At 67.1% G+C, this 56722-nt stretch carries 52 protein-coding genes, 2 tRNA genes and 1 pseudogene (2 of these 55 running past the window's edge); 16 read left to right on the plus strand and 39 right to left on the minus strand.

All coding sequences use genetic code 11. The features are described 5' to 3' along the window. A protein-coding gene (locus tag G6N54_RS08950; RefSeq protein ID WP_163789730.1) for a thiamine-phosphate kinase crosses the window boundary here: on the minus strand, positions 1–321 show its 5' end (the start). The gene continues 645 nt to the left of window position 1, outside the view; only the first 321 of its 966 coding nucleotides appear in the window; it begins with the start codon at positions 319–321; its stop codon lies beyond the left edge, outside the window. A gap of 157 nt (positions 322–478) precedes the next feature. Here G6N54_RS08950 and G6N54_RS08955 point away from each other — a divergent pair, with 157 nt between their 5' ends. Continuing rightward, a complete protein-coding gene (locus G6N54_RS08955) occupies positions 479–1048 on the plus strand; it encodes a DUF3515 domain-containing protein (protein WP_163794605.1) in 570 nt (189 codons plus the stop codon). Here G6N54_RS08955 and G6N54_RS08960 read toward each other — a convergent pair. Then, positions 1045–2163, minus strand: a complete 1119-nt coding sequence (locus G6N54_RS08960) for a D-alanine--D-alanine ligase family protein (protein ID WP_372513257.1) — start codon at positions 2161–2163, stop codon at positions 1045–1047. The genes G6N54_RS08955 and G6N54_RS08960 overlap by 4 nt on opposite strands. 112 nt (positions 2164–2275) lie before the next feature. Continuing rightward, entirely contained in the window at positions 2276–3307 is a 1032-nt protein-coding gene (locus tag G6N54_RS08965; protein WP_163789732.1) for an NAD(P)H-dependent glycerol-3-phosphate dehydrogenase, read from the minus strand. Between the two features lie 119 nt (positions 3308–3426). On the opposite strand from G6N54_RS08965, the gene cofC reads away from it, so the two are divergent. The 3 genes from cofC to mutT1 all read left to right on the plus strand — a co-directional run bounded on the left by cofC (position 3427) and on the right by mutT1 (position 7360). Then, positions 3427–4077, plus strand: coding sequence for a 2-phospho-L-lactate guanylyltransferase (gene cofC, locus G6N54_RS08970; RefSeq protein WP_163789733.1), 651 nt, complete (start codon positions 3427–3429; stop codon positions 4075–4077). Positions 4078–4163: 86 nt separating this feature from the next. Continuing rightward, positions 4164–6341 carry an RNA degradosome polyphosphate kinase gene (locus G6N54_RS08975; RefSeq protein ID WP_163789734.1) on the plus strand — a complete coding sequence of 726 codons (2178 nt, stop codon included), beginning with the start codon at positions 4164–4166 and terminating at the stop codon, positions 6339–6341. 71 nt (positions 6342–6412) lie between these two features. Further along, positions 6413–7360: an 8-oxo-(d)GTP phosphatase MutT1 gene (gene mutT1, locus G6N54_RS08980; RefSeq protein ID WP_163794606.1), complete on the plus strand. Its 948-nt coding sequence runs from the start codon at positions 6413–6415 to the stop codon at positions 7358–7360. Between the two features lie 68 nt (positions 7361–7428). Here the strand turns inward: mutT1 and G6N54_RS08985 are convergent, their stop codons facing one another. The 3 genes from G6N54_RS08985 to leuC all read right to left on the minus strand — a co-directional run bounded on the left by G6N54_RS08985 (position 7429) and on the right by leuC (position 10304). Further along, positions 7429–8046, minus strand: coding sequence for an HU family DNA-binding protein (locus G6N54_RS08985; protein WP_163789735.1), 618 nt, complete (start codon positions 8044–8046; stop codon positions 7429–7431). A gap of 213 nt (positions 8047–8259) precedes the next feature. Next, complete coding sequence (gene leuD, locus G6N54_RS08990) at positions 8260–8856, minus strand: 3-isopropylmalate dehydratase small subunit (RefSeq protein ID WP_163789736.1); 597 nt, start codon at positions 8854–8856, stop codon at positions 8260–8262. Positions 8857–8876: 20 nt separating this feature from the next. Next, the gene (gene leuC, locus G6N54_RS08995; protein WP_163789737.1) at positions 8877–10304 is read right to left on the minus strand and encodes a 3-isopropylmalate dehydratase large subunit; all 1428 of its coding nucleotides are present in this window, start codon (positions 10302–10304) and stop codon (positions 8877–8879) included. Positions 10305–10391: 87 nt separating this feature from the next. On the opposite strand from leuC, the gene G6N54_RS09000 reads away from it, so the two are divergent. Together G6N54_RS09000 and G6N54_RS09005 are read left to right on the plus strand one after the other, a co-directional pair. Next, a complete protein-coding gene (locus G6N54_RS09000; protein WP_163789738.1) occupies positions 10392–11093 on the plus strand; it encodes an IclR family transcriptional regulator in 702 nt (233 codons plus the stop codon). Between the two features lie 172 nt (positions 11094–11265). After that, positions 11266–11778 (plus strand): pyridoxamine 5'-phosphate oxidase family protein, encoded by a 513-nt coding sequence (locus G6N54_RS09005; RefSeq protein ID WP_163789739.1) that lies wholly within the window; start codon positions 11266–11268, stop codon positions 11776–11778. An 8-nt stretch (positions 11779–11786) separates the two neighbouring features. Here G6N54_RS09005 and G6N54_RS09010 read toward each other — a convergent pair. From G6N54_RS09010 to G6N54_RS09025, 4 genes are all read right to left on the minus strand, one after another. After that, positions 11787–11859, minus strand: a tRNA-Glu gene (locus G6N54_RS09010). 84 nt (positions 11860–11943) lie between these two features. Beyond that, positions 11944–12015 (minus strand) — tRNA-Gln (locus G6N54_RS09015). A 113-nt stretch (positions 12016–12128) separates the two neighbouring features. After that, a complete protein-coding gene (gene gltX, locus G6N54_RS09020) occupies positions 12129–13595 on the minus strand; it encodes a glutamate--tRNA ligase (protein WP_163789740.1) in 1467 nt (488 codons plus the stop codon). Continuing rightward, positions 13592–14401: a fumarylacetoacetate hydrolase family protein gene (locus G6N54_RS09025; protein WP_163789741.1), complete on the minus strand. Its 810-nt coding sequence runs from the start codon at positions 14399–14401 to the stop codon at positions 13592–13594. The genes gltX and G6N54_RS09025 overlap by 4 nt, the downstream gene beginning before the upstream one ends. A 68-nt stretch (positions 14402–14469) precedes the next feature. Here G6N54_RS09025 and G6N54_RS09030 point away from each other — a divergent pair, with 68 nt between their 5' ends. After that, complete coding sequence (locus G6N54_RS09030) at positions 14470–15768, plus strand: MFS transporter (protein WP_372513256.1); 1299 nt, start codon at positions 14470–14472, stop codon at positions 15766–15768. On the opposite strand, the gene G6N54_RS09035 is transcribed toward G6N54_RS09030, so the two are convergent. Beyond that, a complete protein-coding gene (locus G6N54_RS09035) occupies positions 15668–16678 on the minus strand; it encodes a 3-isopropylmalate dehydrogenase (RefSeq protein WP_163789743.1) in 1011 nt (336 codons plus the stop codon). The two genes, G6N54_RS09030 and G6N54_RS09035, sit on opposite strands and share 101 nt — an antisense overlap. Then, positions 16675–18261, minus strand: coding sequence for a phosphoglycerate dehydrogenase (gene serA, locus G6N54_RS09040; RefSeq protein ID WP_163789744.1), 1587 nt, complete (start codon positions 18259–18261; stop codon positions 16675–16677). Before serA ends, G6N54_RS09035 begins: the two co-directional genes overlap by 4 nt. 29 nt (positions 18262–18290) lie before the next feature. On the opposite strand from serA, the gene G6N54_RS09045 reads away from it, so the two are divergent. Both G6N54_RS09045 and wrbA read left to right on the plus strand, forming a co-directional pair. After that, positions 18291–19748, plus strand: coding sequence for a phytoene desaturase family protein (locus G6N54_RS09045; protein WP_163789745.1), 1458 nt, complete (start codon positions 18291–18293; stop codon positions 19746–19748). 10 nt (positions 19749–19758) lie between these two features. Next, complete coding sequence (wrbA, locus tag G6N54_RS09050) at positions 19759–20358, plus strand: NAD(P)H:quinone oxidoreductase (protein ID WP_163789746.1); 600 nt, start codon at positions 19759–19761, stop codon at positions 20356–20358. On the opposite strand, the gene G6N54_RS09055 is transcribed toward wrbA, so the two are convergent. The 4 genes from G6N54_RS09055 to G6N54_RS09070 form a co-directional block, all read right to left on the minus strand. After that, positions 20359–20712, minus strand: coding sequence for a nuclear transport factor 2 family protein (locus G6N54_RS09055; RefSeq protein WP_163789747.1), 354 nt, complete (start codon positions 20710–20712; stop codon positions 20359–20361). 91 nt (positions 20713–20803) lie between these two features. Then, entirely contained in the window at positions 20804–21805 is a 1002-nt protein-coding gene (gene ilvC, locus G6N54_RS09060) for a ketol-acid reductoisomerase (RefSeq protein WP_163794607.1), read from the minus strand. A 61-nt stretch (positions 21806–21866) separates the two neighbouring features. Beyond that, positions 21867–22373 carry an acetolactate synthase small subunit gene (gene ilvN, locus G6N54_RS09065; RefSeq protein WP_163789748.1) on the minus strand — a complete coding sequence of 169 codons (507 nt, stop codon included), beginning with the start codon at positions 22371–22373 and terminating at the stop codon, positions 21867–21869. A gap of 1 nt (position 22374) precedes the next feature. Further along, complete coding sequence (locus tag G6N54_RS09070; RefSeq protein WP_163789749.1) at positions 22375–24252, minus strand: acetolactate synthase large subunit; 1878 nt, start codon at positions 24250–24252, stop codon at positions 22375–22377. A 381-nt stretch (positions 24253–24633) separates the two neighbouring features. Here G6N54_RS09070 and G6N54_RS09075 point away from each other — a divergent pair, with 381 nt between their 5' ends. Continuing rightward, positions 24634–24972: a PH domain-containing protein gene (locus tag G6N54_RS09075; protein ID WP_163789750.1), complete on the plus strand. Its 339-nt coding sequence runs from the start codon at positions 24634–24636 to the stop codon at positions 24970–24972. Positions 24973–24988: 16 nt separating this feature from the next. On the opposite strand, the gene G6N54_RS09080 is transcribed toward G6N54_RS09075, so the two are convergent. Next, a complete protein-coding gene (locus G6N54_RS09080) occupies positions 24989–25837 on the minus strand; it encodes a DoxX family protein (RefSeq protein ID WP_163789751.1) in 849 nt (282 codons plus the stop codon). 240 nt (positions 25838–26077) lie between these two features. Between G6N54_RS09080 and G6N54_RS09085 the strand changes: the two genes are divergently transcribed. Further along, complete coding sequence (locus G6N54_RS09085; RefSeq protein ID WP_163789752.1) at positions 26078–27199, plus strand: PQQ-dependent sugar dehydrogenase; 1122 nt, start codon at positions 26078–26080, stop codon at positions 27197–27199. Positions 27200–27316: 117 nt separating this feature from the next. Here G6N54_RS09085 and gatB read toward each other — a convergent pair whose 3' ends face one another. From gatB to gatC, 7 genes are all read right to left on the minus strand, one after another. After that, positions 27317–28834, minus strand: a complete 1518-nt coding sequence (gatB, locus tag G6N54_RS09090; RefSeq protein WP_163789753.1) for an Asp-tRNA(Asn)/Glu-tRNA(Gln) amidotransferase subunit GatB — start codon at positions 28832–28834, stop codon at positions 27317–27319. A 56-nt stretch (positions 28835–28890) separates the two neighbouring features. Beyond that, positions 28891–30072 (minus strand): MinD/ParA family ATP-binding protein, encoded by a 1182-nt coding sequence (locus G6N54_RS09095; protein WP_163789754.1) that lies wholly within the window; start codon positions 30070–30072, stop codon positions 28891–28893. A gap of 120 nt (positions 30073–30192) precedes the next feature. Beyond that, complete coding sequence (locus tag G6N54_RS09100) at positions 30193–31746, minus strand: GMC family oxidoreductase (RefSeq protein ID WP_443677333.1); 1554 nt, start codon at positions 31744–31746, stop codon at positions 30193–30195. 176 nt (positions 31747–31922) lie between these two features. Next, the gene (locus tag G6N54_RS09105) at positions 31923–32903 is read right to left on the minus strand and encodes an AraC-like ligand-binding domain-containing protein (RefSeq protein WP_163789756.1); all 981 of its coding nucleotides are present in this window, start codon (positions 32901–32903) and stop codon (positions 31923–31925) included. A gap of 45 nt (positions 32904–32948) precedes the next feature. Further along, positions 32949–33980: an ATP-dependent 6-phosphofructokinase gene (locus G6N54_RS09110; protein WP_163789757.1), complete on the minus strand. Its 1032-nt coding sequence runs from the start codon at positions 33978–33980 to the stop codon at positions 32949–32951. Between the two features lie 54 nt (positions 33981–34034). Then, on the minus strand, positions 34035–35522 hold the full coding sequence (gene gatA / locus G6N54_RS09115) for an Asp-tRNA(Asn)/Glu-tRNA(Gln) amidotransferase subunit GatA (protein WP_163789758.1): 1488 nt from the start codon (positions 35520–35522) through the stop codon (positions 34035–34037). Further along, positions 35519–35818, minus strand: coding sequence for an Asp-tRNA(Asn)/Glu-tRNA(Gln) amidotransferase subunit GatC (gene gatC, locus G6N54_RS09120; protein WP_163789759.1), 300 nt, complete (start codon positions 35816–35818; stop codon positions 35519–35521). The genes gatA and gatC overlap by 4 nt, the downstream gene beginning before the upstream one ends. Before the next feature lie 93 nt (positions 35819–35911). On the opposite strand from gatC, the gene G6N54_RS09125 reads away from it, so the two are divergent. Beyond that, positions 35912–36568: an ACT domain-containing protein gene (locus tag G6N54_RS09125; protein ID WP_163789760.1), complete on the plus strand. Its 657-nt coding sequence runs from the start codon at positions 35912–35914 to the stop codon at positions 36566–36568. A 1-nt stretch (position 36569) separates the two neighbouring features. Here the strand turns inward: G6N54_RS09125 and G6N54_RS29690 are convergent. The 7 genes and pseudogenes from G6N54_RS29690 to G6N54_RS09170 form a co-directional block, all read right to left on the minus strand. Continuing rightward, positions 36570–39493, minus strand: a pseudogene (locus G6N54_RS29690) (MMPL/RND family transporter). Further along, positions 39490–39921, minus strand: a complete 432-nt coding sequence (locus G6N54_RS09145; RefSeq protein ID WP_197939581.1) for an MmpS family transport accessory protein — start codon at positions 39919–39921, stop codon at positions 39490–39492. The pseudogene G6N54_RS29690 and the gene G6N54_RS09145 overlap by 4 nt, the downstream one beginning before the upstream one ends. 170 nt (positions 39922–40091) lie before the next feature. Continuing rightward, positions 40092–40700, minus strand: a complete 609-nt coding sequence (locus tag G6N54_RS09150; RefSeq protein ID WP_163794610.1) for a TetR/AcrR family transcriptional regulator — start codon at positions 40698–40700, stop codon at positions 40092–40094. Positions 40701–40736: 36 nt separating this feature from the next. Beyond that, positions 40737–42821, minus strand: a complete 2085-nt coding sequence (gene ligA, locus G6N54_RS09155; protein WP_163789762.1) for an NAD-dependent DNA ligase LigA — start codon at positions 42819–42821, stop codon at positions 40737–40739. Positions 42822–42864: 43 nt separating this feature from the next. Then, positions 42865–43188, minus strand: coding sequence for an ArsR/SmtB family transcription factor (locus G6N54_RS09160; RefSeq protein WP_163789763.1), 324 nt, complete (start codon positions 43186–43188; stop codon positions 42865–42867). Then, positions 43185–43676 (minus strand): SRPBCC family protein, encoded by a 492-nt coding sequence (locus tag G6N54_RS09165; RefSeq protein WP_163789764.1) that lies wholly within the window; start codon positions 43674–43676, stop codon positions 43185–43187. The genes G6N54_RS09160 and G6N54_RS09165 overlap by 4 nt, the downstream gene beginning before the upstream one ends. A gap of 64 nt (positions 43677–43740) precedes the next feature. Next, on the minus strand, positions 43741–44769 hold the full coding sequence (locus G6N54_RS09170) for a uroporphyrinogen decarboxylase/cobalamine-independent methonine synthase family protein (protein WP_163789765.1): 1029 nt from the start codon (positions 44767–44769) through the stop codon (positions 43741–43743). 144 nt (positions 44770–44913) lie between these two features. Between G6N54_RS09170 and G6N54_RS09175 the strand changes: the two genes are divergently transcribed. Then, a complete protein-coding gene (locus tag G6N54_RS09175) occupies positions 44914–45510 on the plus strand; it encodes a sensor domain-containing protein (RefSeq protein ID WP_163794611.1) in 597 nt (198 codons plus the stop codon). Positions 45511–45539: 29 nt separating this feature from the next. On the opposite strand, the gene G6N54_RS09180 is transcribed toward G6N54_RS09175, so the two are convergent. The 7 genes from G6N54_RS09180 to G6N54_RS09210 form a co-directional block, all read right to left on the minus strand. Beyond that, positions 45540–45815, minus strand: a complete 276-nt coding sequence (locus G6N54_RS09180; protein ID WP_163789766.1) for a DUF4190 domain-containing protein — start codon at positions 45813–45815, stop codon at positions 45540–45542. A 101-nt stretch (positions 45816–45916) separates the two neighbouring features. Next, positions 45917–46993 (minus strand): tRNA 2-thiouridine(34) synthase MnmA, encoded by a 1077-nt coding sequence (mnmA, locus tag G6N54_RS09185; RefSeq protein WP_163789767.1) that lies wholly within the window; start codon positions 46991–46993, stop codon positions 45917–45919. Further along, complete coding sequence (locus G6N54_RS09190) at positions 46990–48168, minus strand: cysteine desulfurase family protein (RefSeq protein WP_163789768.1); 1179 nt, start codon at positions 48166–48168, stop codon at positions 46990–46992. Before G6N54_RS09190 ends, mnmA begins: the two co-directional genes overlap by 4 nt. 34 nt (positions 48169–48202) lie before the next feature. Then, positions 48203–49033, minus strand: a complete 831-nt coding sequence (locus G6N54_RS09195; protein WP_163789769.1) for a lysophospholipid acyltransferase family protein — start codon at positions 49031–49033, stop codon at positions 48203–48205. Further along, positions 49030–49884, minus strand: coding sequence for a GNAT family N-acetyltransferase (locus G6N54_RS09200; protein WP_163789770.1), 855 nt, complete (start codon positions 49882–49884; stop codon positions 49030–49032). The genes G6N54_RS09195 and G6N54_RS09200 overlap by 4 nt, the downstream gene beginning before the upstream one ends. A gap of 418 nt (positions 49885–50302) precedes the next feature. Continuing rightward, entirely contained in the window at positions 50303–51259 is a 957-nt protein-coding gene (locus G6N54_RS09205) for an electron transfer flavoprotein subunit alpha/FixB family protein (RefSeq protein WP_163789771.1), read from the minus strand. Positions 51260–51294: 35 nt separating this feature from the next. Next, positions 51295–52086 carry an electron transfer flavoprotein subunit beta/FixA family protein gene (locus G6N54_RS09210; RefSeq protein ID WP_163789772.1) on the minus strand — a complete coding sequence of 264 codons (792 nt, stop codon included), beginning with the start codon at positions 52084–52086 and terminating at the stop codon, positions 51295–51297. Between the two features lie 227 nt (positions 52087–52313). Here G6N54_RS09210 and G6N54_RS09215 point away from each other — a divergent pair, with 227 nt between their 5' ends. From G6N54_RS09215 to G6N54_RS09225, 3 genes are read left to right on the plus strand one after another with little or no spacing between them, the layout of a single operon-like run. Beyond that, complete coding sequence (locus G6N54_RS09215) at positions 52314–53144, plus strand: class I SAM-dependent methyltransferase (protein ID WP_163789773.1); 831 nt, start codon at positions 52314–52316, stop codon at positions 53142–53144. Further along, on the plus strand, positions 53141–54715 hold the full coding sequence (locus tag G6N54_RS09220; RefSeq protein WP_163789774.1) for a 1,4-alpha-glucan branching protein domain-containing protein: 1575 nt from the start codon (positions 53141–53143) through the stop codon (positions 54713–54715). The genes G6N54_RS09215 and G6N54_RS09220 overlap by 4 nt, the downstream gene beginning before the upstream one ends. Beyond that, positions 54712–55956, plus strand: a complete 1245-nt coding sequence (locus G6N54_RS09225) for a glycosyltransferase family 4 protein (protein ID WP_163789775.1) — start codon at positions 54712–54714, stop codon at positions 55954–55956. The genes G6N54_RS09220 and G6N54_RS09225 overlap by 4 nt, the downstream gene beginning before the upstream one ends. A gap of 3 nt (positions 55957–55959) precedes the next feature. On the opposite strand, the gene G6N54_RS09230 is transcribed toward G6N54_RS09225, so the two are convergent. Continuing rightward, a protein-coding gene (locus tag G6N54_RS09230) for an SDR family NAD(P)-dependent oxidoreductase (protein ID WP_163789776.1) crosses the window boundary here: on the minus strand, positions 55960–56722 show its 3' portion. 212 nt of this gene lie beyond the right edge of the window; the window shows 763 of its 975 coding nt (coding positions 213–975); its start codon lies beyond the right edge, outside the window — the gene reads right to left on this strand; its stop codon occupies positions 55960–55962.

A 56722-nucleotide genomic window follows, 5' to 3' on the forward strand; every position in this document is an offset into this window, starting at 1 on the left:
CGGGGTGTCGGCGGGCGCGCCGAAGCCGACCACGAAGGCCGTGGCCCGTCCGCCCATCGCCTCGATGTCCGCGGCGTTCTGGGCGATCGCCTTGCGGCCGACGTCGCGCGGCGTGGACCAGTCCAGCCGGAAATGCCGGTCCGCCACCAGCATGTCGGTCGACACCAGGGCGCGGCCGTCACCGGTCGACACCACCGCCGCGTCGTCGCCGGGACCCAGCAGCACGGCGTCGGGCTGAACACGACCGCGCACCAACCGGTCGATGACGGCGAATTCACCGACCTGGCCCAGTGTCGTTGAATCTCCGGTTTCTTCGCGCACGGCACCTCCTCCTGCGCGGCGTGGCCGGGTGAGGCCCTCGTATAGGGTTCCGACCTGCGGTAAGTTTGGTCACTGCCCGCGCCAGCGGACGGCGCCAGTGTATGAGATGGGAGGTGCCCGGATGGTCGATGCCACCGGCATCGACGGCCGGGCGAAGATGACCGGTTCGGACTCCGACGACCCAGGCGGACCGCCGCGGGCCCTGCTGATCGCCGCAGTCGTGGTGGCCGTCCTCGCGATCGGCATCGTGCTCGTCATCGCGGCAACCCGTCAGGCGCCGCCGCAGCCGGTCGCCCTTCCCACCGTGCCGGCGCCGCAGGCCGCGAGTCCGGCATGCCACGCGCTGTCGACCGCGCTGCCGCAGCGCCTCGGCGACTATCAACGCGCGCTACTGGCACAGCCGGCACCCGAGGGCGCGACCGCGTGGCGTAGCGGAACCGGCGACGAACCGGTGGTGCTGCGCTGCGGGCTCGACCGCCCGACCGGCTTCGTGGTGGGATCCCCGATCCAGAGCGTCGACCGGGTGCAGTGGTTCGAGGTGGCAGCCGATCGGGAATCCGCCGCAGACGCAGGCAGATCCACCTGGTACACGGTGGACCGGCCGGTGTATGTGGCGCTGACCCTGCCGTCGGGATCCGGACCGACTCCGATCCAGCAGCTCTCCGAGGTGATCGACCACACCATCACGGCGGTGCCCATCGACCCCGCCCGGCCAGCCGAGCGTTAGCGCAGACCCGTACCCCGGGCCAAGGCCGTTTCGACCATGGTCGCCAGCAGACTCTGATAGTCGATGCCGCTGGCCGCCCACATCCTCGGGTACATCGAGATCGTGGTGAACCCCGGCATCGTGTTGACCTCGTTGATCACCGGGCCGTCCTCGGTGAGGAAGAAGTCGACTCGCGCCAGGCCCTGGCAGTCGATGGCCTTGAACGCCCGGATCGCCAACTGTCGCACCTCGTGGGCGATTTCGTCGTCGACCTTGGCGGGTACATCCAATTCGGCTGCGTCGTCGAGGTATTTGGTCGCGAAGTCATAGAAGCTGTCCTCGCGTCCGCGCACACCGGCTACCCGGATCTCCCCCACGGTGCTGGCTTCTACTGCGCCGTCCGGCATTTCGAGCACGCCGCACTCCAGCTCGCGACCGTTGATCGCGGATTCGACGATCACCTTCGGATCGTGCCGTCGCGCATCCGCCACCGCGGCGTCCAGTTCATCCCAGCTCGCCACCCGGTTGACACCGATCGACGAACCACCGCGCGCGGGTTTGACGAACACCGGCGAGCCCAGCCGCTCACGCTCCTCGGGGGCCAGCGTGCGCCGTGACGGGCGCAGCACCACATACGGGCCAACCGGAATTCCCTCGGCGACAAGCAGCTTCTTGGTGAATTCCTTGTCCATCCCGGCAGCGCTGGACAGCACGCCGGCGCCGACATACGGCACGCCGGCGAGTTCGAGCAGCCCCTGGATGGTGCCGTCCTCGCCATAGGGGCCGTGCAGCACCGGGAACACCACGTCGACCGACCCCAGCACCTCGCCCGCGCCGGGTGGCAGCGACACCAATTGCCCGCCGCGCCGCGGATCGGCCGGCAGCGCCAGTTCGGTTCCCGACTCGGCGGTCACCTCCGGCAGTTGCCGGTTATTGATTGCCAGCGCGTCCGGGTCGCCGTCGGTAAGCACCCACGACCCCTCGGGGGTGATGCCGATCGCGACCACGTCGAATCGCCGGGGGTCAAGATTGCGCAGGATGCTGCCCGCTGAGACGCACGAGATAGCGTGCTCGTTGCTGCGTCCACCGAACACGACAGCGACGCGCACCCGGCCACCCCCGGACAAGGGGGGCACGTTCGTCGCATCGCTGGCGTTCACAACCTGAAGAGGGTACCGCCTGGACCGCCGACAGGTCGGGGCGCCGACCCGTAACGGGCTGTTGCCGGGCCGCCGGCCGGCGACACGCTCACTCCGGTTTGGTGCTGCGGCCGAGCAGCAGGGCCATCGCGTCGTCGACCGAAAGTCCCTTGTGGCAGACCCGGTGCACCGCATCGGTCAGCGGCATCTCGACGTCGTAGCTGGACGCCAGCGCCAGCACGGATTCGCACGACGTCACGCCCTCGACGACGTGCCCGTCCTTTCCCTCCAGAGCCGACTGCATGCTCGCGCCGCGCCCCAGGCGCTCACCCATCGAGCGGTTGCGCGAATGCCCAGACGTGCAGGTAGCGACCAGATCGCCGACACCGGCCAGGCCGGCCAGCGTCGCGCCCTTGGCGCCCAGCGCGATGCCCAGCCGCATGATTTCGGCCAGGCCGCGGGTGATGATCGCCGCGGCGGTGTTTTCGCCGAGGCCGACGCCGGCCGCCATCCCGCAAGCGAGCGCGATGACGTTCTTGCAGGCCCCGCCGATCTCGGTGCCGACCACATCGCTGTTGGTGTACGGACGGAAATACCCGGTGTTCAGCATGCGCTGCAGGGCGACCGCACGGCCCGAATCGCTGCACGCGATCACGGTGGCGGTGGGTTGACACTCGGCGATTTCACTGGCCAGGTTCGGCCCGGAGATCACCGCGACCTGCGACGGGTCGACGCCGGTCACCGAGACGATAACCTGGCTCATCCGCATCAGGGTGCCCAGCTCGATGCCTTTGGCGAGGCTGACCAGGGTCGCGCCGTCGGTAATCAGGGGAGCCCACTGTTCGAGGTTGCTGCGCAGGTTCTGGGCCGGGACGCCCAGCAGCACCGTCGTCACGCCGTCCAACGCCTCGGCCGCGTCGGCGGTGGCCCGGATGCCTGCCGCCAACTCGGTGCCGGGCAGGTAGGCGGGGTTGTAGCGGGTGGCGTTGATCTGCTCGGCGACATCGGATCGCCGGGCCCACAGCCTGATCTCCGCTTCCGGTGCTCCCGGCGTTTCGAGGGCTTCGGCGAGCACCTGGGCCAGCGCGGTTCCCCACGCTCCGGCGCCCATCACCGCTACGGCGCGCGACGTGCCGACCATTTCTCATCCCAATCTGTCATTCGCATCTGCAGCCGCTACACCCTAGAACAGGGGTGAGCGGGACGTCACCACGACGCTCGCGACCGGGGTGACATCGCGCGCTGGCAGGATTGACTCCCATGAGCGGCTCACGGGGTGACGGCGGCGGCGATGTCGCGTTGATCATCGCCGTCAAGCGGCTGGCCGCCGCCAAGACGCGGCTGGCTCCGGTGTTCTCGGCCCGGACCCGCGAGACCGTGGTGCTGGCCATGTTGGTCGACACCGTGACGGCCGCGGCGGGCGTCGGATCGGTCGGCTCGATCACCGTCATCACACCCGACGACGACGCAGCAGCTGCGGCCGCGGCACTCGGAGCGCAAGTGATCGCCGACCCGACGCCCGAAGGCCACCACGATCCGCTGAACCATGCGATTGCCACCGCCGAGCGTTCGGTGGCCGCATCGTTCGCCAATGTTGTTGCACTGCAAGGCGATTTACCCGCACTACAGACGCAGGAGCTGGCCGAGGCGATCGCCGCGGCGCGTCAGCACCGGCGCAGCTTCGTCGCCGACCGGCTGGCGACCGGCACCGCCGCACTGTGCGCCTTCGGGACCGCGTTGGATCCCCAATTCGGGTCGGATTCGGCCGCGCGGCATCGTCGTTCGGGTGCGATCGAACTGACGGGCGCGTGGCCGGGGCTGCGCTGCGATGTGGACACCCCCGCCGATTTGGTCGCCGCCCGCCGGCTGGGCGTCGGCGGGGCAACCGCCCGCGCCATCGGCCACCCCTGAAAAGGGGCGTCTGGCAAACCTGTCCGGAGCATGAACGGCACGCCAACGGCGGATAGATCTCTACCGAGCGCTAGCAGCACCACCCGGTGATGAGCAATGATTCCATCGTGACCGATATCGAGGCTGAAGCACGGCTTGACGAAACCGCCTGGCAATCCGGCGACAGCGCCCTGGGAGCACCCCCTGCCACGACCCCCGCCGCGGCCGATGACGCGCTGCCAGAGGACCGTTATCTCAACCGGGAACTGAGCTGGCTGGACTTCAACGCGCGGGTACTGGCGCTGGCCGCCGACACCTCGCTGCCCTTGTTGGAGCGAGCCAAATTCCTGGCGATCTTCGCGTCGAACCTCGACGAGTTCTACATGGTCCGCGTCGCCGGCCTCAAGCGACGCGACGAGATGGGGCTGTCCGTGCGCTCGGCCGACGGCCTTACTCCGCGTGAGCAACTGGCCCGCATCGGCGAGCAGACACAACGGATCGCGACCCGGCACGCGCGCGAGTTTCTCGACTCGATACGACCGGCGCTGGCGCGCGAAGGCATTTACATCGTCACGTGGGCCGATTTGGATCAGGCTGAGCGCGACCAATTGTCGACGTATTTCACCGAGCAGGTCTTCCCGGTCCTGACGCCTCTCGCCGTCGACCCGGCGCACCCGTTCCCGTTCGTGAGCGGGCTGAGCCTGAACCTGGCCGTCACGGTCAAGGACGAGGGCGGTCAGCACTTCGCCCGAGTCAAGGTGCCCGACAACGTCGATCGCTTCGTCGAACTCGGCAGCGAGGACGGGAACGACGGGCACGCCGTCGTCCGGTACCTGCCGATGGAAGAGCTGATTGCGGCGTTTCTCCCGGTGCTGTTCCCGGGTATGGAAATCGTCGAGCACCACGCCTTTCGCATTATCCGTAACGCCGATTACGAGGTCGAAGAGGACCGCGACGAGGACCTGTTGCAAGCGCTGGAGCGGGAATTGGCGCGCCGGCGGTTCGGTTCGCCGGTGCGACTCGAAGTCGCCGACGACATGACCGAGAGCATGTTGGAGCTGTTGCTGCGCGAGCTCGACGTCAATCCCAGCGACGTCATCGAAGTCCCTGGGCTGCTCGACCTTTCGTCGCTGTGGCAGATCTACGGCATCGACCGGCCGGCGCTGAAGGACTGGACCTTCATTCCGGCCACCAGTCCGGCGTTCGCCGACCGCGAGACACCCAAGAGCATCTTCGCGACGCTGCGCGAAGGCGATGTGCTGCTTCACCACCCGTATGAGTCGTTCTCTACGAGCGTGCAGCGATTCATCGAGCAGGCCGCGGCCGATCCCAATGTGCTGGCCATCAAGCAGACGCTCTACCGCACCTCCGGTGACTCGCCGATCGTCCGGGCGCTGATCCAAGCGGCCGAGGCCGGAAAGCAAGTCGTGGCAATGGTGGAGATCAAGGCGCGCTTCGACGAGCAGGCCAACATCCGCTGGGCTCGCACTCTTGAGCAATCGGGCGTGCACGTCGTCTACGGGTACGTCGGACTCAAGACGCACTGCAAGACGTGTCTGGTAGTGCGTCGTGAAGGGTCGGCCATCCGGCGCTACTGCCACATCGGAACCGGCAATTACAACGGGAAAACCGCGCGGTTGTACGAGGACGTCGGCCTGCTCACGGCGTCTCCGGATATCGGGGCCGACCTGACCGATTTGTTCAATTCGCTGACCGGCTATTCACGCAAGGTTTCCTACCGCAACCTCCTGGTTGCGCCGCATGGCATCCGGACCGGCATCATCGAACGCGTCGATCGCGAGATCGCCGCCCACCGCGAACACGGCGGCGGCCGGATCCGGATGAAGATGAACGCTCTGGTCGACGAGCAGGTCATCGATGCGCTGTACCGGGCGTCGCGAGCCGGTGTTCAGGTCGAGGTGGTGGTGCGCGGCATCTGCGCGCTGCGCCCAGGCGCGGAAGGCTTCTCGGAGAACATCTCCGTGCGTTCGATCCTCGGCCGGTACCTGGAGCATTCGCGGATCATGCATTTCAATCGCATCAACGAGTTCTGGATCGGCAGCGCCGACATGATGCACCGCAACCTCGACCGTCGCGTCGAGGTCCTGGTTCAGGTCAAGGATCCGAAGCTGACCGCCTATCTCAACGACTCGTTCGACTCCGCGCTGGACCCATCCACGCGGTGCTGGGAACTCGAGTCCGACGGGCAGTGGATCGCGTCGCCGCGGGAGGGTCACACCGTGCGCGACCACCAGGAGTCGCTGATGGAGCGGCACCGCGCCTAGCGCCATGTGGTAATTTTCCAGGCCACCCAATGGCCGGCGTGGCGCTGGCCGAATTGACCTGCAGGAGTGTGGTGTCGGACCAGAACTCGTCAGGCGGTCGGCGCTCAGGGAAGCGGATCGTCTACGCCGCGGGCGCGGTGCTGTGGCGACACAGCAGTGCTGATTCGGAAAACCCCGAACTCGAGATCGCCCTCATACACCGTCCCCGCTACAACGACTGGTCGCTACCCAAGGGCAAAGTGGACCCGGGCGAAACCGCACCGGTGGCCGCGGTACGCGAAGTGCTGGAGGAGACCGGACATCACGCCGTCCTCGGCAGGCGCCTGGCCAAGGTGAGCTATCCAATCGACCAGGGCGTCAAGAAGGTCTACTACTGGGCGGCGCGCAGCACCGGTGGCAAATTCGAACCGGGCAAAGAGGTCGACGAATTGATCTGGCTGCCCGTCGACGACGCAATGAAGAAACTCGACTATGCCCAAGACCGAAACGTGTTGCGGCGCTTCATAAAACAACCAGCAGACACGCAGACGGTGTTGGTGGTGCGCCACGGTACCGCGGGCCGGAAGTCACGCTTTTCCGGTGACGACACCAAGCGACCGTTGGACAAGCGCGGACGCGCACAGGCCGAGGCGCTCGTCGCACAGCTGATGGCGTTCGGCGCCACCCACGTGTATGCCGCCGATCGAGTGCGCTGCCACCAGACGGTCGAGCCGCTCGCCGAGGAGCTCGGGGTGAGCATCGAGAACGAGCCCACGCTCACCGAGGAGTCTTACGCCAAGAGTCCCAAACGCGGCCGGCACCGGATCATGCGAATCGCCGGCCACAAGGGCACACCGGTGATCTGTACGCAGGGCAAGGTGATTCCGGACCTGATCACCTGGTGGTGCGAACGCGACGGGGTGGACCCGGACAAGTCGCGCAATCACAAGGGCAGCACGTGGGTGCTGTCACTGTCCAATGGCCGACTGGTGGCCGCCGACCACATCGGCGGCGCGCTGGCCGCCAACGTTAGGGCCTGACACACGAAATACCCTTCGGGGGCTGCAATGCCGCCCGAAGGGTATTCGCGTCTGAACTGGATACCGACTTACTTGCGACCGCGCTTGGCGGGAGCCTTCTTAGCCGGAGCCTTCTTCGCGACCTTCTTGGCCGGAGCCTTGGTCGCGGCCTTGCGCACCGGAGCCTTGGCAACGACCTTCTTCACGGCCTTGACCGCTTTCTTGACCGGAGCCTTGGTCGCGGCCTTCTTAGCCGGAGCCTTGGTCGCGGCCTTCTTAGCCGGAGCCTTGGTCGCGGCCTTCTTAGCCGGAGCCTTGGTCGCGGCCTTCTTCACCGCAGCCTTCTTGGCCGGAGCCTTCTTCGCAACCTTCTTGGCTGCGCCTGCAACAACACCACGTTTCACGGCCGGTCCTTCCGACGGGAGGCGCTGTGCGCCAGCAACAACCGCTTTGAATTGAGCACCCGGGCGGAACGCGGGGACGGACGTCGGCTTTACCTTCACCGTCTCACCGGTACGCGGGTTACGAGCGACACGCGCTGCGCGGCGCCGTTGTTCGAACACACCGAACCCGGTGATGGTCACGCTGTCGCCCTTGTGCACCGCACGCACAATGGTGTCGACAACATTCTCGACGGCGGCGGTCGCCTGCCGACGGTCCGAGCCCAATTTCTGTGTGAGCACATCTATGAGCTCTGCTTTGTTCATCCAAACCCTCCGAAGTCAGTGGTCCCATTTTGGGAACCGACTAGCGAACACGGTAAACCCTCACCTAGCAAATTTCCAAGCGCCACGCGCAATTTCACGGCGAAGCGACAGGAAATTCCGCAATCCGCTTGCCGCCCTTGGCCGGTGACGCGGACGAAAAATAGGCCTTGATTGCTAAGATGATCGGGGCGAATTACAGCCCAGTCACTGAGTTCATGGGGCGGGTAGAGTGCGCGGTTTCCAGTCCGGACGGGCCGCCTCGAATGATTCGATCTGGTCGAGTTTCTGCAGCGTAAGGGCTATATCGTCGAGGCCCTCGAGCAGGCGCCACGCGGTGTGGTCGTCAATCTTGAACGGCAGCACCGTCGTTCCCGCGGTGATATTTCGATCTTGAAGATTGGCAGTGATTTCCAGTCCCGGACTCTGCTCGATGAGCTTCCAAAGCAGTTCCACGCCGTCTTGGCTGACTTCGGCCGCCAGCAGCCCCGCCTTACCCGCGTTGCCCCGAAAAATGTCACCGAATCGAGACGAGATGACCACCCGGAACCCGTAGTCCATCAACGCCCACACCGCGTGCTCGCGCGACGATCCGGTTCCGAAGTCGGGTCCGGCGACCAAGACCGAGCCTCGGTCAAATGGGCTGAGATTGAGCACGAATGACGGATCCGACCGCCACGTCGCGAACAAGCCGTCGTCGAATCCGGTCCGGGTGACGCGCTTCAAATACACCGCGGGAATGATCTGGTCGGTATCGACATTGGAGCGCCGCAGCGGCACGCCAATCCCGGTGTGAGCGTGAAAAGCTTCCATCTTCGTCCTCGATTTCGTTTTCAGTTCAAGTCGGCCGGGGTAGACAATGTGCCACGGACCGCGGTTGCCGCCGCGACTACCGGCGATACCAAATGCGTACGGCCGCCTTTGCCCTGCCGCCCTTCGAAGTTGCGGTTGGACGTCGCGGCGCAACGCTCGCCGGGCGCAAGCTGATCGGGGTTCATGCCCAGGCACATCGAGCATCCCGCCTGCCGCCATTCGGCGCCGGCGGCAGTGAATATCTCACTGAGCCCTTCGGCTTCGGCTTGCGCGCGCACCCGCATCGAGCCCGGGACGATCAGCATTCGCACGCCCTCGGCCACTGTGCGGTCGCGCAGCACCTCGGCCACCACCCGCAGATCTTCGATACGACCGTTGGTACAAGACCCGACGAACACCGCGTCGACGGCGATTTCGCGCATTGGCATGCCCGGCCGAAGGTCCATGTAGGCCAACGCTTTCTCCGCGGCCTGGCGCTCGTCGTCGTCGGTCATCAGATCGGGGTCCGGCACCGCCGCACCCAACGGCACACCCTGGCCGGGATTGGTCCCCCACGTGACGAACGGGGTCAATGACTCCGCGTCGAGATAGACCTCGGTGTCGAACACGGCGCCGTCGTCGGTGCGCAGCTGCTGCCAGTACTGCAGCGCGGCATCCCACTGCTCGCCGGTCGGCGCGTGCGGGCGACCCCGCAGGAATTCGTAGGTCGTCTCATCCGGCGCCACCATTCCGGCCCGCGCCCCGGCTTCGATGCTCATGTTGCAGACCGTCATCCGGCCTTCCATCGACAGCGATTCGATCGCGCTGCCCCGATATTCGATGACGTGGCCCTGTCCACCACCGGTGCCGATCTTGGCGATCAGCGCGAGGATGATGTCCTTGGCCGTCACACCGGGCTGCAATTCGCCGTCGACATTGACCGCCATCGTCTTGAAGGGCCGCAACGGCAAGGTCTGGGTCGCGAGCACATGCTCGACTTCCGAAGTGCCGATGCCCATTGCGATCGCACCGAATGCTCCGTGGGTCGATGTGTGACTATCCCCACAAACGACCGTCATTCCCGGTTGGGTGAGCCCCAATTGCGGTCCGACGACATGCACGATGCCCTGCTCGATGTCGCCCATCTGATGTAGCCGAACGCCGAATTCGGCGCAGTTGCGCCGCAAAGTCTCGACCTGAGTGCGCGACACCGGGTCGGCAATCGGCTTGTCGATGTCGACGGTGGGCACGTTGTGGTCTTCGGTCGCGATCGTCAGATCCGGGCGTCGCACCGGGCGACCGGCCAGGCGCAGGCCGTCGAACGCCTGCGGGCTGGTGACCTCGTGCACCAAATGCAGGTCGACGTAGATCAAGTCGGGCGCGTTGCCGTCACCCGAAACCACAACATGGTCGTCCCAGACCTTTTCGGCCAGGGTGCGCGGCTTGCCGCCGGGTGCAACGGTTTCCATCGTCAATCTCGCCTCTATTCGCCTCATCCGCGGCTCGCCGATCAATCTGGACTGTGATCTCAGAATGCGAGACGCTAGTATCTCTCTATGAGACAGCATAGCGGCATTGGCGTCCTGGATAAAGCCGTGGATGTGCTGCACACGATCGCGGAATCCCCCTGCGGGTTAGCCGAACTGTGCGAGCGGACCGGCTTTCCGCGCGCCACCACCTACCGCCTGGCCGCCGCGCTGGAGGTACACCGCCTGCTGGCGCGCGACGACGAAGGGCGTTGGCAGTTGGGTCCCGCGCTGACCGAACTTGCCGCTCACGTCAACGACCCGTTGCTGGCCGCGGGCGCCGCGGTGCTGCCCCAATTGCGCGAAACCACCGGTGAAAGCGTGCAGCTGTACCGCCGCGAGGGGACCTCGCGGGTCTGCGTGGCCGCCCTGGAACCGGCTGCGGGCCTTCGCGATACGGTTCCGGTCGGGGCGCGGCTGCCGATGACCGCCGGTTCGGGCGCCAAAGTCTTGCTGGCGCACAGCGATGCCGCCACCCAGAAAGCGGTGCTGGCGACGGCGAAATTCACCGACCGGACGCTGGCCGAAGTACGCCGGCGTGGTTGGGCGCAAAGCGTTGCAGAGCGCGAGCCGGGGGTGGCGAGCGTCTCGGCGCCGGTTCGTGACGGACGCGGCGTGGTGGTAGCGGCGATCTCGGTATCGGGACCCATCGACCGGATCGGCCGGCGTCCCGGGGCGCGCTGGGCCGCCGACCTGCTTTCCGCCGCCGACGCCATGGCGCGGCTTCTGTAGTGGGAGGGCGAGTGTGCGTCCCGGGCGGTCAGTGTGCGCCGACGGCTTCGAGTGTGCGAATACGGCTTCCGGTGTACGGCCACGGCGCGGGCACCCGGCGTGTCGGCGCCGTGGCCGCACAGTCAAAGCCACCAGTGCACACCCAAAGCGGACCGCCTGACATACTGACGCGATGGGAACCAATCAGCGCGCGAGCATCGTCATGTCCGACGATGAGATCGCGGACTTCGTCGTCAAGAGTCGCACCGGGACAATGGCCACCATTGGTGCCGACGGCCAGCCGCATTTGACCGCCATGTGGTACGCCGTCGTCGACGGCGAGATCTGGCTGGAGACAAAAGCCAAGTCTCAGAAGGCGGTCAACCTGATCCGCGACCCACGAATCACCTTCCTGATCGAGGACGGCGACACCTACGACACACTGCGCGGGGTCTCGTTCGAAGGCGTCGCGGAGATCGTCGACGACCCGGACGTCGCACACCGGGTCGGGGTCAGCGTGTGGGAGCGCTACACCGGCCCCTACACCGACGAGATGAAGCCGATCGTCGAGCAGATGATGAACAAGCGAGTCTGCGTGCGCATCGTCGCGCGGCGGGCACGCTCGTGGGATCACCGCAAACTTGGATTGCCGCCGATGCCGGTGGGTGGTTCCACCGCACCGGCCGTGCTGGGGACCGGCCAGTAAAACTTTTGTAGCCCCGATGGGATTCGAACCCACGCTACCGCCGTGAGAGGGCGGCGTCCTAGGCCGCTAGACGACGGGGCCAGAACCGATCCGAGCTACCAGCATAGCTCACCCGACGGGGCCACCTAATCACTCGGCAGCCGCCTGGCAGACTGACGGACCTTGCTGGGGTACCAGGACTCGAACCTAGAATGGCTGAACCAGAATCAGCTGTGTTGCCAATTACACCATACCCCATTGGCTGCCTAAACCGCTGGTCAGAGCGATTTCCGCGGGCTAGTGCCAGCGCCTGAAGCCGCTCTGTCAGCTGTTGTGGGCCTTTACGAACCGCAGTGCAGAGTACCAAAGATTCAGACGGCCCCCGCGCGCGCGGCCCGCAACCGCGTCAGGCTGCGGTCGGGCCCCAGCAGTTCCAGCGACTCGAACAGCGGCGGGCTGACCGTCGTCCCGGTCGCGGCAACCCGGATCGGGCCGAAGGCCTTGCGCGGTTTGAGCGCAAGGTCTTCGATCAGCGCCGCTTTGAGGGCCTCCTCGATGTCCGCCGTCGTCCAGTCCCTCACGCCGTCCAGCGCGGCCAGGGCGGCGTCCAACACCGCGGCCCCGTCCGGACCCAGCTCCTTGGCGGCTGCCTTGGGATCGATCGCGTATTCGTCGTCGTTGAGGAACTTCAGCAGATCCCACGCGTCGCCGAGCACCACGATGCGGGTCTGCACCAGCTCGGCCGCGACGGCGAACGCCGCCTCGTCGAGTGTGGTGTCATGGCCGTGCACCGCGAAGTAGTCGCGCAGCCGGCCGGTGAAGTCGGCCACCTCGAGCATCCGAATGTGTTCGGCGTTGAGCGCGTCGGCCTTCTTCTGATCGAAGCGGGCCGGGTTGGAATTGACGTCGACGACATCGAACGCCGCGACCATCTCGGCCAGGCTGAACAGATCGTGATCGTCGGCGATCGCCCAGCCCAGCAGCGCAAGGTAATTCAGCAGACCTTCGGGGATGAAGCCCCGCTCGCGGTGGGCGAACAAATTGGATTGCGGGTCGCGCTTGGACAGCTTCTTGGTGCCCTCCCCCAATACCGTTGGCAGATGCGCGAATTCTGGAATGCGATCGGCCACTCCGATCCGGATCAACGCCTGGTACAACGCCAGCTGACGCGGCGTCGACGGCAGCAGGTCCTCGCCGCGCAGCACGTGGGTGACCTTCATCAGCGCGTCGTCGCACGGGTTGACCAAGGTATACAAGGGATCTCCGCTCGCGCGGGTCAAGGCGAAATCGGGCACCGAACCCGCCGCGAAGGTGGTGGTCCCGCGCACCAGGTCGTCCCACGCGAGATCTTCGTCGGGCATCCGCAACCGCACCACCGGCTTACGACCTTCGGCCAGGAACGCCGCGCGCTGCTCATCGGTCAGCTCGCGGTCGAAGTTGTCGTAGCCCAATTTGGGGTTGCGGCCGGCCGCGACATGACGGGCCTCGACCTCCTCCGGCGTCGAAAACGCATGGTAGGCCTCGCCCGCGGCGAGCAGCTTGTCCACCACCTCGCGGTAGATGTCGCCGCGCTCCGATTGCCGGTACGGGCCATAGGGTCCCCCGACCTCGGGCCCCTCGTCCCAATCCAGCCCGAGCCAGCGCAACGCGTCAAGCAGGGCCAGATAGCTTTCCTCGCTGTCGCGCTCGGCGTCGGTGTCCTCGATGCGAAAGACGAAGGTGCCTCCGGTGTGCCGGGCATAGGCCCAGTTGAACAGCGCGGTGCGGACCATCCCGACGTGCGGGGTGCCGGTGGGCGACGGGCAGAACCGGACCCGAACATCCGCCGGCGCGGTCACGACTTCCCTTTTCGGACCACGGGATTGGAGAGGGTGCCGATGCCCTCGATAGAGATGGAGACGACGTCGCCGTCCTCGATGGGGCCGACGCCCGCCGGGGTCCCGGTGAGAATCAGATCGCCCGGCAGCAGGGTCATCACCGCCGAGATCCATTCCAAGATCGCGCCGACGTCATGAATCAGCAGCGAGGTCCGGCTGTCCTGTTTGACTTGGCCGTTGACCTCGGTGCGCAGCGCGAGGTCGCCCGGGTCTAGAGGGCTCAAATCGGTGACGACCCACGGCCCGACCGGGCAGAAGGTGTCGTGGCCCTTGGCGCGAGTCCATTGGCCGTCGGCCTTTTGCTGATCGCGCGCCGACACGTCGTTGGCGATCGTGTAGCCCAGGATGTTGTCGGCGGCTTGGGCGGCGGCCACGTCCTTGCACGGACGGCCGATCACGACGGCCAGCTCCCCCTCGAAGTGCACGGGTGATGCGTTGGCGGGCAAGCGAATCGGCACATTCGGCCCGATGATCGCGGTATTGGGCTTGAGGAAGATGATCGGATCCTCGGCGGCAGAACCAGTTCCGAAGTTCGCCATCTCGGCGATATGGTCGGCGTAATTCTTGCCGACGCAGACCACCTTGCCGGCAAGCATCGGCGCCAGTAGCCGGACGTCGGCGACCGGCCACGAGCGGCCGGTGAACGTCGGCGTGCCGAACGGGTGCTCGGCGATCTCACGGGCAGTCATCGCGCTGGGATCCTCCAGCGGACCCTCGATGCTGACAAAGGAGACACCATCCGGACTGGCGATTCGACCTAGGCGCATTCACCAAAGCCTAGTGAGCCCGATTCGGCCGGGCGGGACGGGCCGTGTGCGAGCATGAGCGAATGCCCATGGACCGGCAGGTTACGGGCCAACTGAGCGCCGGCGCACGCTGGTCGATCATGCTCATCTCGCTGTGGGTGACGGCGAGTTCGTTCCTCTTCATCAACGGCATCGCCTTCCTGATTCCCGCGCTCGAGGCCAAGCGCGGAATCCCGCTGACCGAAGCCAGCCTGCTGGCGTCGATGCCCAGCTGGGGCATGGTCGTGACGCTGATCGGTTGGGGCTACGTGCTCGATCGCGTCGGTGAGCGACTGGTGCTGACTCTGGGCTCGGCGCTCACCGCGGCAGCGACTTATGCCGCGGCCACGGCCGACTCGATGTTGTTGATCGGTGCCTATCTGTTTCTGGGGGGCATGGCCGCCGCGAGTTGCAACACCGCCGGCGGCCGGCTGGTGTCGGCCTGGTTTCCGCCACACCTGCGCGGCCTGGCCATGGGCATCCGCCAGACCGCCCAGCCGTTGGGTATTGCCCTGGGCGCATTGGTGATGCCCGAACTCGCCGAACACGGTCTGCGCGCCGGGCTGATGTTCCCGGCGTTCGCGTGCAGCGTCGCGGCGGTGGCCAGCGCGATCGGAATCGTCGACCCGCCGCGCAAATCCCGGCAGGTGGCCACCGAACAGGAATTGGCCAGCCCATACCGGGGATCGTTGGTGCTGTGGCGAATCCACGCGGTGGCGGGGCTGCTGATGATGCCGCAGACCATGACCGTGACGTTCATGCTGGTATGGCTGATGAGACACCATGGCTGGTCGATCGCCGAGGCCGGCGGTGTGGTCACGCTGTCTCAGTTCATCGGTGCGCTGGGCCGTATCGCGGTGGGCCGGTGGTCGGACCGGGTCGGCTCGCGAATGCGACCGCTGCGCATCGTCGCGATCGCCGCCACCCTGGCGTTGTTGCTGCTTACGCTCGCCGACGACGGCGATTGGGGCTTCGAAGTGCCGGTGATGATCGCCGTTTCGGTGATCGCGGTGCTGGACAACGGATTGGAAGCCACGGCGATCACCGAATTCGCCGGGGCGTTCTGGAGCGGACGCGCGCTGGGAATCCAGAACACCACGCAGCGGCTGGTGGCCGCCGCGGGCGCTCCGCTGTTCGGTGTCCTGATCGACGCGGCCAGATATCCGACGGCGTGGGCGTTGTGCGGCCTGTTCCCGTTGGTGGCAATACCGTTGGTGCCGGCCAAGCTGCTGCCTCCGGGTTTGGCAGCTACAGCCCGGCCGCCATCAGTTCGCCGATCTCGGTGGTGGAGCGCCGTTCGTTCCCCCGAGAAGCCAGATACGTCTCGACGGCCCGGTCCACCCGGCTAGCCGCCTCGGTGTCGCCGAGGTGGGCAAGCAGCAGCCCCACCGAAAGGATGGCCGCGGTCGGATCGGCGATGCCCTTGCCCGCGATGTCGGGTGCGCTGCCGTGCACCGGCTCGAACATCGACGGATTGGTCCGGGTGGCATCGATATTTCCACTGGCGGCCAAGCCAATTCCGCCCGATACCGCGGCGGCGATGTCGGTGATGATGTCGCCGAACAGATTGTCGGTCACGATCACGTCGAATCGTCCGGGGTCGGTGACCAGGAAGATGGTGGCGGCGTCGACGTGTTGATAGGCCACCTCGACGTCGGGATACTCCGCGCCGACCTCGGCGAAGACTCGCGACCACAGCTTGCCGGCGAAAGCCAGCACGTTGCTCTTGTGCACCAACGTCAGATGCTTGCGCCGCTGCCGGGCCCGCTCGAACGCGTCCACCACGACGCGACGCACCCCGAACGCGGTGCTGACGCTGACCTCGGTGGCCACCTCGTGGACGGTTCCCGCCCGGATCGCGCCACCGTTGCCGGTGTAGGGGCCTTCGGTTCCCTCGCGCACCACCACGAAATCGATGGCGGGATCTCCCGCTAGGGGGCTGCTGACGCCCTTGTACAGCTTGGCCGGCCGCAGATTGACGTGGTGGTCGAGTTCAAAACGCAGGCGCAGCAACAGCCCTCGCTCCAGCACTCCGCTGGGCACCGACGGGTCACCGATCGCCCCGAGCAGGATCGCGTCGTGCTCGCGCAGCTCGGTCAGCGCCGACTCCGGCAGCAGCTCGCCGGTGGCGTGGAAACGCCGTGCGCCCAGGTCGTATTCGGTCTTCTGCACACCCGGCTTGACCGCGTCAAGCACCTTGACCGCTTCGGCGACTACCTCCGGCCCGATCCCGTCGCCGCCGATGATCGCCAATTTCATGACAGGTCAACCACTTCCAGCTTGTTGGCGCCGACGGCGGTCGCGATCTCGGATCGGACGTCGCCAGGCACGTCGCGGTCGAGCCGCAGCAGAATCGTCGCGCTCGAGCCTTCGGCGTCCTCGGAGAGCTGTGCGGCTTGGATATTCACCCCGGCCGCACCCAGCAGCGTGCCGATCTTGCCCAGCGCCCCGGGCTGGTCGGCGTAGTTGATCACGAGGTTGATGCCCTGGGCCCGCAGATCGAAGTTGCGGCCATTGATCTGCACGATCTTCTCGACCAGCTGCGGACCCGACAAGGTGCCCGCGACGTTGATCCGCGAGCCGTCGTGGCCGGCCACCCGCACGTCGAGGACGCTGCGGTGGTTGGGGCTTTCCGAGGCCGTGCTGATCTCGGCCGTCACACCGCGCTCGGCGGCCAGCGCAGGCGCGTTGACGAAGGTGACCGGGTCCTCGACGACCGCCGAGAACAAACCGCACAGCGCCGAAAGCTTCAGCACCTCAACATCTTCGGAGGCCAGCTCGCCGCGCGCCTGCACCGACAGCGAGGTGGGAGCGCCATCGGTGAGCGCCGCCGCCAGCAGTCCGAGCTTGCGCGCCAGGTCCAGCCAGGGCGCCACCTCCTCGTTGACCACGCCGCCGCCGACATTGACCGCGTCGGGCACGAATTCCCCGGCCAGCGCCAGTCGCACGCTCTCGGCGACGTCGGTGCCGGCCCGATCCTGGGCCTCGGAGGTGGATGCCCCCAAGTGTGGCGTCACCACCACTTCCGGCAGCTCGAAAAGCGGGCTGTCGGTGCAGGGTTCGGTGGAGAAGACGTCCAGGCCGGCCGCGCGCACGTGGCCGCTGCCGATCGCTTCGGCCAGCGCCGCCTCGTCCACCAGGCCGCCGCGGGCGGCGTTGACGATGATGACGCCGGGCTTCGTCTTGGCCAGCGCCTCCTTGTCGATCAATCCGGCCGTCTCGGGCGTCTTGGGCAGGTGCACCGAGATGAAGTCGGCGCGGGCCAGCAAATCGTCCAGGGCCAGCAGTTCGATGCCGAGCTGAGCGGCGCGAGCCGGCGACACGTACGGGTCATAGGCAACGATGTGGGTGCCGAAGGCCTCGATGCGCGCGGCGACCAGCTGGCCGATGCGGCCCAGCCCGACGATGCCGACCGTCTTGCCGAAGATTTCGGTGCCGTTGAACTTCGACCGCTTCCAGGTGTGTTCTCGCAAGGTGGCGTCGGCGGCGGGGACCTGGCGCGCCGCGGACAGCAGCAGCGCCAGGGCGTGCTCGGCGGCGCTGTGGATGTTCGACGTGGGCGCGTTGACGACCAGCACGCCGCGCTCGGTGGCGGCATCGACGTCGACGTTGTCCAGGCCGACTCCGGCGCGGGCGACGATCTTGAGCTTGGGGGCGGCGGCCAGTACCTCGGCGTCGACCGTGGTGGCCGAACGCACCAGCAGCGCGTCGGCCTCGGGCACCGCGGCCAGCAGCTTCTCGCGATCCGGACCGTCGACCCAGCGCACCTCGACCTGGTCGCCCAGGGCGGCAACAGTTGATTCGGCGAGTTTGTCGGCGATTAACACAACAGGCAAGTTCACGCGGCCAGCCTATCGGCTGTAATAAGGCGGTGGACGTCACCGCCGTCGGTAGCGGGCCCAACGGGTTGAGCGCCGCCGTCATCTGCGCACGCGCGGGACTCAAAGTGCAGGTCGTCGAGGCCCAGCCCACGTTGGGCGGCGGTGCCCGCACCGCGGCCGACCCAGAATTTCCCGGAGTCCAACACGACATCTGCTCGGCGGTGCACCCGCTGGCGCTGGCGTCGCCGTTCTTCGCGGAGTTCGACCTGCCCGCCCGCGGCGTGCAGCTGGCGGTCGGCGACATCGCCTACGCCAACCCGCTGCCGGGCCGGCCCGCCGCGATCGCCTACCGCGACCTCGAACGCACCTGCGCCGAGCTGTCCGACGGCGCATCCTGGCGGCGGCTGCTGGGCCCGCTGGTGACGGACTGGCGTGCCGTCGTGGAATTGCTGCTCGGCGACAAACGATCGGTGCCCGGTTCGTTGCCGTCGGCGCTGCGCCTGGGGTTGCGGATGGCGGCTCAGGGCACGCCGGCGTGGGGATCGTTGACCGGTGACGACGGTCGCGCCCTGTTCACCGGCGTTGCCGCCCATGTGCTTTCGCGCATGCCGTCGCTGACCGCCGCCGGGGCCGGCTTGATGCTGGCGACGCTGGCCCATGCGGTCGGCTGGCCGATTCCGGTGGGCGGCAGCCAGGCGATCACCGACGCGCTGATCGCCGACCTGCGCGCGCACGGCGGCGAGGTGATCGCCGGCGTCGAAATCACTTCCCCTCCTGGGCCGCCGGCCTCAGTCGTGGTGTTCGACACGGCGCCGACCGCGCTGCTGCGGATATACGGCCGGAGTCCAGCGTTGCCGGATCGCTACGCTAAGGCGTTGGGCCGCTATCGCTTTGGCCCCGGCGTCGCCAAAGTAGACTTCGTGCTCAGTGACGAGATTCCCTGGTCGGATCCACGCCTGAGCCAGGCTCCCACCCTGCACCTGGGCGGCGGCCGGGAACAGATGGCGCTCGCCGAGAAGGAGATCGCGGCCGGACGTCACGCGCAGTGGCCGATGGTGCTGGCCGCCGCCTCGCACGTCGCCGATCCCGGGCGCATCGATGCCGCGGGCCGCCGTCCGTTCTGGACGTATGCCCACGTCCCGTCTGGTTCGCCCCTCGATGCGACCGAGGTCGTCACCGCGACCATCGAGCAATTCGCCCCCGGCTTTCGCGACGTCGTCCTCGCCGCCTGCGCGATACCCGCCGCCCGCCTGAGCGACCACAACGCCAACTACGTCGGCGGCGACATCGGGGTGGGCGCAAACTCCGCGTGGCGCGCGATCGCCGGTCCCACGCCGCGGTTAAATCCTTGGCGCACACCGATTCCGCGGGTGTATCTGCGTTCGGCGGCCACCCCGCCCGGCGGCGGCGTGCACGGCATGGCCGGCTACTTCGCCGCGCGCACCCTGTTGCGCCGGGAATTCGGCATCGACACGCTGCCCTTTTTGGGGCCCACCTCTCGAGCCTAAGCTAACGCCCGTGACCAAACTCGCGATCATCTATTACTCGGCCACCGGCCACGGCACCGCGATGGCCAACCGCGTCGCCGCAGCGGCCGAGGCAGCCGGCGCCGAGGTCCGGGTACGCCACGTCGCGGAGACGCGCGACCCGGAATCGTTCGCGCAGAACCCGGCGTGGACGGCGAACTACAACACCACCAAGGATCTGCCCGCGGCCACCGGTGATGACATCGTGTGGGCTGACGCCGTGATCTTCGGCTCACCCACCCGGTTCGGCTCACCGGCGGCGCAGTTGCGCGACTTCCTCGACTCGCTCGGCGGACTGTGGGCCGACGGCAAGCTGGCCGACAAGGTGTACGCGGGCTTCACGTCCTCGAACACCGCGCACGGCGGTCAGGAGACCACCCTCGTCGCGCTCTACTTCACGCTGATGCACTTCGGCGGCATCCTGGTGCCACCCGGGTACACCGATCCGTCGAAGTTCGTCGACGGCAATCCCTACGGCGCCAGCCTGGTCACCACGCATGACAACATCGAGGACATCGGCGACGTCGCCGGCACGGCGCTGGAACACCTGGCCCGCCGGGTCGTTTCGGTCGCCGGCCGACTGACCTCGTAGCTATCTGACCGAATACGTCCCGGCGCCTTCGACTATCAGGCCACCGCTGAACCGGAGCACTTCACTAACGAGGCCACCATCTTGGTTGCGGTAGGCGATGACGATGGTGTCGACGCCCAGATAGACGTCCTCGATATGGAAGTGCAGGTTGGGAACCTGCTGTAACGCCAGCGCCCAGTACCGTCGCAGCTCTGACTTGCCGCGAACGACTCCAGAGCTTCCCGGCACGACCCTGGCGGCGACCGGCGACGTGAACACCACGTCGTCGTGAAAGTGCCCGAGCACTGCCTCCACGTCGTGTGCGTTCCACGCGTCGACCCACTGCTTGCTGAAGCCGACCGCATCAGGGTTCACTCGGGCACCTGTCTTCCTAAGCCGCCGAACGTGCACTCACCGCGAGAAAATCGCGAAAATCTCGCCCTGAGTGCACGTTCGGCGCGCGAAGTTATGCCGTCTCGGTGATCGGGCGGTCCACCCAGCTCATCAGGTCGCGCAGCTTCTTGCCGGTGACCTCGATGGGGTGCTCGGCGTTCTCCTTGCGCAACTGCTCGAGCTGCTTGTTGCCGCCCTCGACGTTGGCGACGAGCTTGCGGGTGAAGTCGCCATTCTGGATGTCGCGCAGGATCTCTCGCATCCGCTCCTTGGTGCCGGCGTCGATGACCCGCGGACCCGACAGGTAGCCGCCGAACTCCGCGGTGTCGGACACCGAGTAGTTCATCCGGGTGATGCCGCCCTCGTACATCAGGTCGACGATCAGCTTGAGCTCGTGCAGCACCTCGAAGTACGCCATCTCCGGCGAGTAGCCCGCCTCGACCATCACGTCGAAGCCGGTCTTCACCAATTCCTCTGTGCCACCACATAATACGGCCTGCTCACCGAACAGGTCGGTTTCGGTCTCGTCCTTGAAGGTGGTCTTGATGACGCCGGCCCGGGTACCGCCGATGGCCTTCGCGTAGGACAGCGCCAACGCCTCGCCCTTGCCGGTCGGGTCCTGATCGATGGCGATCAGCGCGGGCACGCCCTTGCCGTCGACGAACTGACGACGGACCAGGTGGCCGGGCCCCTTCGGGGCGACCATCGCGATCGTGACATTGCCCGGCGGCTTGATCAGGTCGAAGTGGATGTTGAGGCCGTGACCGAAAAACAGCGCGTCGCCGTCCTTCAGGTTGGGTTCGATGTCGTTGGCGAAGATCTCGGCCTGGGCGGTGTCGGGCGCCAGCAGCATGATGACGTCGGCCCACTTGGCGACCTCAGCGGGAGTGTCGACCTCGAGGCCCTGCTCCTCGACCTTGGGCCGCGACTTCGAGCCTTCCTTCAGGCCCACCTTCACCTGCACGCCGGAGTCGCGCAGGCTCAGCGCGTGCGCGTGTCCCTGACTGCCGTATCCGATCACGCCGACCTTGCGACCCTGGATGATCGACAGGTCTGCGTCGTCGTCATAGAACATCTCTAATGCCTCTGCCACGGTGAATCTCTCTTTCTTGATTGACTTTTGGAATATGAATCGCTTATTTGGCGGTGCCGATTCCACGCGGCCCGCGAGACAGCGACACCACTCCCGATTGGACGATCTCGCGGATACCGAACGGTTCCAGCACTCGCAGCAGCGCCTCGAGCTTGCCGCGGGTACCGGTCGCCTCGACGGTCAGCGAATCCAGCGATACGTCGACTACCTTGGCGCGGAACAGGTTTGCCGCTTCGATTACCTGGCTGCGGCTACCGGAATCGGCCCGCACCTTGATCAGCGCCAGCTCGCGAGCCACCGAGTTGTCCTCGTCCTGCTCGACGATTTTGATGACATTGATCAGCTTGTTGAGCTGCTTGGTGACCTGCTCGAGCGGAGTCTCCTCGGCGGAAACCACGATGGTCATCCGCGACATGTCCTTCTGCTCGGTGGCACCCACAGCCAGCGACTCGATGTTGAACCCTCGCCGCGAGAATAGCGCCGCGATGCGCGCAAGCACACCCGGTTTGTCCTCGACCAACACCGACAGCGTGTGCGTCTTGGCGTACATATCAGGCGTGCCCCTCGGTCTCGTCGTCGAACAGCGGCCGAATTCCGCGGGCATGCTGAATCTCGTCGTTGCTTGTTCCGGCGGCCACCATCGGCCACACCTGCGCGTCGGCGCCGACGATGAAGTCGATCACCACCGGGCGGTCGTTGATCTCGCGCGCCTGGTTGATCGCGTCAACGACGTCTTCTTCACGCTCACAACGTATTCCGACACAACCCAGCGCCTCGGCCAGCTTCACGAAGTCCGGGATGCGATGCGAGTGCGTGGCCAGGTCGGTCTGCGAGTAGCGCTCCTCGTAGAACAGGCTCTGCCACTGCCGCACCATGCCCAGGTTGCCGTTGTTGATCAGCGCCACCTTGATCGGCACGCCCTCGATCGCACAGGTGGCCAACTCCTGGTTGGTCATCTGGAAACACCCGTCGCCGTCGATCGCCCAGACCTCGGCCTCGGGACGAGCGACCTTGGCGCCCATGGCCGCCGGGATGGCGAACCCCATGGTGCCCAGCCCACCGGAGTTGAGCCAGGTGCGCGGCTTCTCGTAGGAGATGAACTGGGCCGCCCACATCTGGTGCTGCCCAACGCCGGCGACATAGATGGCGTCGGGTCCGGCGATCTTGCCGAGCTGCTCGATCACGTACTCCGGGCTCAGGCTGCCGTCGCTCTGCGGACCGTAGCTCAGCGGATAGGTGGACTGCACTTCGTCCAGATATTTCCACCAGGCCGTCATGTCGATCTTGCCCGGGGTTTCGTACTGGCGCAGCATCGCGATCAGGTCGGTGATGACCGCTTTGACGTCGCCGACGATCGGCACGTCGGCGACCCGGTTCTTGCCGATCTCGGCCGGGTCGATATCGGCGTGGATGACCTTGGCTTCGGGCGCAAAGGAATCGAGCTTGCCGGTCACCCGGTCGTCGAAACGCGTGCCCAGCGCGATCAGCAGATCACTGCGCTGCAGCGCCGCCACCGCGGCGACCGTGCCGTGCATGCCCGGCATACCCAGGTTCTGCCGGTGGCTGTCCGGGAAGGCACCCCGCGCCATCAGCGTGGTGACCACCGGGATCCCGGTCAGCTCGGCCAAATCCCGCAACTGCTCGGTCGCCTCGCCACGGATCACGCCGCCGCCCACGTAGAGCACCGGTTTACGCGCCCGCGCGATCAGCTTGGCAGCCTCCCGGATCTGGCGGCTGTGCGGCTTGAGGTTCGGCTTGTAACCGGGCAAGTCCATTTTCGGCGGCCAGCTGAAGGTGCACTGGCCCTGCAACACATCCTTGGGGATGTCGACTAGCACCGCGCCCGGTCGTCCCGAGGACGCGATGTGGAAGGCCTCGGCCATCACCCGCGGAATCTCGTCACCGGAGCGGACCAGGAAGTTGTGCTTGGTGATCGGCATTGTGATGCCGGAGATGTCGGCTTCCTGGAAGGCGTCGGTCCCGATCAGCGACCGCCCCACCTGCCCGGTGACGGCGACCACGGGGATCGAATCCATCTGCGCATCCGCCAGGGGGGTCACCAGATTGGTGGCACCGGGGCCCGACGTGGCCATCATGACGCCGACCTTGCCGGTCGCGTGCGCGTAGCCGCTTGCCGCGTGACCCGCGCCCTGCTCGTGCCGAACCAGCACGTGCCGCAGCTTTTTCGAGTCGAACAGCGGATCGTAGACCGGCAGCACCGCGCCGCCCGGGATCCCGAAGATGACCTCGACGTCGAGTTCCTCCAACGACCGGATTACCGACTGAGCACCGGTAAGTTGGTGCGGTGCAATATGTCTCGATTGCTTGGCCGGAACTTTTGCGGGGGCTTCGGTGCTTTCCCTGGCGGCCGGCGCCCAGTCGTCGCCATTCCGCGACTCGGGTGTCTGTGACTTGGTGGGTGCGCTCACTCTGGTGATTGTCCTCTTAGTCCTGATTTGGCTGTGGAAGTTTCGTTGATACGCAAGAAAAAACCCCCGCCAGCTCCCGCTGATCGAGGGTTGCGCGTTGGTGCCGGATCGCTTCACATGCTGAAGCAATTAGTCACGCACCAACGCGCCGACTAATTACTACGAGCATCCCGGGCTGTCCGGTGGTATCCATAGCCCTCGACGGTAGCCTTCGCACTGCTCAGCCGTCAAATCCGCTGCGGCGGGGACCAATCGTAGCCACGCGGGTGGTCGTCGGAGGCGGCGCGGAATCGTCGACGCGAGCCGGGGTGGAATGATGCTCGGGTGGCTTCCGGTTCTGCGGCCCCGACACCCGCGCCCATAGTGATCAAAATCTCACCGATGGCCCACTTCGCCGTGGGATTTCTGACGCTGGGATTGTTGATCCCGGTGCTGGCCTTTCCGGTGTCGACCCCGCTGCTGCTGATCCCGGTGCTGTTGTCCGCATTGATCATCCGGCTCCGCACCGTGGCCGACGGCCAGGGCGTGACGGTGCGGAACCTGCTGGGCAGCCAGCAGGTCGGCTGGGACGACATCGACGGGCTGCGCTTCCACCGGGGCTCGTGGGCACGCGCCAAACTCAAGAGCGGAACGGAACTGCGCTTGCCGGCGGTCACTTTCGCGACACTTCCGCAGCTGACGGCGGCCAGCTCCGGGCGAGTGCCCAACCCTTATCGATGACCGCCTAGAAGGCGGTTCAGGCGATCGGATTGACGCCGTTGAGCAGCACCCACACGGCGATACCGGCGGCGATGCCGGCGAGCAGGCACACGAACGACCCGATGAACGGCCGATGAGCCCAGCCCCGGTTGGCGTCCAGGCCGTACCGGCCGGGCCCGGACAGCACGACCGCGACGGCCATCACGATCAGCATGACCTGGTATTCGTGGCCCTGCGGCAGGAAGAACGCGAAGGTGTGCGGCCGCGCCGAGACGCTGGCGAGTAGCCCGTTGATCAGGAACGCCAGGGCTCCCGCCGCGGCCACCGGGGTGAACAAGCCCAGGACCAGCAGCACGCCGGCGACGATCTCCCCGCCCGCGCTCACGTAGGACAGGATGTCGGCATGCTGGTAGCCGGCGTCGGACAGCGAGTTCTTCAACCCGTCCAAACCCTGGCCACCCCACCAGCCGAACAGCTTCTGCAGCCCGTGCGCGCCGAGCACCACCCCGAGGCCGACGCGCGACACCAGCAAACCGAGATTCTGGGTGCCGCGGCGGCCGATCGCGCGCTGCCGTTCGTAGTCCTCGCTGGGATCGATCTCGGCGGGTTCGGCCGCCAGATGCCGTGGCGCCGACTGCGGCTGCGGCTGCACGTACGGCAGCGGCTCGTGCTGGTCGAGCACGTTGTAGGACGGCGCGGCGGGGCTGGCGACCTGATTGGGGTCTTGGTACGGGATGACGGAGGTGGTTCCGAAGTCGCCCGGATACCCGACGGGCGTCAGGTCATCTTCGGGGTCGACCAAGCGCGCTGCGGCGGGACGGCCCGGGGCCGGCTCCGGAACTTCGCCGGGTCGCTGCCAAGGTGCGTCATTCGATTGACCGGTCACGGGTGTCAGGGTAAGGGCATTCCGGCCCGAATTGGGGATTTGAGCGGCGCTTTCGCCAGGTAATTGACGCGCATGCCGCGAAATGGGCGCAGATTGGTCTCAAATGTGCTTCGAAGGCTTCCCCATTGGTGAACGCGGGCTGAAAACGGCCGCCTTCGCCCGTCGCCGCGATCGCCGTCCGGAGCCCCCAACAGGCCCGCGTGTGGCGCCGGTGCCCGCCCTATCCGTAGCCTGTCGATCATGCGTTTGGGGTTGCCGGTTCGGTGCGGGCTCGCTGCGCTGTGCGCGGCCATGCTGGTCGCGACGGGCTGCGCGCGGTTCAACGACGCCGCCTCCGCGCCCTTCACCACCGCCCCCGAACTCAAGCCCCAGCCGAGCTCGACGCCTCCCCCGCCACCGCCGCTGCCGCCGACGCCGTTTCCCAAGGCCTGCCCCGCCCCCGGGGTGATGCAGGGCTGCCTGGAGAGCACCAGCGGCCTGATCATGGGTCCCGACAGCAAAACGGCATTGGTCGCCGAGCGCACCACCGGCGCGGTCAAGGAGATCTCCGTCAGCGCCGAGCCGAAGGTGAAACTGGTCATCCCGGTCGACGGGTCCGGCGACGGCGGCTTGATGGATATCGTGCTGTCGCCGACCTACTCGCAGGACCGGCTGATGTACGCCTACATCAGCACGCCCACCGATAACCGGGTCATCCGCATCGCCGACGGCGATATCCCCAAGGACATCCTGACCGGGATTCCCAAGGGCGCCACCGGAAATACCGGAGCGTTGCTGTTCACCAGCCCGACGACACTGCTGGTGCTGACCGGTGACGCCGGCAACCCGGCGATGGCCGCCGATCCGAAATCGTTGGCCGGCAAGGTGCTGCGCATCGAGCAGCCGACCACGGTCGGTCAGGCACCGCCGACGACCGCACTGTCCGGCGTCGGCTCGGGCGGTGGATTGTGCGTCGATCCGGTGGACGGCTCGCTGTATGTCGCGGACCGCACCCCGACCGCGGACCGGTTGCAGCGCATCACCAAAGCCTCGGAGGTCTCCACGGTGTGGACATGGCCCGACAAGCCGGGCGTGGCCGGTTGCGCCGCGATGGACGGGACCGTGATGGTCAACCTGGTCAACACCAAATCGACGGTGGCGGTGCGGCTTGCGCCGAACACGGGCGCGGTGACCGGTGAACCCGACGTCGTCCGCAAGGACACCCACGCTCACGCTTGGGCGCTGCGGATGTCGCCGGACGGAAACATCTGGGGCGCCACCATCAACAAGACCGCCGGCGACGCCGAAAAGCTTGACGACGTGGTGTTCCCGCTGTTCCCGCAGGGCGGCGGCTTCCCGCGCAACAACGACGACAAGGCCTAGTTTCTTTCCGCGAGCTGGGGGCACCTCCCGCTTGCGGGGGAAACGGTATGGCGCAAATCGGGCCGGTTATTGTCCCTGGCGCTACGCTCGCGAGCCCAGGCGGCGGGTCGATGCGCGCTAGGCCTGCCCGCAGGCGGCCAGCACCAGCTCACGCACCCGGGCCGCGTCGGCCTGACCGCGGGTGGCTTTCATGACCGCACCCACGATCGCGCCGGCGGCTTGAACCTTGCCGCCGCGAATCTTCTCCGCGACATCGGGATTGGCGGCCAGGGCCTCGTCGACCGCGGCCTGGGTAACCGAGTCGTCGCGCACCAGCGCCAGACCACGCGCGGTCATCACCTGCTCGGGTTCGCCCTCTCCGGCGAGTACACCCTCGACGACCTGGCGGGCCAGCTTGTTGGACAGCTTGCCCTCGTCGACCAGTGCGATCACCGCCGCGACCTGAGCGGGCGTGATGGCCAACTCGTCCAATTCGATGTTCGCCTCGTTGGCCTTCTGTACCAAGAAGTTCCCCCACCAGGACCGCGCTTCCTTACTGGACGCGCCGTGCTTGATGGTGGCGGTGACCAACTCGACCGCACCGGCGTTGACGAGATCGCGCATCACCTCGTCGGAGATTCCCCACTCTTCCTGAATTCGCTTGCGGCTCAACCACGGCAGCTCGGGGATGGTCAGGCGCAATTGCTCCACCAGTTCGCGGCTGGGCGCGACGGGTTCCAGGTCGGGCTCGGGGAAATACCGGTAGTCCTGCGCGGTCTCTTTGGCGCGGCCAGCGCTGGTGGTGCCGCCGGCCTCTTGAAAGTGCCTGGTTTCCTGCGTGATTGAGCCGCCGGATACCAGAACGGCGGCCTGGCGCTGCATTTCGTAGCGCACCGCGACTTCGACGCTTTTCAGCGAGTTGACGTTCTTGGTCTCGGTCCGGGTGCCGAACTCGGTCGCGCCGGTCGGCTTCAGCGAGACATTGGCGTCACAACGCATCGACCCTTGGTCCATCCGGACATCGGATACTTCTAAGGCGCGCAACAGGTCTCGCAATGCCGTCACGTATGCTCGGGCGATCTGCGGCGCGCGGGCGCCGGCCCCTTCGATGGGCTTGGTGACGATCTCGATCAGCGGCACGCCGGCGCGGTTGTAGTCGATCAGCGACGTCGTCGCGCCGTGGATGCGGCCCGTCTCGCTGCCCAGGTGGGTGAGCTTGCCGGTGTCCTCTTCCATGTGGGCACGTTCGATTTCGACCCGCCAGGTGGTCCCGTCTTCCAGCGGCGCCTCGAGGTAGCCGTTGATCGCGATCGGCTCGTCGTATTGCGAGATCTGGTAGTTCTTCGGCATGTCGGGGTAGAAGTAGTTCTTCCGGGCGAACCGGCACCACGGCACGATCTCGCAATTCAGTGCCAGCCCGATGCGGATCGCCGACTCCACCGCCGCCTGGTTGAGCACGGGCAGCGAGCCGGGCAGCCCCAGGCACACCGGGCACACCTGCGTGTTGGGCTCGGCGCCGAAGGCGGTAGGGCAGCCGCAGAACATCTTCGTCGCAGTGGACAGCTCGACGTGTACTTCCAACCCGAGCACGGGATCGAAACGTGCGATGACGTCGTCGTAATCCAGCAGCTCAGCCGCTCCCGAAGTAACAGTCATGGAAAAGATCCTAATGGTGGCGCGGCCGGCCGCAGGGCCGGGCACAACAGCCACGCTCAGGACGAGCGGGGCTCCCGCCAGGACCGCCCGCCGGGCCGGCCGGCGACTATGTCACCCAGCGCGGCCGCCATCTCCAGGTAGCAGCGCCGGCTGTCCTTGCTCAACTGATCCAGCCCGAGCTCTTTGCCCTCGTGGACGTGCCGATCGAAGGGAAGTTCCACGGTGGCGGCGACACGGGCGGACAGCGACTCGAGTTCCTTGGCAGCCACGTCGTCCAGCTTGGTCGGCTCGGTGTAATTGATCGCGAGCACCGTCAAGCGCAGCAATCGCCGATATCCGTTGTTGGACAACCAATCCAGCGTTGTCCTGGTCTTGCGTACCGCGTCGATCGAGGTGCCGCTGACCACCACCAGGGCGCGCGCCTCGGGCAGCACGGCGTCCATCACCTGAGAGTTGATTGCCTTGACGCAATCCACCAGCACCACCGAATAGTGTTTGCGCAGAATCGAAAAGGTCTTAGCGATGTCCTGGCGCTCCAGCCGCCAGTCGGTGCGGCTGTAGTCGGGCAGCCCGAGCACTTCCAGGCCGAAGCTGTTCATGTGGGTGTGCGTCCGCACTTCCGCGTACTGGGTGACCGAATTGCGGGCCAGCAGGTCGACCAGGCTCAGCGGATTGCGGCGGCCGTGACGGTCGGCCAGGTCTCCGGCGTCGATGTCGACGGCGATGACCCGGTCGCTGCGCGCCTCGGCGAGCGTCGAGCCGAGCGCCTCGACCACGGCGGTCTTACCGACGCCGCCTTTGAAGTTCAGCACCGCGATCGGGAACACGCCGCCGATGTCGGCGCCGATGCGGTCGCGCAGTTCCTGCTCGTAGGCGACGCCCTTGGCCGGCCCGAGGTCGATGCCGGTCACCCGGTGGATCACCTCCCGCCAGCCGAGCCGGCTCGGCTCCGCGGTGTCTCGGGAGCCCAGGCCGTCCAGGGCGGTGCCGCCCCGCGTCAGATCCCGGCGATACGGCGCGACGGTGCGCCGAACCCGCGCCGGCCGGTTTGGCGTCGGCGGCCCCGCCGACCCGAGCGAAGGGCCGGGCACTCGGGTGCGCGGCTCGGGCACCGTGGGCGCCGTCGGGTTGGCGTCGCCGCGCCAGCGCGGCACCGAATGCGCGGGTTTGGACCCCGACGGGTACGCCGGTGCGGCAGACCGGGAATTGATTCCGCGAACCCCCTCGCGGTTGCTCATACTCGCTGGTGTAACCATTTCGACCTGGCGGTTAAACCAGGAAGTTCCACCCGTTCGCGGATGCTGGCCGTTCGAGCGGCAAATTCAGGTTCCAGTCACCGGTTGTTTGCCCGCCGCGGGCTAGACCCGGTGCGCGTGCTTGAGGATCTGCGCGGCGCGTTCCCCGATGACCACGCACGGCGCCATCGTGTTGGTGGCGGTGATCGTCGGCATCACGGAGCCGTCGGCGACCCGGAGGTTTTCGATTCCATAGACCCGCAGGTCCCCGTCGACAACCGACATCGCGTCGCGGCCCATTTTGGCCGTGCCAACCTGGTGAAAGAACGTGCTGGCGGCGTCGCGTACGAACTCTTCCAATGCCGCTCCGCTGAGGTTTCCTGGCATGACCTCGCGTTTCACATACGGTCGCAGCGGGGCGCTATTGGCGATGTCACGGCACCATTGCACGCACGCGATCGCTTTTCGCACGTCCTCGGGATCCGCCAGGGTGTTGGCGTCGATGCACACCGGGTCCGCGGCACCGGGGCCGCCGAGCCGGATGCGGCCCCGGCTCTTCGGATGGGCGAGCGCGGCATGGAACCCCCAGCCGGCTTCGGGAAGCCCGAACCGGGCAGCCGTCTCCTCGGTGGCGTACGGCACTTCCACCTGCCAGGCGAAGACGTCGGGGTGGGTCAGCCCGGACTCCGTCGCCCCGAGCGCGACGACTTCGCACGCGTTGTTCCGTGGCGGCAGCGCGTCGCGGTATTCCCAGACGCAGTCGAAGGCGACGTGATCCTGAAGATTGCGGCCCACCCCGGGCAGGTGCTGGCGCACCGGAATCCCGACGCGGTTCAGTTCGTCTTGATCGCCGATACCCGAGAGCATCAGCACCTTGGGCGTGTGGTTGGCACCGAGCGACAAGACGACTTCAGCACCGGCGTCGACGCGGCGGCTCAACCCGTTGTACAGAATTTCGACACCGACGGCCTTGTCGCCGTCGACGACGATCCGCTGAACGAGTGCGCGGGTGAGAACGGTGAGGTTGGGCCGATCCATCAGCGGGAAGACATATGAGCGAAATACCGACTGCCGCTGCCCATTTCGTATGCGCACATCGCCGAGCGCCGCGCCCGTCGTGCCCTCCATCAGCTGACCGTTGGCGGACGCGTGGACCGTCATGCCGGCAGCTTGCGCGGCGTCCAGCGTCGCCAGGGCCAGCGGGTTGGGATCCGGCGGGGGCTGGACGAAAACGGGTCCACCGCTGCCGCGGTACACCGGATCCGGTGTGCCATGCCAGTCTTCGATGTCGCGGTAGGTGTCGAGGATGGATTCGTAATTCCACGCCGGATCGCCGGCTTCGGCGGCGAAATGGTTCCAGTCGTCGCGGTGGCCCCGGATCCAGGCCATCACATTGATGCTCGAGCTGCCGCCCAGGACCTTGCCCGTCGAGTACACGATCGAGCGGTTGTTGATATGGGGGTTCGGCTTGCCCCGAAATCCCCAGTCGCGTTCGGAGCCCAAGTTGGTGGTCCATTGACCCGGGTCGACGACCTCGGCGACGTTGTCGCCGCCCCCGGCCTCGACCAGCAGCACATCGAGATCGGGGTTCTCGGCCAACCTTCGCGCGACGACCGAACCCGAGGAACCCGAACCGCACACGATGAAGTCGTAGCGCGGCTTGAGTGTCGCGGTCAGCGCAGCCTGGTTCGCGGCCACCCGCTCACCGAATCTCTGGTCCACCTCGAATTCGACTGCCGTGTCCTGCATCTCGCCTCCGTACGTGAGCAGTTACCTATCACTACCCACTATTGGTCCGGCCGAGATGCACGTCTTGCGCGTACGCGCCAGGAACTTGCCGGCTTGCGCAAACGTCAGCTCAACGCCCAGGCGCGATACTCCCGCGGTGCAAGACCATGGGCGGCCTTGAAGAGCCGAGAGAAATGCGCGGCGTTGACGAACCCCCACCGTGCACCGATCACACCCACCGGCACCGTGACCAGCTCCGCATTCGCCAGGTCCTTGCGGCAGTGCTCGATCCTGCGGCTCCTGATCCACCCGGTGACGGTGTGACCGTCCAATTCCAACATTCGCTGCAGCTGGCGAACCGAAATATGATGTGCTGCTGCGACTTTCACGCCATCCAGATCGGGGTCGCTTAAATTGTGTTCAATGTAACCGAATATCCGCAACAGCAAGTCGGACTGGACTCGACTGCGGCCCTCGGGGCGATCACACGCCAGTTGCTCGCTGAACGCGGCCTCGAGCATGTCGAACATCGCATCGGCCAATCGGATATTGGCCAACTGGGTTTCTTTGGTCGTCTGGCGGGCCAGCTCGACCAGGAAGGGAGCCAACAGCGCGCCCATGCCCTGCCGACCGTTGAAGCGGCGAGCCGTGAGCCGAGACATCTGCGCCTCCGGGATGCGCAGTAATTCACGAGGAAAAAGCGCACTGAACATCCGAAATTTACCGTCGGCCGCGAATTCGAACGGTCGCGTCGTGTCGTACACCACGTAATCCCCGGGCGACAGATTTGCTTCGCGGCCGTCTTGACGGACCACGCAGCGGCCCCGGATGTGCACGCCGACCTTCATGTACTCGGCACTGTGGTGCTCGATGAGCGCAGGGGTGCCGCGCCGCAGCTGTCGGGGCGTTCGGCGCATCACCACGCCCCTGTGGAATTGCAGCCGGTTCATCCGCACGGTGCCCAGGTGTGATGTGTGCAGCTTTGCCTGAAAGGAGTCGGCGTCGTCCAGCGACACCGCGACAGGCACGAATGTATCGGCAACGAGCTGGTCAAACGCCTTGAAGCGCTCCGCGCCGCTGCGCCGCTCGGGTTTGCTGTCGGTCATGATCGTTGACAACGTTTCCGCCGCGAAATTTGTTCACCGGGGGCGTCAGCCGAAGAAGGCGGCGGCCTCGTCGTGGCGGGCGTCGGGCACCAGCTTGAGGTGGCGCGTCGCATCGGCCAGCGAAACCCGGCCGATGTTCTGCCCCTGTAACGACACCATCTGGCCGTATTCGCCGGCGTGCGCGGCGTCGGCGGCGTTGACCCCGAACCGGGTGGCCAGCACCCGGTCGTAGGCCGTCGGGATGCCGCCGCGTTGCACGTGGCCCAGCACGGTCACGCGAACTTCCTTGTTGATCCGCTTCTCCACCGCAATGGCCAGCTGCTGGGCGATGCCCGTGAATTTCTCGTGGCCGAATTCGTCAATGCCGCCCTCCCGCAAGGGAATCGAACCGGGGATCGGCTTGGCCCCCTCGGCCACCACGCAGATGAAGTGCGAATCCCCGCGTTGGAAGCGGCGTTTGACGAGCCGGCAGACATCCTCGATATCGAACGGTTGCTCGGGTATCAACGTCATATGCGCTCCGGACGCCAGTCCGGCGTTCAGCGCGATCCAGCCGGCGTGGCGGCCCATCACCTCCACCAGCATCACCCGCTGGTGGGACTCGGCGGTGCTGTGTAGGCGGTCGATCGCGTCGGTGGCGACCGTCAGCGCCGTGTCGTGACCGAAAGTGACGTCGGTGCAGTCGATGTCGTTGTCGATCGTCTTCGGTACGCCGACCACGGGAACGTTCTCCTCCGACAGCCAGTTCGCGGCCGTCAGCGTGCCCTCGCCGCCGATCGGGATCAGCACGTCGATGCCGTTGTCGTCCAGGGTCTGCTTGATCTGGTCCAGCCCGGCCCGCAGCTTGTCGGGGTGCACGCGCGCGGTGCCGAGCACCGTCCCGCCCTTGGCCAGTAGCCGGTCGTTGCGATCGTCGTTCTGCAGCTGGATGCGCCGGTTCTCCAGCAACCCGCGCCAGCCGTCCTGGAAACCGACCACCGACGAGCCATACCGGGCGTCGCAGGTGCGTACCACCGCCCGGATTACCGCGTTGAGCCCCGGACAGTCGCCGCCGCCGGTGAGAATTCCGATCCGCATCTGCTTATCTTGCCCGCACCCGGGCCGCACGGCGCGATGTGGGGCACCGCGCGGCTAAACGGTCGGTGCCGCGGGCAACGGTCCGCGCGCGGCCTCGTAGGCGGCACCGACGCGATAGAGGCGGTCATCGGCCAGCGCGGGCGCCATGATCTGCAGACCCACCGGCAGCCGATCATCCGGCGACAGCCCAGACGGCACCGACATACCGCAATGGCCGGCCAGGTTCAGGGGCAGCGTGCACAGGTCGAACAGGTACATGGCCAGCGGATCGTCGACCTTCTCCCCCAGCCGGAACGCGGTGGTCGGGGTGGCCGGCGACACCAGAACGTCGACGGATTTGTAGGCCTCGTCGAGATCGCGGGCGATCAGGGTGCGCACCTTCTGCGCCTGGTTGTAGTAGGCGTCATAGTAGCCGGCCGAGAGCGCGTAGGCGCCGATCATGATGCGGCGCTTGACTTCCGGCCCGAATCCGGCGGCCCGCGTCAGTGCCATCACTTCCTCGGCGCTGTGGTTGCCGTCGTCACCGACCCGCAGCCCGTAACGCATCGCGTCGAAGCGCCCCAGGTTACTCGACACCTCCGAGGGCAGGATCAGGTAGTAGGCCGCCAGCGCGTAATCGAAGTGCGGGCAATCGACTTCGCTCACCTCGGCGCCCAGCGCGGTCAGCTGCTTCACCGCGTCCTCGAACGACGCCAGCACCCCGGGCTGGTAGCCGTCGCCGCGCAGCTGCCGGACCACGCCGATCCGCACACCTTTCAGGTCGCCCGCCGCGCCGGCGCGGGCGGCGCCGACCACGTCGGGTACCGCGGCGTCGATGGAAGTGGAGTCCATCGGGTCATGGCCGGCGATCACCTGGTGCAGCAGCGCGGTGTCCAGCACGGTGCGCCCGCACGGGCCGCCCTGATCCAGCGACGACGCGCAGGCCACCAGGCCGTAGCGGGACACGGTGCCGTAGGTGGGCTTGACCCCGACCGTCGCGGTCAGCGCGGCGGGCTGACGAATCGAGCCGCCGGTGTCGGTACCGATCGCCAGCGGCGCCTGGAAGGCGGCCAGCGCCGCCGCGCTGCCACCGCCCGAGCCGCCGGGCACCCGCTCGAGGTCCCACGGGTTGCGGGTGGGGCCGTAGGCGGAGTTCTCGGTCGAGCTGCCCATCGCGAACTCGTCCATGTTGGTCTTGCCCAGGATCGGGATGCCGGCCGCGCGCAGCCGGGCGGTGACGGTGGCGTCGTACGGCGAACGCCAGCCCTCGAGGATCCTGGATCCGCAGGTGGTGGGCATGTCGACCGTTGTGAACACGTCCTTGAGCGCCAACGGAACGCCGGCCAGCGCCGAGGGCAGCCGCTCCCCGGCGGCCACCGCCTCGTCGACAGCGGCCGCGGCCGCGAGTGCCTCGTCGCCCGCGACGTGCAGAAACGCGCTATACCGGTCGTCGGTCGCCGCGATCCGGTCCAGGCAGGCCCGGGTGATCTCGACCGACGACAGCTCCTTGGCGGCGACGTTGGCGGCCAGCGTCGCGGCGTCGGATCGGATGATCTCGTTCACTCGCTGTCCCCCAGGATTTGCGGGACGGCGAACCGGCCGTCGACGGCCTCGGGCGCCGCGGCCAGCGCCTGCTCCTGCGTCAGGCACGGCCTGGTCTCGTCCGGGCGGGTCACGTTGACGTCCTTGAGCGGGTTGTCGGTCGGCTCGACGCCGGTGACGTCGACCGCCTGGATCTGGCTGACGTGGGTCAGAATGGCGTCGAGTTGGCCGGCGTAGCTGTCCAGCTCGGTATCGGTCAGCGCCAGCCGGGCCAACCTGGCCAGGTGCGCGACCTCGTCGCGGGAGATCTGGGACACGAGCGAAAAGCCTAACCGGGACGCGCACCCGACGGTGACCGCGCCCCGCCCTGCGGAAATGCCTTTCGGGCGGCTCTGTGCAACAGTGGGCGCGTGCCGTCGTATCTGTTGCGCATCGAGCTCCTCGACCGCCCCGGAAGCCTGGGCGCGCTGGCGGTCGCGCTCGGTTCGGTGGGCGCCGACATCCTGTCGCTCGACGTCGTGGAGCGCCGCGCCGGCTACGCGACCGACGACCTGGTCATCGAACTGCCCGCCGGATCGATGCCCGACACGCTGATCACCGCGGCCGAATCGCTGAGCGGCGTGCGGGTGGACAGCGTGCGCCCGCATACCGGCCTGCTGGAGGCACACCGCGAGCTGGAACTGCTCGACCACGTCTCCGCCGCCAAGGACAAGCAGGAGCGGCTGCACGTGCTGGCCGACGAGGCGCCCCGGGTGCTGCGGGTGAGCTGGTGCACGGTGCTGCGCGGTTCCGAAGGTGAGGTGCAGCGTCTCGCGGCCAGTCCGGGCTCACCGGAGACCCGCGCGGTGTCGGCTCCCTGGCTGCCGATCCATGAGGCCGCGACGCTGGACGGCACCGCCGACTGGGTGCCGCAGGCCTGGCGCGACATGGACATCACGATGGTCGCCGCGCCACTGGGCGACCCGCACACCGCGGTGGTGCTGGGCCGTCCGGGTCCCGAATTCCGGCCGTCGGAGGTGGCCCGTCTGGGTTATCTGGCCGGGATCGTGGCGACCATGCTGCGCTGAATCAGCGGGCCGCCGCGGAGGTCTTCGGCGCGACCGTGTCGTCGTCTTCCCACAGCAGCAACTGACGCACCGACTCACGCGTCCCGTAAGGCCGCAGCATCGCGCTGGCCGGGCGCGGCCGCACCACTTGGGGCCACCAGAACCAGCGTCCGAGAATCCTTGCGATAGAGGGCGTCATGAATGAGCGCACGATCAGCGTGTCGAACAACAACCCAAGGCCGATCGTCGTGCCGATCTGACCGAGGACCTGAAATCCGCTGAAGACAAACGCGCACATCGTGACGGCGAACACAATGCCCGCCGACGTGACGACCGAGCCGGAGCCGGCCATCGCCCGGATGATGCCGGTATTGATGCCGGCATGGATCTCTTCCTTGAATCGAGAGATCAGCAGCAGGTTGTAGTCGGATCCGACCGCCAGCAGCAAAATGATGGCCAGTGCGAGGACGACCCAATACAACTGAATGCCAAAGAGGTACTGCCACACCAGAACTGACAGTCCGAATGAGGCCCCCAACGAGAGGGCCACCGTGCCCACGATCACCACCGCGGCGATCAGGCTGCGCGTGATGATCATCATGATCAACAGGATCAGGCTCAGCGCGGCGAACGCGACGATCAGCAAGTCGTACTTGGCGCCGTCGCGGATGTCCTTGTAGGTCGCGGCGGTCCCGCCGACGTAGATTCCCGCATTCGCCATCGGCGTGCCCTTCAAGGCTTCATGCGCGGCCTTGACGATCGGGTCGATGTGCGAAATGCCCTCGGTCGTCGCGGGATCGCCGTCATGCGTGATGATCATTCGAGCTGCCTTGCCGTCGGGCGACAGGAACAATTTGAGCCCCCGGGCGAAGTCGGGGTTCTGGAAAACCTCCGGCGGCAGGTAGAAGGTGTCGTCGTTCTTGGCCTCGTCAAAGGCCTGCCCCAGCGCCGTCGAGTTTTCCAGCGCGGCCGCGTTCTGGCTGTAAATGCCGGACAGCGTGGCGTAATTCGCCAGGGTCAGATCGCGATTCGTTTCCTGGCTCTTAATCTGGGGCGGTATCAACGCCACCAGCTTCGGCTGCAGCGCGTCGAGCTTGTCGAGCGAAGCCGTGAGATTTTGAAATTTATCGGTGAGCTCGTCGATTCCGTCCAGCGCGTCGAAGAGGGATCGGAACGCGAAGCAGGCCGGAATGTCGTAACAGTGCTTCTCCCAATAAAAGTAGCTGCGAATCAGCCGGAAGAAATCGTCGAAGTTCGCGATCTTTTCTCGAAGGTCCTGAATCGTGCCCAGCGTGTCGTGAAAGCTCGTTGTCTCGTCATGGGTGGTGGCAGCCAATTGCTGCTGCAGCACGAACTGCTGTCGCAAGATGTCGATCGTCTTCGACAGTTCGTTGGCTTGTTTGAGGGCGTCGTCGGCCCGATCCCGTTGATACTGCAGGTTTTGCTGCTGGCCGGCGCTGGAATTGCTGACCACAAATGCCAATGAGCTGTGGACCAGCGGCGTGCCCAACGGCCGCGTGATGGTCTGCACCTGGGCGACCCCGGGCACGTGGAAAATCGCTTTGGCCACCTTGTCCAGGACGAGCATGCTCGCCGGGTTGCGCATGTCGTGATCGGCTTCGACCATCAACAATTCGGGCTCCAGCCGGGCCCGCGAGAAGTGTTTCTCGGCCGCCGCGTAGCCGATATTGGCCGGCGCGTCGTCAGGCATGTAGGGACGCGTGTCGTAACTGGTCTTGTACCCGGGCAGGGCGATCAGACCCACCAGGGCCAGTCCGCAGGAGGCCGCCAGCACCGCGCCGGGCCAGCGGACGATGGCGGTGCCGATCCGCCGCCAGCCGCGGGTCTTGACCGCACGTTTGGGGTCGAAGATGCCCGCCTTGGACCCCAAGAAGAGGATCGCGGGGCCCAGGGTCAGCGCGGCGGCCAACGCCACCAGAATGCCCAGCGCGGACGGGATGCCCAGGCTTTGGAAGTACGGCAGCCGGGTGAAACTCAGGCAGGCCGTCGCGCCCGCCACGGTGAGGCCAGAACCCAACGCGACGTGGGTGGTGCCGTGATACATGGTGTAGAAGGCATTTTCACGATTCTCGCCGGTGCCCCGCGCTTCTTGGTAGCGGCCCACGAAAAATATCGCGTAGTCCGTTCCGGCCGCGATCACCAGTAACGTCTCGATATTGGTCGCGTAGGTCGACAGCCCGATGATGCCTTCGTTACCCAGGAAGGCGACAAGACCTCGGGCAGCGGACATTTCGATCAGGACGGTGCCGAGCACCAGCAGCGTGGTGAGTACCGAACGGTAGACGAAGAACAGCATTACCGCGATCGCCCCGATGGTAATGGCGGTGACCTTCGCGGTGCCCTTGCTGCCGACGTCGAACTGATCGGAGATCAGCGGCGCCGCGCCGGTGACGTACGCCTTACCCCCGGCGGCGGCTTCATGTGCTCGATGATGTCGCGGATGGCGTCGACACCCTCGTTGGCCAAGGCCGAGCCTTGATTACCGGCGAGGTTCACCTGGACATAGGCGGCCTTGCCGTCGGTGCTTTGCGATCCCGCCGCGGTCAGGGTGTCGCCCCAGTAGTCCTGGACGTGCTGGACGTGCTTTTTGTCCTGCTCGATCTTGCGGATCATGTCGTCGTAGAAGCGATGCGCGTCGGCCCCGAGCGGCTTGTCGCCTTCCAGCACGATCATCGCCGAGCTATCGGTGTCGAACTCATGGAACTTGTCACCGATGCGCTTGATCGCCTTGAGCGACGGGGCATCCGGCGAATTCAGCGCCACGTTGTGGGTTTTGCCCACCTCTTCCAGCTGCGGCACCGCGATGTTCGTGATGGCGGCCAGCGCCACCCAGAACAGCAGGATCGGCAGCGCGAGCCGACGGATGGTGCGCGCCACGTTGGACCGCGTCTGCTGCTGGTCAATTTCGTTGGTTTGGTTGCTCATCCCGACTTATCCAGACAGAAGGTGTAGGCGTCGACTTTGTTGACGGTGCGTTGGTCTTTGACTTCGCCGTTGACGGTGATCCGGCAACCGAGGGTGTCTCCATTGCCTTGCGCCACAACGTTGGCGACAACCGCGGGCTCCGTCGTGGTGATCGTGAACGACCACGGCAGCGGCGCGTTCTTCACTTCCTGCGGCTGGGCATTGACGTCCAGATAGTTGATCGTTGCCGTCGCGCCCGGCGCGCCGAAGACTTCGAGCAACACCGACTTGGGGTTGAACGGCACGATCTCGTTGGCCAGACCGCTGTTGGACCGCGTGTTGTCCTCGGAGCCGAAGATTCCGTGCAGGCGAAAAATGCCGAATGCCGCGACGACGACGACGAGCACCGTGACCAAAACCATCCAGCCCTGCCTAAGCACGGCGGACATTGAAAGCGCCTTCACGCGTCGGCCTTTCGATGGTCGGGCGGTCTCGATCACTCTATGACGACGACAGTTGTCGCACGCAAGCGCAAACGACGGATCTCACAGTACGGTACTGGACCGTACTGTACAAGAGACGCGCCCGTACACATTTGGCTGGCACGTTGCTCGCCGGCTCAGCCGCTGGATCGGGTCAGGCCCGGGATCAGGAACTGGTCGACGAGCAGCTGCACCGTGTGACGGGTGGGCGGCCGGTCGGGGATGAGCGACCGGAAGATCAGGTAGCCGGGCAGCAGGTCCCAGAGTTCGTCGGTGAAGGCGTCTTGGGCGATCTCGCCGCGGTCGACGGCCTGCTGCAGCACGTGCTGAACCAAGGCCTTGCGCTGCTTGAGGAATTGATCTTGCAGCGCCTCGTTGAGCGCAGGGTGGCGCGACACCTCGACCATCACCGCGCGGATCGTGCTGGCGTGCTGGCGTCCGTGCTCGCCGCAGACCTCCCCGAGGCTGATCAAGTCGCCGCGCAGCGTCCCGGTGTTCGGCGGAACCGCGACCTGGCGGACGCCTTCGATGAAGGCGGCCAGTACCAGTTCGGCTTTCGAGGGCCAGCGCCGGTACACCGTGGCCTTGCTGGCGTGGGCGGCGCTCGCGACTGCGTCGATCGTCAACTGGTCGTAGCCGTGCTCCTGCAGCAGCTGCAGCGTCACCGCCAGCAGTTCGGCCTCGCGCGGAGACCACGGCGAGGGCTCCGTGTACTGGTCGGCCGTCTGGGTCATAGCGCCCACGATAGATCCGCAAGTGCGGTACGGACCAGTACTCCGCTGTTAATCGGCTGTGCCGCCGGATGCCGGCCCCTCGGCCAGGAGCCGCCGAAACCCGTCCTCGTCGAGGATCGGCACACCCAGTTCCACCGCTTTGTCGTACTTCGAGCCCGGCGAATCGCCGGCCACGACGTACGCGGTGTTCTTCGACACCGAGCCTGCCGCCTTGCCGCCGCGGGACACGATGGCCTCCTTGGCCTCGTCGCGGGAGAACCCGTTCAGCGACCCGGTGACCACGATGCTCAGCCCGGCGAGCGTGCGCGGCGTGCTGGCGTCGCGTTCGTCGGCCATCCGCACGCCGGCCGCTCGCCACTTGTCGACGATCGCGCGGTGCCAGTCGACCATGAACCACTCGGTCACCGCGGCGGCGATGGTCGGCCCGACTCCCTCGACCGCCGCCAGTTCGTCCGTCGACGCCGACGTGATCGCGTCGAGGCTGCCGAACTCGGTCGCCAGGGCGCGCGCCGCCGTCGGCCCGACATGCCGGATCGACAGCGCCACCAGCACTCGCCACAGGGGCTGCGCCTTGGCCCGGTCGAGGTTGGCCAGCAATCGCTTCCCGTTGGCCGACAGCGTGCCGGCCTTGGTGGTGAATAACTCGGTGCGCAACAGGTCGTCCTCGGCGAGGGTGAACAGGTCGCCCTCGTCCGTGATCACCTCGGCCGCCAGCAGCGCGATGGCGGCCTCGTAGCCCAGGCCCTCGATGTCGAAGGCGCCGCGGCCGGCGACGTGAAATACCCTCTCCCGCAACTGCGCTGGGCAGGATCGGGAGTTGGGGCAGCGGATGTCGGCGTCGCCCTCTTTGGCCGGGGCCAGCAGGGTGGCGCACTCGGGACAGTGCGTGGGCATCACGAATTCGCGTTCGGTGCCGTCGCGCAGGTCGGCGACCGGACCTAGCACTTCGGGAATCACGTCGCCGGCCTTGCGGAGCACCACGTTGTCGCCGATCAGCACGCCCTTGCGCTTGACCTCGGAAGCGTTGTGCAGGGTGGCCATTTCGACCGTCGAACCGGCGACCTTGACCGGCACCATCACCGCGTACGGCGTGACACGTCCGGTCCGACCGACGTTGACCTTGATGTCGAGTAGCTGGGTCTGCACCTCTTGCGGCGGGTATTTGTATGCGATGGCCCAGCGCGGTGCCCGCGACGTCGACCCCAGCCGACGCTGCAGTCCGACGTCGTCGATTTTGACGACGACTCCGTCGATTTCGTGATCGACGTCGTGGCGGTGCTCGCCCCAATAGGCGATCCGCTCCAGCGCACCCGCGGCGTTGTCCACCCGGGTGGTGTGGTCGGAGACCGGCAGACCCCAGGCACCCAGCGCCAGATAGGCGTCGTGCAGGGAGACCGGCCGAAATCCCTCGGTGCGCCCGACGCCGTGGCAGATCATCCGGAGCTTGCGGCGGGCGGTCACCGCGGGATCCTTCTGCCGCAGCGATCCAGCGGCGCTGTTGCGCGGGTTGGCGAACGGCACCTTGCCATCCTCGACCAGCGCGGCGTTGAGCGCCTCGAAGTCGGCGACCCGGAAGAACACCTCGCCGCGGACCTCGAGCACATCGGGGATCGGATACTGGTCGCTGGCCGTCAGCCGTTCCGGGACATCGTCGATGGTGCGCGCATTGTTCGTGACGTCCTCGCCGGTGCGCCCGTCGCCGCGAGTGGCCGCGCGGACCAACCGGCCACCGCGGTAGACCAGCGCCAGCGCGACGCCGTCGATCTTGAGTTCACACAGGAAGGGCACGTCGTTACCGACCTCGGCGTGGATGCGGGCGGACCACACGTCGAATTCCTCGGTGCTGAACACGTTGTCCAGCGACAGCATCCGTTCCAGGTGCTCGGCTGAGGTGAAATCGGTGGCGAATCCCGCACCGCCGACCAGCTGAGTCGGCGAATCGGGGGTGCGCAGCTCGGGATGCTGCTCCTCGAGCTCGGCCAGTCGCCGCAGCAGCTCGTCGAAATCCGCGTCGGAGATGATCGGCGCATCCCGCACGTAGTAGCGGAACTGGTGTTCGCGCACCTCGTCGGCCAGTTCGCGCCATTGCCGGCGAACCTCGGGTGGGACGGGGTCAGCTTCTGGCGAACTCACCTTGGCAGGCTATCGAAGCCCTCCGACGCTGATCCCGGGACGCTCAGTCCTCCACAAATGCCCGCAGCCGGTCCACCGCGGCGTCCCAGCGGAGCGACAGCTGAGTCAGGTAGTCGCTGGCCCGCGCCAGGGGTTCGGTCTGCACCGTCCATACGCGTTCGCGTCCGCGACGGCTGCTGCTGACCAGCCCGGCCGTCTCCAGCAGCTGCAGATGTTTGGTGGCCGCCTGCCGGGTGACCGGAACGACGCTGGAGACTTGCGACGTCGAGCTCGGACCCAGGTCACAGAGCCGGACGATGATGCGTAGCCGGTTCGGATCCCCGAGAGCGTCGAAAAGAGGTGCGGCTATTGCGGTTTGGGCGCTCATAGCCAGGCGTCTTCGAGGTACCTGCGCACCATGTCGGTCTGGATGGCCCACCCCTCGGAGTTGGCCTCGAACGAGGCGGAACGGCGCGCCGCGGGGATCGCGTCGAACCCGGATTCGACGATCGTGAGCAGCACGCCGTCGGCGGTTTCCGACAGCGTGAACTCGACCAGCGTGGTCGGCTCGGATTCGTAATCGGCATCACGATCGACCGCAAACGGATGCCACCGGTAGGCGAATCGCCGTTTGGGCTCGATCGCGACGATCTGCCAGGTGCTCCGCATCCCCGCGTGCGCCTCCTGGCGCTTGGCGACCTCGTTGTCGACGACCGTCGTGGCGATTGCCGCGCCGACCGCGGCACCCTCGACGAAGGGGCCGTCGAACCGAACGCCGAACCACCGCCCGAACTGCTCGGCATCGCTGATGGCCCGCCACACCCGGTCCAGTGGCGCGCGCAGCACCACCTGCTTCTCGATCCGGTCCGTGTTCACATGCAACCTCCTGGTTGCCTTTTAGTGCACCACACGACGCGGTGAAGTGCAACCAATTGGTTGCCTATTGAATGGCGTCGGGGTCCTCGGCGAATGCCTCCGCGGCTTTGCGGGACAGCTCGATCGCGGTCCGGGCCCACTGCGGCGTCGCCGCGGCCAGACCGCATGCCGGAGTGACGCCGATGCGCTCGCGCAGCGCCGAACGGGCGAATCCGAGCCGGTCGGTCACCGCGACGACGGCCGCGGCCACCTCCTCGGCGGCCGGCCGCTGGGCTGGAGCAGTGGCAGAGACCACGCCCAGCATCACGGTGCGACCCGATTCGATGAACGCCGCGATCCCGTCCAGGTCCGCGGCCCGCAGCATTACGACGTCCACCGATACTGCGCTAATTGCACTGCGCGCCAACAGATCCCACGGCAACTCGGCCGCGCAACTGTGCACCATCACCTCGGCACCTACCGTCTCGGCACAGGTGTCGAGCAACGTTGCGGCCACCGACTCGTCGAGCGCGGCAACCGGACTCAACGCGGTGACCCCGCTCAGCCGGCCACCCAACGCGGCGGGCAACGACGGCTCGTCGAATTGCACCACCACCGGTGTGCCGAGGCGGCGCGACAGCGCCGCGCGATGGATCCCAACGCCCTCGGCCAGCGATGCCGTCAGGTCGCGCACCGCCCCGGGGTCGGTGATCGCCCGGTGGCCGTTGGACAGCTCGAGCCCGGCGACCAAGGTAATCGGCCCGGGCGCCTGGACCTTGACGACCCGTCCGCCGCCGCGCAGGCCGGCCGTCTCCCAGGCCTCCTCGAGGGCATCCATATCCTCGTCGAGGAGGCTGACGGCCCGACGCGTCACCGCGCCCGGACGGGCGGCGATGCGGTAACCGCGCGGCACGGTGTCGATCGCCACGTCGACCAGGAGCGCACCGGCGCGCCCCAGCAGGTCGGCGCCCACTCCCCTGGCCGGCAGCTCGACGAGGTGAGCCAGCGCGGCGGCCAACTCGCCGACAACGACCTCCGCCGACGGCCGTGCCGCGGTACCCGGCCACGAACCCACGCCGCTGGCTTTCGGAAAGATGTCGGCGAAAACACTCACCGGGCAACCGTATTCGACGTCACATTGCGCTGCGGCGGCCAGGGTGTGTTGACGTCGGCCATCGCGACTACTCTCAGGGCTTTAGAGGGGTGCAGAACGGTGTGGCACAGGGCAGGATTCGCGTGGGCGCTGATATGTGGCGCGATGGTGCTGACGGCGGCGTGCTCCCGGGTGGTGGATGGCACGGCACTGCCCGGATTTACCGGCGGTGCCCGCGGTATCAACGGGGTCAATGTCGATACGATCCTGCTGGATCAGTCGCGGATGCAAGCCATCACCGGCGCCGGCGAGCACCTGTCGATCATTCCCTCGATGGACGGGAGCACTCCGGTCGACATCGACGCGCTCGCCGAAACCACGCCGCGGCCCTGCCGCTTCCTGTTCGCCGAGACCGCGACGTTTGGTCCCGATATCGAAGAGTTCCACAAGACGACGTTTCAGGACCCGCCCGACGGCGCCCTGATCTCCGAGGGTGCCGCGGCCTATCGCGATGCCGCGACCGCTCAGCACGCCTTCACCACTCTGGTCTCGACCGTCGATGACTGCGCCGGCGGCTCGTCCGGCCAGCTGTTCGTCGGGGACTGGAAGGCCGACGCCGCGTCGCTGCACCTGGGGCCGGGTGGCTGCGGCCGCGACTACCGGGTGCAGTCGGTGGCTCTGGTGGAAGTCACCTTCTGCGGCTTCCCGCAGTCGGTGTCCGACATCGTGATGACGAACATCGTCGCCAACTTCCCGCGGTAGCGGCTAACCGCTGGTGCGGCAACGGTTGATCACCAGTGCGCCGTGGTCTCCAACTCGAAGTTCGGGTGGCCGCACTGAATCCATATCGCGACGTGCAGGGCGGTGACGGCGGCCGAGACTGCCAGTGCGGTGATCGCCAGCGCAAAGCCTTGCTGCGAACGATGTTTGACCTGCCACATGCCAACGAGGGCGAGAACGCTGGCCAAGACGGGGCTTGCGTACATGCCCATGATGCTGAGTACGAAAGCCGCAACGGCAAGGCCGTTGGTCTGTACTTCCTGCGCTGTGATCTGGTTCTCGCTCATCGTCACTCGTTCCTTCCCCGCTCGGGGGTCAATCAGTTACGAGACGAATGCTCTCCGCAAGCTCTTGGAGAATTCTTGGAACGCGAACGCGGTGTCGGCGATCAGCGCGACGTGCCGGCGATGGTGGCGCTGCCCAGCACTTCGTCACCGGCCGAATCCGGGCGGTACAGCACGACCGTCTGGCCGCGCGCCACCCCGCGCAGCGGGACGCGCAACCGCACGCACAGCTCGTCGCCGATCAATTCGGCCACCGCGCTCGCGGTTTCACCGTGCGCCCGCACCTGAACGTCACACTCGATCGGGCCCTGCGGTGCGGCTCCGGCGGTGAACACCGGATCCCGTCCCGTCAGCGCGCGCACTTCGAGATCGGCGGCACTGCCCACGTGCACCGTCGCGGTGTCGGCGTCGATGGCCGTCACGTAGCGCGGCAGACCGTCGGGCCCGGGGCCGGCGATGCCCAGCCCCTTGCGCTGCCCGATCGTAAAACCGTGCACCCCATCGTGATTGGCCAGCACCGCCCCGTCGGCACCGACCACGTTGCCGCGGCGAACGGCGATGCGCTCACCCAGAAAAGCCCGGGTGTCCCCCGACGGAATGAAGCAGATGTCATGGCTGTCCGGCTTAGCGGCGACGGCCAGGCCGCGGCGAGCCGCTTCCGCACGGATCTGCGGCTTCGGGGTGTCGCCAATCGGAAAAGCCGCGTGGCGCAACTGTTCTGCGGTCAGCACGGCCAGCACATAGGATTGATCCTTGTCGTGGTCGACGGCGCGGCGCAGCCGGCCTTCCGACAGCCGGGCGTAGTGGCCGGTGACCACGGTGTCGAAACCCAATGCCAGGGCGCGCGTGGAAAGCGCCGCGAACTTGATGCGCTGATTGCAGCGCACGCACGGGTTGGGCGTCTCACCGCGCGCGTAGGACGACACGAAATCGTCGATCACGTCTTCGGCGAACTTCTCCGCGAAATCCCAGACGTAGAATGGTATTCCGAGCACATCGGCCACGCGGCGCGCGTCGGAGGCGTCTTCCTTCGAGCAGCAGCCCCGCGAGCCGGTGCGCAGCGTGCCGGGCGCCGAGGACAGCGCCAGGTGCACCCCGACCACGTCATGCCCGGCGCCGACCATCCGAGCGGCGGCGACCGACGAATCGACACCACCGCTCATCGCGGCAAGAACCTTCACCCGGATGCTCCCGCGGCGGCCAGCGCCGCCCGTCTGGCCCGATCCACCGCCGCGGGCAGCACCCGCAGCACCGCATCGACGTCGGCGTCAACGCTGGTGTGCCCCAACGACAGCCGCAGCGATCCGCGCGCGGTGGCGGCGTCGGCGCCCATCGCGATCAGCACGTGCGAGGCCTGCGGGACACCGGCTGTGCATGCCGAGCCGGTCGAGCATTCGATTCCGTTGGCATCCAACAGCATCAGCAGCGCGTCACCTTCGCAGCCGCGAAAGGTGAAGTGGGCATTGCCCGGAAGCCGCGATTCGAACGACCCGTTGGCACGCACGTCGTCGATCCGGGCCAGCACGCCCTCGACCAGACGATCGCGCAGCGCACGCAGCCGAACGCCGTTGGCCTGCAGACCGTCCACCGCGATCCGCATCGCGGCTGCCATTCCGACGGCACCGGCGACATCCGGAGTGCCGGAACGGATGTCACGCTCCTGCCCGCCGCCGTGCAGCAGCGGCGCACAGGCCACGTCGCGGCGCAGCAACAAGGCGCCCACCGCCTGCGGACCGCCGAACTTGTGCGCCGCAACGCTCATCGCCGAGAGCCCGCTTGCGGTGAAGTCGACGGGCAGCTGACCGATCGCCTGTACGGCGTCGCTGTGCATCGGGACGCCGAATTCGGCCGCGACGGCTGCGAGTTCGACGATGGGCATCACGGTGCCGACCTCGTTGTTGGCCCACATCACCGAGACCAGCGCGACGTCGTCATGACTTTGCAGCGTTTCGCGCAGCGCAGCGGCCGACACCGATCCGTCGGCGGCGGTGGGCAGCCAGGTCACCTGGGCGCCCTCGTGTTCGACCAGCCAGTCGACCGAATCCAGCACCGCGTGGTGTTCCACCCGGCTGGTGATGATCCGCAGCCGGCACGGGTCGGCGTCGCGGCGGGCGCGGTAGATCCCCTTGACGGCCAGGTTGTCGCTCTCGGTGCCGCCCGCGGTGAAAATCACCTCCGACGGGCGCGCGCCCAGCTGCTCCGCGATCAGCTCGCGGGACTCCTCGATGCGGCGCCGGGCCGCGCGGCCGCTGGTGTGCAGCGACGACGCGTTGCCGACGGTGCCGTACACGGCCGTCATCGCCTCGATGGCGGCAGGATGCATCGGGGTGGTGGCAGCGTGATCGAGGTAGACCATGACGCGCCCCACGATACCGGGCCGGGCCGAACCCCTAAGCGGCCAGCTCGTGGGGTTGACCTGGGCGCCGCGCCACCCCGACGCCGACCGCCGACTGGGACCGGCGGGCGAGGGCGCGGCGGTCGGTGCCCGGCAGCTGCAGAGATTCCACGTGAACATGCGCCAGGGTGCGGCGTTGGGTGATCAGCCGGCCCATTGCCGCCAGCAAGGTGTCGTCCCCGACGAAGGCCGGGGCGGTCGAAAGCAGGCCGTCGACGTGGTGATATGTCAACCGGAGCGGCTGGACCGGACGACCGGCGTCGATCGCGGCCTGGAACATCGCCGGGTAGAACGAACCACAGGCCACCCCGCACCACGTGGTGCCCTCGGGAAAGGCCACCACGGTCTGGCCCGCCCGCAGCCGCTCCGCCACGGTGTCCACCACCCCGGGCAACTGCCGCAGGCTGGAGCGGTCGATCGGAATGATCTTCAGCAGCCGCGCCGCGAGCTCGCCGAACATGTCCGCGCGCGCGACGTACCAGCCGGGCAGCACCGCACCGATGGCGAAGACGTCGAGCCAGGACATGTGCGGCCCGACCACCAGGACGCCGCGCAGGTTGCGGATCGGAGCGCCGGACACGCTGATCCGGATCCCGAAAACCCGCAGCACCGCCTGGCAGTAGAACCGCCTGATCCGCAGCTGCGCCGGTCCCGGCACCAGCGCCAACGGCGCCCCCAGCACAAGCAGCACCACCAGCATGAGGCGAAGCGTCACCCGCAGTACCACCAGCCACCGCGGCGACGCGGAGGCGACACCCACACAGGTGCTGTCGCACGTCGCGCGCGGCAGCCAGGCGTGGTCGGTGGCGACTGCGGGAGCGTTCATCGGTCGCGGCCCGCCATCTCGCTGCTCATTTCGGAAGCCGCCGATACCGACCGAAGTCGCCGCAGATATCGGGTATCGGCCTGGCGTTTGTCCAGCAGCACGCAGAAGTCGCCGACGCCGAAATCCGGGTCCAGGGCGGGTTCGCCGCAGGATTTGGCACCCAGTCGCAGGTAGCCGCGCATCAGGGCGGGAACCGAGGGCCGTGCCGGCGGCCCGATCTCGTCGAGAGTCTTGCCGTCCACGACCACCGGGCGGTGCGGGTACGCCTGGTATTCCGGCGGCGCGGCGTGGCGGCTCCGGACGAAATCACGCACGCCGCGAAGCTGGCTGCCGGGCACGTCGTCGTCCCCGCCGATCGGCACCGACACACACCCGATCACGTAGTCGTAGCCGTAGCGGTCCAGATAGGCCAGGATCCCTGCCCACATCAACAACACGACGCCGCCGTTGCGGTGGCCGTCACGCACCACGGCGCGGCCCATTTCCACCAACGACGGCCGCAGCGGGTCGAGCGCACCGAGGTCGAATTCCGTCGCCGTATAGAGGCCACCGGCCGCAATCGCACCCGACGGCGCCAGCATCCGGTAGCACCCCACCAGCTCGCCGGTGTCGTCATCGCGGACCAGCAAGTGGTCGCAGAACTCGTCGAAACGATCCACGTCCCGGTCCCCCGCACCCGTTTCCGGCAACGCGAAACCGGGCGTGCTGGTGAATACGTCATAGCGCAGCCGCTGCGCCGTCTCGACCAAATCGGGATCGGTGGACAGCAACAACGAGTAACGCGGCCCAGACGAGCTGGTCGCAGCTTCGTCCGGCTTGTCACTCGGTATCAGGACAGAAGCAATGCTCATGGGAACAACGTCGCGCAATCGGGGAGCCAATCGGCATCGACGCTATGACGTGTTGGTGCACGTAAGATGACGAAATGTGTTGCACACGCTCGCAGGCAAGCGGGCTTGCTTGTATGTATTCGCATGAGCGGCAACGCAATAAACACCTGAGCGTCTCTGTCTATTAACGTGCCCGCCAACTTCGGAGGCTGCCGCCGGTGGGATATCCGGCATCGATTGAAACACGAATCATGTTCGGGGCGAACGATTCTCCCCGACATTGCGGTGATGCACGGACTAATAGGCGACTCTCGGATCCGATATCACCCGCGGTATCGGAATCGAAAAGAGGCTGGCGGGCCGCAGACGCGTTGAGGTGGTGTAAATTACGCAATCGCCCCCGACGCGACGTGCGCGCGGGGGCGATTGCGTTGACAGATCAGCCCTTACGAGCCTTGATCGCGTCGGTCAGCTGCGGAGCAACCTTGAAGAGGTCGCCCACCACGCCGTAGTCGGCGATCTCGAAGATCGGAGCCTCTTCGTCCTTGTTGACCGCGATGATGGTCTTCGAGGTCTGCATGCCCGCCCGGTGCTGGATCGCACCCGAGATGCCCAGCGCGATGTAGAGCTGGGGCGAGACCGTCTTACCGGTCTGGCCGACCTGGAACTGGCCCGGGTAGTAACCCGAGTCGACGGCGGCGCGCGACGCACCGACGGCCGCACCCAGCGAATCCGCCAGCGCCTCAACCACACTGAAGTTCTCCGCGCTGCCGACGCCGCGCCCTCCGGAGACCACGACGGTGGCCTCGGTGAGCTCCGGGCGGTCGCCCGCGACGGCGGGCTCGCGAGCGGTGATCTTGGTGGCGTTCTCGGCGGGAGCGGGCACCTCGACGGTGACCTGCTCGCCCGCACCGGCCGACGGCTCCGCGTCGATCGCACCGGCCCGCACGGTGATCACCGGGGTGTCGCCGTTGGCCTGGGCCTCGACGGTGAACGCGCCACCGAAGATGGAGTGGATGGCCTTGTTGCCCTCCTTGACGTCGACCACGTCGACCAGCAGACCCGAACCGAGCCGGGCCGCTAGCCGGCCGGCGATCTCTTTGCCGTCGGCGTTGGCGGCCAGCAAAACCGCTGCCGGAGAAGCGGATTCGACCAGCGAGGCCAGCACGTCGACGACCGGGGTGACCAGGTATTTGTCGACGTCGTCGGACTCGGCGACGTAGATCTTGGCGGCGCCGGCTTCCTTCAGTGCGTCGACCAGCGGCGCGGCCGTGCCCGGCGCACCGACGACGACGGCCGACGGCTCGCCCAAAGCGCGGGCGGCAGTGATCAATTCGGCGGTGACCTTTTTCACCGCGCCTTCAGCGTGCTCGACGAGCACCAGTACTTCAGCCATGGGTTATCTCTCGCTCTTCTCGTCAGGAATGGGGGTTAGATGACTTTCTGGCCGACCAGGTACTTGGCGATCTCGTTGCCGCCCTCACCCTCGTCGGTAACCTTCTCACCCGCGGTCTTCGGCGGTTTCGGTGTCGACGCGAGCACCGTCGACCCGGCGTTGGCCAGGCCGACCTCGTCGCCTTCGACGCCGATCTCGGCCAGGGTCAGCACCGTGACCTCTTTCTTCTTGGCGGCCATGATGCCCTTGAAGGACGGGAAGCGTGGCTCGTTGATCTTCTCGGTGACGCTGACCACCGCGGGCAACGTGGCCTCGAGCGCGAACACGCCGTCATCGGTCTCGCGCTCGCCGGTGACCTTGTCGCCCTCGAGCGACAGCTTGCGCAGGTGGGTCAGCTGCGGCAGGCCCAGGTACTCCGCGATGACCGCCGGGACCGCACCGCCGGTGCCGTCGGTGGCTTCGTTACCGGCGATGACCAGCTCGGTGCCCTCGATGGTGCCCAGCGCGCGCGCCAGCGCCCAGCCGGTCTGGATCACGTCCGAGCCGTGCAGGCCGTCGTCCTTGAGGTGAACGGCCTTGTCGGCGCCCATCGACAGCGCCTTGCGGATCGCCTCGGTGGCGCGTTCGGGACCGGCGGTCAGCACGGTCACGGTGCCCTCGCCGCCTTCCCGCTCACGGATTTGCAGGGCTTCTTCGACGGCGCGCTCATTGATCTCGTCCAGCACGGCGTCGGCGGCCTCTCGGTCCAGCGTCCAGTCGCCGTCAGTCAGCTTCCGCTCCGACCAGGTGTCTGGGACCTGCTTGATCAGGACCACGATGTTCGTCATGAGTGTGGTTCGTCCTCCTTGAACGAGTCTCGCAGCAGTCGGCTACGAGACTTTCAGTACGCGCTTTGCAGCGCACGATCGTGTTACTGCTCGGTAACTTTGTGCAGCCTGCCATCACACCATAGCGGGTCGTACTGCAGGTTCTTGCAGGCCCGCCTCCCCCGCGAGCGGGGCCTACCCGCGCAGCGGTTCGCGAATCCGACACTTCGCGTTAGCCTCCCTATGCAATGAGCGCATTCGTCCCCGACGTTCCCGACGGCACCTCTGACCGCAGTTCACCGGCGGTCTCCCCGGCAAGCCCAGCGGTGTTGACGCTGACCGGCGAGCGCACGATCCCCGACCTGGAGATCGAGAACTACTGGTTCCGCCGCCATCAGGTCGTGTACCGGCGACTGGCAACCCACTGTGTGGGCCGTGACGTGCTCGAGGCGGGATGTGGCGAAGGTTACGGCGCCGACCTGCTCGCCGACGTGGCCCGCCGGGTGGTGGCCGTCGACTATGACGCCGCCGCGGTGGCCCATGTCCGCGGCCGCTATCCCAGGGTGGAAGTCATGCAGGCCAACCTGGCCGAGCTGCCGCTGCGGGACGCATCGATGGATGTCGTGGTGGATTTCCAGGTCATCGAGCACCTGTGGGACCAGACCCAATTCGTCGAGGAATGCGCCCGGGTGCTGCGGCCGTCGGGGTTGCTGCTGATGTCCACCCCCAACCGCATCACCTTCTCCCCCGGCCGCGACACCCCGATCAACCCGTTTCACACCCGGGAATTGAATGCCGACGAGCTGACCGAGCTGCTGGTCGGCGCGGGGTTCACCCAGGTGGCGGTCAGCGGCCTGTTCCACGGCGCGCGCCTGCGTGAGATGGATGCCCGCCACGGCGGGTCGATCATCGACGCGCAGATCGCGCGGGCGGTCGCTGATGCGCCGTGGCCTCCGCAGCTGATCGCCGACGTCGCCGCGGTCACCGTCGACGACTTCGACCTGGTCGCCGCCGGCGACCGCAACACCCACCCCATCGATGACAGCCTGGATCTGATCGCGATCGCGGTGCGGCCGTGAGCGATTCCGCGACACCGGTGCCCGGCATGTTCACGCTGGTGCTGCACACCCACCTGCCGTGGCTGGCACATCACGGCCGGTGGCCGGTCGGCGAGGAATGGCTCTACCAATCCTGGGCCGCGGCCTATCTGCCGTTGCTGCGGGTGCTGCGCACCCTGGCCGACGAGGATCGCCACCGGCTGATCACCCTGGGCATCACCCCGGTGGTCAATGCCCAGCTCGACGACCCGTACTGCCTGGACGGCATGCACCACTGGCTGGCGAACTGGCGGCTGCGCGCCGCCGAGGCCGCCAGCGTACGGTCGATCCCGAAGTCGAAGTCGGCCGGCTACCAATCCTGTACGCCACAAGCGTTGCGGGAGTTCGGGATTCGTGAGTCCGCCGAGGCTGACCGGGCGCTCGACGACTTCGCCACCCTGTGGCAGCACGGCGGCAGCCCGCTGCTGCGCAGCCTGATCGATGCCGGGACCGTGGAATTGCTCGGCGGCCCCCTGGCCCACCCGTTCCAGCCGCTGCTCGCCCCGCGGCTGCGCGAATTCGCGCTGCGGGAGGGCCTGGCCGACGCCCAGTTGCGGCTAGCCCATCGCCCAGGCGGCATCTGGGCGCCCGAGTGCGCCTATGCCCCGGGCATGGAACGCGACTACGCCGCCGCGCGGATCACCCACTTCATGGTCGACGGTCCCTCGCTGCACGGCGACACCACATTGGGCCGACCCGTCGGCGACACCGACGTGGTCGCCTTCGGGCGCGACCTGCAGGTCAGCTACCGGGTGTGGTCGCCGAAATCCGGCTATCCCGGTCACGCCGCCTACCGCGACTTCCACACCTACGACCACCTCACCGGGCTCAAGCCCGCGCGGGTCACCGGCCGCAACGTGTCCTCGGATGCCAAGGCGCCCTACGACCCCGAGCGAGCCGATCGGGCCGTCGACGCCCATGTCGCCGATTTCGTCGACGTGGTGCGCAACCGGCTGGTGAGCGAATCCGAGCGCATCGGGCGTCCGGCACACGTCATCGCCGCGTTCGACACCGAACTGTTCGGCCACTGGTGGTACGAGGGCCCGACCTGGTTGGCGCGGGTGCTACGGGCGCTGCCCGCCGCCGGGGTGCGAGTGGGGACGCTGCGCGACGCACTGTCCGGCGGATTCGTCGGCGAGCCGGTCGCCCTGCCGCCCAGTTCATGGGGCTCGGGCAAGGACTGGCAGGTGTGGGCCGGCGAGCAGGTCGCCGATCTGGTCCAGCTCAACCATGAGGTCGTCGACACCGCGCTGAGCACCGTCGACAAGGCGCTGTCGCAGAACTGCGACGGGCCGACCCCCCGCGATCGCGTCGCCGACCAGATCCTGCGCGAAACCCTGCTGACGGTGTCCAGCGACTGGCCGTTCATGGTCAGCAAGGACACCGCCGCCGATTACGCCCGCTACCGCGCGCATCTGCACGCGCACGCCACCCGCGAGATCGCCGGCGCGCTGGCCTCGGGTCGGCGCGACACCGCGCAGCGGCTGGCCGACGGGTGGGGCCGCGCCGACGGTCTGTTCGGCGCGCTGGACGCCCGAAGGCTGCCCCGATGAGAATCCTGATGGTGTCGTGGGAGTACCCGCCGGTGGTGATCGGCGGGCTGGGCCGGCACGTGCATCATCTGTCGACCGCGCTGGCCGCCGCCGGGCACGACGTGGTCGTGCTGTCGCGCCGCCCGACCGGCACCGATCCCAGCACGCACCCGTCGTCCGACGAGATGAGCGAGGGCGTGCGGGTGATCGCCGCCGCCCAGGATCCGCACGAATTCAGTTTCGGCACAGACATGATGGCCTGGACCCTGGCGATGGGCCACGCGATGATTCGCGCCGGGCTCAACCTCAAAAAGTCCGGCACTGCGCGGCCGTGGCGTCCCGACGTGGTGCACGCCCACGATTGGCTGGTAGCCCACCCCGCCATCACGCTCGCCCAATACTATGACGTGCCAATGGTTTCCACGATCCACGCGACCGAAGCCGGTAGGCATTCGGGCTGGGTCTCCGGAGCGATCAGTCGTCAGGTGCACGCCGTCGAATCGTGGCTGGTACGTGAATCCGATTCGCTGATCACCTGTTCGGCGTCGATGAGCGACGAGATCACCGAGCTGTTCGGTCCCGGTCTGGCCGAAACCACCGTGATCCGCAACGGGATCGACGCGGCGCGTTGGCCGTTCGCCCCGCGGCGACCGCGCACCGGGCCCGCCGAACTGCTCTACGTCGGGCGGCTGGAGTACGAGAAGGGGGTGCACGACCTGATCGCCGCGCTGCCGCGGATCAGGCGCACCAACCCGGGCACCACGCTGACCATCGCCGGCGACGGAACCCAGCAGGACTGGCTCGTCGAGCAGGCCCGTAAACACCGGGTGCTCAAGGCAACTCGCTTCGTCGGGCACCTGCACCATGACGAACTGCTGGCGGCGCTGCACCGGGCCGACGCCGCGGTGTTCCCGAGCCACTACGAGCCGTTCGGGCTCGTCGCGCTGGAGGCCGCCGCGGCCGGCGCCCCGCTGGTGACCTCCAACATCGGCGGCCTGGGCGAAGCGGTTATCGACGGGCAGACCGGGGTGTCGTGCCCGCCGCGCGACGTCGCCGGCCTCGCCGCGGCGGCGCGCATTGTGCTCGACGATCCCGACGCCGCGCAGCGGCGCGCCAACGCCGCGCGCGACCGGCTCACCTCGGACTTCGATTGGCGGACGGTGGCCGGTCAGACCGCGCAGGTATACATGGCCGCCAAGCGTGGCGAGCGTCAGCAGCTGCCGCGGCTGCCGATCACCGAACACGCGCTGCCCGACCGTTGAGCCTCACGCGTTGTCGATGCCGACCGAAGAGGCGCAGTAGCGCCAGAGTCGTTCGCGGTCGCGCTCACCGTGCCTGGTGAGCGGCAGGTAGTGCTCCGGGCGGGGCCGGCGATCGTGCCAGAAGCCACCGCTGGGCGGCGCGGGTTCGGTCGCGGCCAGCCAGATCGCGGTGTCGGCGCCCTGTTCTGGAGTCCGCAGCAGCGGGCCGGTGATCGACCGGAAACCCGGCAGGGACGCGGCCACCCCGGGGGTGTCGGCCCAGCCCGGGTGCATCGAGTAGACGTGGATGTTGTCATCGGCCCAGTGGCGGGCCAGGATCGGGGCCAGCGCCACCTGCATGCGCTTGGTGCGCGCGTACGCGGCGACACCGCTGTACGGCTCGTCGAAATACTCGGGGTCGTCGGCGGGCAGCGACTGGGTGTACATCCCGCCCGACGACATGAAGATCACCCGTGGGTCCTCGGCGCCGCGCAGCACCGTAAGCAAACACTCGGTCAACAGCACCGGACCCAGCACATGCGTGGCCAGGGTGACCTCGTGCCGGTCGGCGGTCTCGGTCCGCTCGGGCGGTAACACCCCGGCGTTATGGATCAGCACATCCAGGTTCCACACCCTGGCCGACAGGTCGGCCGCGAAGGCACGCACCACCGAGAGGTCGGACATGTCGCACACCTCCACCTGCACGTCGGCCTCGGGATTGGCGTCGACGATCTCCTTGCGGGCCAGCTCACCGCTCGTCTCGTCGCGAACGGTCAACAGGACCGTC

The organism is Mycobacterium stomatepiae (assembly GCF_010731715.1).
GTDB lineage: Bacteria > Actinomycetota > Actinomycetes > Mycobacteriales > Mycobacteriaceae > Mycobacterium > Mycobacterium stomatepiae.

Excerpts from the sequence above, each read along its gene's own strand:
- ilvC (WP_163794607.1), bottom strand. The coding sequence starts at position 21,805 with ATGTTCTATGACGACGACGCAGACCTGTCGATCATCCAGGGTCGCAAG.
- G6N54_RS09190 (WP_163789768.1), bottom strand. The coding sequence starts at position 48,168 with ATGGTCTACCTCGATCACGCTGCCACCACCCCGATGCATCCTGCCGCC.
- G6N54_RS09025 (WP_163789741.1), bottom strand. The coding sequence starts at position 14,401 with ATGCGCCTAGGTCGAATCGCCAGTCCGGATGGTGTCTCCTTTGTCAGC.
- G6N54_RS09110 (WP_163789757.1), bottom strand. The coding sequence starts at position 33,980 with ATGCGGATCGGAATTCTCACCGGCGGCGGCGACTGTCCGGGGCTCAAC.
- gatB (WP_163789753.1), bottom strand. The coding sequence starts at position 28,834 with ATGACTGTTACTTCGGGAGCGGCTGAGCTGCTGGATTACGACGACGTC.
- G6N54_RS09200 (WP_163789770.1), bottom strand. The coding sequence starts at position 49,884 with ATGAGCATTGCTTCTGTCCTGATACCGAGTGACAAGCCGGACGAAGCT.
- G6N54_RS09085 (WP_163789752.1), top strand. The coding sequence starts at position 26,078 with ATGCGTTTGGGGTTGCCGGTTCGGTGCGGGCTCGCTGCGCTGTGCGCG.
- G6N54_RS08985 (WP_163789735.1), bottom strand. The coding sequence starts at position 8,046 with ATGAACAAAGCAGAGCTCATAGATGTGCTCACACAGAAATTGGGCTCG.
- cofC (WP_163789733.1), top strand. The coding sequence starts at position 3,427 with ATGAGCGGCTCACGGGGTGACGGCGGCGGCGATGTCGCGTTGATCATC.
- G6N54_RS09075 (WP_163789750.1), top strand. The coding sequence starts at position 24,634 with ATGGCCCACTTCGCCGTGGGATTTCTGACGCTGGGATTGTTGATCCCG.
- G6N54_RS09160 (WP_163789763.1), bottom strand. The coding sequence starts at position 43,188 with ATGAGCGCCCAAACCGCAATAGCCGCACCTCTTTTCGACGCTCTCGGG.
- G6N54_RS09195 (WP_163789769.1), bottom strand. The coding sequence starts at position 49,033 with ATGAACGCTCCCGCAGTCGCCACCGACCACGCCTGGCTGCCGCGCGCG.
- ilvN (WP_163789748.1), bottom strand. The coding sequence starts at position 22,373 with ATGTACGCCAAGACGCACACGCTGTCGGTGTTGGTCGAGGACAAACCG.
- G6N54_RS09095 (WP_163789754.1), bottom strand. The coding sequence starts at position 30,072 with ATGAGCAACCGCGAGGGGGTTCGCGGAATCAATTCCCGGTCTGCCGCA.
- G6N54_RS09215 (WP_163789773.1), top strand. The coding sequence starts at position 52,314 with ATGAGCGCATTCGTCCCCGACGTTCCCGACGGCACCTCTGACCGCAGT.
- G6N54_RS09175 (WP_163794611.1), top strand. The coding sequence starts at position 44,914 with ATGGTGCTGACGGCGGCGTGCTCCCGGGTGGTGGATGGCACGGCACTG.
- G6N54_RS09000 (WP_163789738.1), top strand. The coding sequence starts at position 10,392 with ATGAGACAGCATAGCGGCATTGGCGTCCTGGATAAAGCCGTGGATGTG.
- G6N54_RS09180 (WP_163789766.1), bottom strand. The coding sequence starts at position 45,815 with ATGAGCGAGAACCAGATCACAGCGCAGGAAGTACAGACCAACGGCCTT.
- G6N54_RS09225 (WP_163789775.1), top strand. The coding sequence starts at position 54,712 with ATGAGAATCCTGATGGTGTCGTGGGAGTACCCGCCGGTGGTGATCGGC.
- G6N54_RS09035 (WP_163789743.1), bottom strand. The coding sequence starts at position 16,678 with ATGAAATTGGCGATCATCGGCGGCGACGGGATCGGGCCGGAGGTAGTC.
- G6N54_RS09210 (WP_163789772.1), bottom strand. The coding sequence starts at position 52,086 with ATGACGAACATCGTGGTCCTGATCAAGCAGGTCCCAGACACCTGGTCG.
- leuC (WP_163789737.1), bottom strand. The coding sequence starts at position 10,304 with ATGGAAACCGTTGCACCCGGCGGCAAGCCGCGCACCCTGGCCGAAAAG.
- G6N54_RS08955 (WP_163794605.1), top strand. The coding sequence starts at position 479 with ATGACCGGTTCGGACTCCGACGACCCAGGCGGACCGCCGCGGGCCCTG.
- G6N54_RS08965 (WP_163789732.1), bottom strand. The coding sequence starts at position 3,307 with ATGGTCGGCACGTCGCGCGCCGTAGCGGTGATGGGCGCCGGAGCGTGG.
- G6N54_RS09030 (WP_372513256.1), top strand. The coding sequence starts at position 14,470 with ATGGACCGGCAGGTTACGGGCCAACTGAGCGCCGGCGCACGCTGGTCG.
- G6N54_RS09205 (WP_163789771.1), bottom strand. The coding sequence starts at position 51,259 with ATGGCTGAAGTACTGGTGCTCGTCGAGCACGCTGAAGGCGCGGTGAAA.
- G6N54_RS09005 (WP_163789739.1), top strand. The coding sequence starts at position 11,266 with ATGGGAACCAATCAGCGCGCGAGCATCGTCATGTCCGACGATGAGATC.
- G6N54_RS09105 (WP_163789756.1), bottom strand. The coding sequence starts at position 32,903 with ATGACCGACAGCAAACCCGAGCGGCGCAGCGGCGCGGAGCGCTTCAAG.
- leuD (WP_163789736.1), bottom strand. The coding sequence starts at position 8,856 with ATGGAAGCTTTTCACGCTCACACCGGGATTGGCGTGCCGCTGCGGCGC.
- G6N54_RS09145 (WP_197939581.1), bottom strand. The coding sequence starts at position 39,921 with ATGTCCGCCGTGCTTAGGCAGGGCTGGATGGTTTTGGTCACGGTGCTC.